Origin of the sequence: Citrobacter sp. C5_2 (assembly GCF_014596845.2) — a bacterium.
GTDB classification, from domain to species: domain Bacteria; phylum Pseudomonadota; class Gammaproteobacteria; order Enterobacterales; family Enterobacteriaceae; genus Citrobacter; species Citrobacter werkmanii.
In genome coordinates this window covers 3,571,445-3,629,115 of the sequence record NZ_CP115032.1, presented here as the reverse complement: position 1 = coordinate 3,629,115, position 57,671 = coordinate 3,571,445, and the positions used below count along the sequence as shown (strand labels likewise).

At 53.0% G+C, this 57,671-nt stretch carries 45 protein-coding genes (2 of these 45 running past the window's edge); 26 read left to right on the top strand and 19 right to left on the bottom strand.

What is annotated here, in order from left to right; translation table 11 throughout:
• Both ICA20_RS17715 and cusR read right to left on the bottom strand, forming a co-directional pair.
• Nucleotides 1-850, bottom strand: partial view of a Cu(+)/Ag(+) sensor histidine kinase gene (locus ICA20_RS17715; protein WP_129694856.1) — the 5' portion only. Its footprint begins 602 nt before the window's first position; 850 of the gene's 1,452 nt are visible here — the first part of the coding sequence; the start codon lies at nt 848-850; the stop codon falls past the left edge of the window.
• Nucleotides 840-1,523: a copper response regulator transcription factor CusR gene (gene cusR, locus ICA20_RS17710; protein WP_038638530.1), complete on the bottom strand. Its 684-nt coding sequence runs from the start codon at nt 1,521-1,523 to the stop codon at nt 840-842. Before cusR ends, ICA20_RS17715 begins: the two co-directional genes overlap by 11 nt.
• Nucleotides 1,524-1,718: 195 nt before the next feature.
• Between cusR and ICA20_RS17705 the strand changes: the two genes are divergently transcribed.
• The 4 genes from ICA20_RS17705 to ICA20_RS17690 all read left to right on the top strand — a co-directional run bounded on the left by ICA20_RS17705 (nt 1,719) and on the right by ICA20_RS17690 (nt 8,005).
• On the top strand, nt 1,719-3,101 hold the full coding sequence (locus ICA20_RS17705; RefSeq protein ID WP_038638533.1) for an efflux transporter outer membrane subunit: 1,383 nt from the start codon (nt 1,719-1,721) through the stop codon (nt 3,099-3,101).
• Nucleotides 3,102-3,133: 32 nt separating this feature from the next.
• On the top strand, nt 3,134-3,481 hold the full coding sequence (gene cusF / locus ICA20_RS17700; RefSeq protein ID WP_038638538.1) for a cation efflux system protein CusF: 348 nt from the start codon (nt 3,134-3,136) through the stop codon (nt 3,479-3,481).
• Between the two features lie 76 nt (nt 3,482-3,557).
• Nucleotides 3,558-4,850, top strand: a complete 1,293-nt coding sequence (locus ICA20_RS17695) for an efflux RND transporter periplasmic adaptor subunit (RefSeq protein ID WP_038638540.1) — start codon at nt 3,558-3,560, stop codon at nt 4,848-4,850.
• Between the two features lie 11 nt (nt 4,851-4,861).
• A complete protein-coding gene (locus ICA20_RS17690) occupies nt 4,862-8,005 on the top strand; it encodes a CusA/CzcA family heavy metal efflux RND transporter (RefSeq protein ID WP_038638543.1) in 3,144 nt (1,047 codons plus the stop codon).
• A 52-nt stretch (nt 8,006-8,057) separates the two neighbouring features.
• Here the strand turns inward: ICA20_RS17690 and rclR are convergent, their stop codons facing one another.
• Nucleotides 8,058-8,912, bottom strand: a complete 855-nt coding sequence (gene rclR, locus ICA20_RS17685) for a reactive chlorine-specific transcriptional regulator RclR (RefSeq protein ID WP_038638546.1) — start codon at nt 8,910-8,912, stop codon at nt 8,058-8,060.
• Nucleotides 8,913-9,147: 235 nt separating this feature from the next.
• Here rclR and rclA point away from each other — a divergent pair, with 235 nt between their 5' ends.
• The 6 genes from rclA to ICA20_RS17655 all read left to right on the top strand — a co-directional run bounded on the left by rclA (nt 9,148) and on the right by ICA20_RS17655 (nt 14,178).
• A complete protein-coding gene (gene rclA, locus ICA20_RS17680; protein WP_038638549.1) occupies nt 9,148-10,473 on the top strand; it encodes a reactive chlorine resistance oxidoreductase RclA in 1,326 nt (441 codons plus the stop codon).
• A gap of 168 nt (nt 10,474-10,641) precedes the next feature.
• Nucleotides 10,642-10,872 (top strand): reactive chlorine resistance periplasmic protein RclB, encoded by a 231-nt coding sequence (rclB, locus tag ICA20_RS17675; RefSeq protein ID WP_038643060.1) that lies wholly within the window; start codon nt 10,642-10,644, stop codon nt 10,870-10,872.
• Between the two features lie 11 nt (nt 10,873-10,883).
• Nucleotides 10,884-11,444 carry a reactive chlorine resistance membrane protein RclC gene (gene rclC / locus ICA20_RS17670; RefSeq protein WP_038638553.1) on the top strand — a complete coding sequence of 187 codons (561 nt, stop codon included), beginning with the start codon at nt 10,884-10,886 and terminating at the stop codon, nt 11,442-11,444.
• Between the two features lie 568 nt (nt 11,445-12,012).
• Complete coding sequence (locus tag ICA20_RS17665) at nt 12,013-12,708, top strand: pilus assembly protein PilZ (RefSeq protein ID WP_188245560.1); 696 nt, start codon at nt 12,013-12,015, stop codon at nt 12,706-12,708.
• A gap of 21 nt (nt 12,709-12,729) precedes the next feature.
• Nucleotides 12,730-13,311, top strand: coding sequence for a LuxR family transcriptional regulator (locus ICA20_RS17660; protein WP_170973229.1), 582 nt, complete (start codon nt 12,730-12,732; stop codon nt 13,309-13,311).
• Nucleotides 13,312-13,410: 99 nt separating this feature from the next.
• Entirely contained in the window at nt 13,411-14,178 is a 768-nt protein-coding gene (locus ICA20_RS17655; protein ID WP_038638561.1) for an EAL domain-containing protein, read from the top strand.
• Between the two features lie 145 nt (nt 14,179-14,323).
• Here the strand turns inward: ICA20_RS17655 and ICA20_RS17650 are convergent, their stop codons facing one another.
• The 3 genes from ICA20_RS17650 to ICA20_RS17640 form a co-directional block, all read right to left on the bottom strand.
• Nucleotides 14,324-23,050 carry an autotransporter outer membrane beta-barrel domain-containing protein gene (locus ICA20_RS17650; RefSeq protein WP_188245561.1) on the bottom strand — a complete coding sequence of 2,909 codons (8,727 nt, stop codon included), beginning with the start codon at nt 23,048-23,050 and terminating at the stop codon, nt 14,324-14,326.
• Between the two features lie 194 nt (nt 23,051-23,244).
• Nucleotides 23,245-23,823: a LuxR C-terminal-related transcriptional regulator gene (locus tag ICA20_RS17645; RefSeq protein ID WP_038638567.1), complete on the bottom strand. Its 579-nt coding sequence runs from the start codon at nt 23,821-23,823 to the stop codon at nt 23,245-23,247.
• Nucleotides 23,824-24,440: 617 nt separating this feature from the next.
• Nucleotides 24,441-25,616 carry a DNA repair protein gene (locus ICA20_RS17640; RefSeq protein WP_038638570.1) on the bottom strand — a complete coding sequence of 392 codons (1,176 nt, stop codon included), beginning with the start codon at nt 25,614-25,616 and terminating at the stop codon, nt 24,441-24,443.
• 293 nt (nt 25,617-25,909) lie between these two features.
• Between ICA20_RS17640 and pheP the strand changes: the two genes are divergently transcribed.
• Nucleotides 25,910-27,304 carry a phenylalanine transporter gene (gene pheP / locus ICA20_RS17635; RefSeq protein WP_038638573.1) on the top strand — a complete coding sequence of 465 codons (1,395 nt, stop codon included), beginning with the start codon at nt 25,910-25,912 and terminating at the stop codon, nt 27,302-27,304.
• A 54-nt stretch (nt 27,305-27,358) separates the two neighbouring features.
• Here pheP and ICA20_RS17630 read toward each other — a convergent pair whose 3' ends face one another.
• Nucleotides 27,359-28,603 (bottom strand): mechanosensitive ion channel family protein, encoded by a 1,245-nt coding sequence (locus ICA20_RS17630; RefSeq protein WP_038638577.1) that lies wholly within the window; start codon nt 28,601-28,603, stop codon nt 27,359-27,361.
• Nucleotides 28,604-28,674: 71 nt separating this feature from the next.
• Nucleotides 28,675-30,114, bottom strand: coding sequence for an MFS transporter (locus tag ICA20_RS17625; protein WP_038638580.1), 1,440 nt, complete (start codon nt 30,112-30,114; stop codon nt 28,675-28,677).
• Between the two features lie 107 nt (nt 30,115-30,221).
• Between ICA20_RS17625 and ICA20_RS17620 the strand changes: the two genes are divergently transcribed.
• Nucleotides 30,222-31,085: a helix-turn-helix transcriptional regulator gene (locus ICA20_RS17620; RefSeq protein ID WP_038638584.1), complete on the top strand. Its 864-nt coding sequence runs from the start codon at nt 30,222-30,224 to the stop codon at nt 31,083-31,085.
• Nucleotides 31,086-31,131: 46 nt separating this feature from the next.
• Here ICA20_RS17620 and nfsB read toward each other — a convergent pair whose 3' ends face one another.
• From nfsB to ICA20_RS17605, 3 genes are all read right to left on the bottom strand, one after another.
• Entirely contained in the window at nt 31,132-31,785 is a 654-nt protein-coding gene (gene nfsB / locus ICA20_RS17615; protein ID WP_038638587.1) for an oxygen-insensitive NAD(P)H nitroreductase, read from the bottom strand.
• Nucleotides 31,786-31,903: 118 nt separating this feature from the next.
• Nucleotides 31,904-32,272 carry an MmcQ/YjbR family DNA-binding protein gene (locus ICA20_RS17610; RefSeq protein WP_038638590.1) on the bottom strand — a complete coding sequence of 123 codons (369 nt, stop codon included), beginning with the start codon at nt 32,270-32,272 and terminating at the stop codon, nt 31,904-31,906.
• On the bottom strand, nt 32,272-32,853 hold the full coding sequence (locus ICA20_RS17605; protein WP_069323121.1) for a TetR/AcrR family transcriptional regulator: 582 nt from the start codon (nt 32,851-32,853) through the stop codon (nt 32,272-32,274). The genes ICA20_RS17610 and ICA20_RS17605 overlap by 1 nt, the downstream gene beginning before the upstream one ends.
• Nucleotides 32,854-33,043: 190 nt before the next feature.
• Here ICA20_RS17605 and ICA20_RS17600 point away from each other — a divergent pair, with 190 nt between their 5' ends.
• The gene (locus tag ICA20_RS17600; protein WP_038638592.1) at nt 33,044-34,156 is read left to right on the top strand and encodes an MBL fold metallo-hydrolase; all 1,113 of its coding nucleotides are present in this window, start codon (nt 33,044-33,046) and stop codon (nt 34,154-34,156) included.
• Between the two features lie 17 nt (nt 34,157-34,173).
• On the top strand, nt 34,174-34,515 hold the full coding sequence (locus tag ICA20_RS17595; protein WP_003021996.1) for a RamA family antibiotic efflux transcriptional regulator: 342 nt from the start codon (nt 34,174-34,176) through the stop codon (nt 34,513-34,515).
• 21 nt (nt 34,516-34,536) lie between these two features.
• Here ICA20_RS17595 and ICA20_RS17590 read toward each other — a convergent pair whose 3' ends face one another.
• Nucleotides 34,537-34,785 carry a DUF1158 domain-containing protein gene (locus ICA20_RS17590; protein ID WP_038638595.1) on the bottom strand — a complete coding sequence of 83 codons (249 nt, stop codon included), beginning with the start codon at nt 34,783-34,785 and terminating at the stop codon, nt 34,537-34,539.
• A gap of 66 nt (nt 34,786-34,851) precedes the next feature.
• Complete coding sequence (locus tag ICA20_RS17585; RefSeq protein WP_038638598.1) at nt 34,852-35,970, bottom strand: YbdK family carboxylate-amine ligase; 1,119 nt, start codon at nt 35,968-35,970, stop codon at nt 34,852-34,854.
• A 142-nt stretch (nt 35,971-36,112) separates the two neighbouring features.
• Here ICA20_RS17585 and ICA20_RS17580 point away from each other — a divergent pair, with 142 nt between their 5' ends.
• Nucleotides 36,113-36,817 carry a GNAT family protein gene (locus tag ICA20_RS17580; protein WP_038638600.1) on the top strand — a complete coding sequence of 235 codons (705 nt, stop codon included), beginning with the start codon at nt 36,113-36,115 and terminating at the stop codon, nt 36,815-36,817.
• A 19-nt stretch (nt 36,818-36,836) separates the two neighbouring features.
• Here the strand turns inward: ICA20_RS17580 and entD are convergent, their stop codons facing one another.
• Together entD and ICA20_RS17570 are read right to left on the bottom strand one after the other, a co-directional pair.
• The gene (entD, locus tag ICA20_RS17575) at nt 36,837-37,514 is read right to left on the bottom strand and encodes an enterobactin synthase subunit EntD (protein WP_038638603.1); all 678 of its coding nucleotides are present in this window, start codon (nt 37,512-37,514) and stop codon (nt 36,837-36,839) included.
• A 49-nt stretch (nt 37,515-37,563) separates the two neighbouring features.
• A complete protein-coding gene (locus tag ICA20_RS17570; protein WP_038638605.1) occupies nt 37,564-39,855 on the bottom strand; it encodes a TonB-dependent siderophore receptor in 2,292 nt (763 codons plus the stop codon).
• Nucleotides 39,856-40,108: 253 nt separating this feature from the next.
• Here ICA20_RS17570 and fes point away from each other — a divergent pair, with 253 nt between their 5' ends.
• The 4 genes from fes (at nt 40,109) to wzz(fepE) (ending at nt 46,824) form a co-directional block, all read left to right on the top strand.
• Complete coding sequence (fes, locus tag ICA20_RS17565) at nt 40,109-41,326, top strand: enterochelin esterase (RefSeq protein ID WP_080700403.1); 1,218 nt, start codon at nt 40,109-40,111, stop codon at nt 41,324-41,326.
• A gap of 30 nt (nt 41,327-41,356) precedes the next feature.
• Nucleotides 41,357-41,575 carry an MbtH family protein gene (locus ICA20_RS17560; protein ID WP_038638608.1) on the top strand — a complete coding sequence of 73 codons (219 nt, stop codon included), beginning with the start codon at nt 41,357-41,359 and terminating at the stop codon, nt 41,573-41,575.
• On the top strand, nt 41,572-45,462 hold the full coding sequence (gene entF / locus ICA20_RS17555; protein ID WP_038638611.1) for an enterobactin non-ribosomal peptide synthetase EntF: 3,891 nt from the start codon (nt 41,572-41,574) through the stop codon (nt 45,460-45,462). Before ICA20_RS17560 ends, entF begins: the two co-directional genes overlap by 4 nt.
• A 228-nt stretch (nt 45,463-45,690) precedes the next feature.
• Nucleotides 45,691-46,824, top strand: a complete 1,134-nt coding sequence (gene wzz(fepE) / locus ICA20_RS17550; RefSeq protein WP_038638614.1) for an LPS O-antigen length regulator Wzz(fepE) — start codon at nt 45,691-45,693, stop codon at nt 46,822-46,824.
• 45 nt (nt 46,825-46,869) lie between these two features.
• On the opposite strand, the gene fepC is transcribed toward wzz(fepE), so the two are convergent.
• From fepC to fepD, 3 genes are read right to left on the bottom strand one after another with little or no spacing between them, the layout of a single operon-like run.
• The gene (gene fepC / locus ICA20_RS17545) at nt 46,870-47,667 is read right to left on the bottom strand and encodes an iron-enterobactin ABC transporter ATP-binding protein (protein ID WP_038638617.1); all 798 of its coding nucleotides are present in this window, start codon (nt 47,665-47,667) and stop codon (nt 46,870-46,872) included.
• Nucleotides 47,664-48,656 carry an iron-enterobactin ABC transporter permease gene (gene fepG, locus ICA20_RS17540; RefSeq protein WP_038638620.1) on the bottom strand — a complete coding sequence of 331 codons (993 nt, stop codon included), beginning with the start codon at nt 48,654-48,656 and terminating at the stop codon, nt 47,664-47,666. The genes fepC and fepG overlap by 4 nt, the downstream gene beginning before the upstream one ends.
• Nucleotides 48,653-49,660, bottom strand: a complete 1,008-nt coding sequence (fepD, locus tag ICA20_RS17535) for a Fe(3+)-siderophore ABC transporter permease (protein ID WP_038638624.1) — start codon at nt 49,658-49,660, stop codon at nt 48,653-48,655. The genes fepG and fepD overlap by 4 nt, the downstream gene beginning before the upstream one ends.
• A 109-nt stretch (nt 49,661-49,769) precedes the next feature.
• Between fepD and entS the strand changes: the two genes are divergently transcribed.
• On the top strand, nt 49,770-51,005 hold the full coding sequence (gene entS, locus ICA20_RS17530) for an enterobactin transporter EntS (protein WP_038638626.1): 1,236 nt from the start codon (nt 49,770-49,772) through the stop codon (nt 51,003-51,005).
• A 39-nt stretch (nt 51,006-51,044) separates the two neighbouring features.
• Here entS and fepB read toward each other — a convergent pair whose 3' ends face one another.
• Complete coding sequence (fepB, locus tag ICA20_RS17525; RefSeq protein ID WP_038638628.1) at nt 51,045-52,001, bottom strand: Fe2+-enterobactin ABC transporter substrate-binding protein; 957 nt, start codon at nt 51,999-52,001, stop codon at nt 51,045-51,047.
• A gap of 187 nt (nt 52,002-52,188) precedes the next feature.
• On the opposite strand from fepB, the gene entC reads away from it, so the two are divergent.
• From entC to cstA, 6 genes are all read left to right on the top strand, one after another.
• The gene (entC, locus tag ICA20_RS17520; protein WP_038638631.1) at nt 52,189-53,364 is read left to right on the top strand and encodes an isochorismate synthase EntC; all 1,176 of its coding nucleotides are present in this window, start codon (nt 52,189-52,191) and stop codon (nt 53,362-53,364) included.
• A 9-nt stretch (nt 53,365-53,373) separates the two neighbouring features.
• Nucleotides 53,374-54,984, top strand: coding sequence for a (2,3-dihydroxybenzoyl)adenylate synthase EntE (gene entE, locus ICA20_RS17515; RefSeq protein ID WP_038638633.1), 1,611 nt, complete (start codon nt 53,374-53,376; stop codon nt 54,982-54,984).
• A 13-nt stretch (nt 54,985-54,997) separates the two neighbouring features.
• The gene (locus ICA20_RS17510) at nt 54,998-55,855 is read left to right on the top strand and encodes an isochorismatase (protein WP_038638636.1); all 858 of its coding nucleotides are present in this window, start codon (nt 54,998-55,000) and stop codon (nt 55,853-55,855) included.
• Entirely contained in the window at nt 55,855-56,610 is a 756-nt protein-coding gene (entA, locus tag ICA20_RS17505) for a 2,3-dihydro-2,3-dihydroxybenzoate dehydrogenase EntA (RefSeq protein ID WP_038638641.1), read from the top strand. The genes ICA20_RS17510 and entA overlap by 1 nt, the downstream gene beginning before the upstream one ends.
• A gap of 2 nt (nt 56,611-56,612) precedes the next feature.
• Entirely contained in the window at nt 56,613-57,026 is a 414-nt protein-coding gene (entH, locus tag ICA20_RS17500; RefSeq protein WP_038643067.1) for a proofreading thioesterase EntH, read from the top strand.
• A gap of 184 nt (nt 57,027-57,210) precedes the next feature.
• Nucleotides 57,211-57,671 carry the 5' end (the start) of a pyruvate/proton symporter CstA gene (gene cstA / locus ICA20_RS17495; protein WP_006685575.1) on the top strand. Its footprint extends 1,645 nt past the window's final position, so 461 of the gene's 2,106 nt are visible here — the first part of the coding sequence; the start codon lies at nt 57,211-57,213; the stop codon falls past the right edge of the window.

The window sequence follows — 57,671 nt, the reverse complement described above, 5'->3', positions numbered from 1 at the left end:
TTTGCGTGACCAGGTTGGTAATTGGGGTGCGGATCTCATGGGCAATATCTGCCGAGAAGTTCGACTGACGTTTAAAAACATCCTCGATGCGTTCGATCATGTGATTAAACGAACTGACCAACTGTTCCAGTTCAATAGGCACGGTTTGCGGGTCAAGGCGTACGTCGAGATCTTTCGAGGTGATATTTTGGATGCGGCGACTGACATTACGGATCGGTTCATGACCTTTATAAACGGCAAACAGCACGATAAAAACAATCATCATGCTAATCAGCGATGCCGTCATAATCAGCTTGTTTTTCAGGTCATTAATATAGTGCAGATGAAAATCGATCGATAATGCCAGGTACAGCGTATATGCCGGTTTTCCATCGGCAAGCTGGCCTACAGGCAAACGAATCATGCGCCAGTTTGATGATGTCATCTGCCCGTGCGTATGTTTGGGCGTTTGCAGCATGGGGCCGGATATAATAAAGACATCGCGGGCTTGGGCATTTTTATCCGGCCTTGCACTGGCGATAAATTGCCGAAGATCCGGGGCGTCAGGTGAATGAAAAATAGCCTTCTGATTGCTATCTTCCAGAGAAATAATGACGTTCGAGTAACCTGCCACGACGTTTTTTAGCGTTTCCAGTCGGCCTGGTTCAGGTTCGTTCGGTTGATTAAGAATACGCTCCAGCGTGGCGCTGATCTCTTGTAAATCATTGATGTCCTGCTCGGCGAAATGCACTTTCACTGAGTGGATCATTATCCATGCGAAGGCGAAAAATGAAGCGATAGTCGCCAGACTGATGAAAAAGGTCAGTCGCGTCGCCAGGGAAAAAGGGCGTTGCCATCGTTTACTGGCCATCAGGAACCTCAAGCATATATCCCACGCCGCGCACGGTCTGAATCAGTTTCGGCTCAAAGTCATTATCGATTTTGGCGCGCAGACGCTTAACGGCGACATCGATGGCGTTGGTATCGCTGTCAAAATTCATATCCCAGACCTGAGAGGCAATCAGCGAGCGGGGTAAAACTTCTCCCTGGTGGCGCAGGAAAAACTCAAGCAGCGTAAACTCTTTGCTGGTCAGGGTGATGCGCGCCCCGCTGCGGGTGACTTTTCTACTCACCAGATCAACCATTAAATCTGCGACCTGAAACTGGCTTTCAACAATTACCGCCGCGCCCCGGCGTAATAGCGTTCTGACCCGCGCCAACAGTTCGGCAAAGGCAAACGGTTTGACCAGGTAATCGTCAGCGCCTAATTCCAGACCTTTAACCCGATGTTCAATGGTACCCAGCGCAGTGAGAAGAAGAATGGGCATGCCTTTATTGGCGCTACGCAGCATGCGTACGATATCCCAGCCGTTTACATCCGGCAGCATGATGTCGAGGATGAGCAGATCGTAATCGCCGGTCATCGCCAGGTGGTACCCGTTCAGGCCGTTATCCGCCAAATCCACGACAAAACCTGCTTCCGTCAGGCCTTTCGTCAGGTATTCACCGGTTTTTTTCTCATCTTCGACTATCAAAATCTTCATCGCATTCTCCTTCTCGCACTGCTTGTGCGGACTTTCAATTCTAGGGAAGCGGGATCGGATAGCAATCGGTTATTGGGAAAATGACAGTTTTGTCATTTTCCTGTCACCGGTTAAACAGAGTCACTTCGTTAAAGTACAACCCTATAAATTCCTACATATTTTAGGGTCATCAGTCCGGTCAGGACGTGAAGAACTATGAGCAAATTTAAGCTTCTTACCCTCAGCGCTATATTCGTTCTCGCCGGTTGTTCATTAGCGCCGGACTATCAGCGCCCGGCTTTGCCGGTGCCACAGCAATTCTCCTTAAGCCAGAATGCGCTGGTGTCAGCCTCTGGGAATTATCAGGACACCGGTTGGCGGACCTTCTTCATTGACGACCAGGTTAAGGTGCTAATTGGTGAGGCGCTGGCCAATAACCGCGATTTGCGTATGGCTGTGCTGAAGGTTCAGGAGGCGCGAGCGCAATATGGCGTCACGGACGCTGACCGCTATCCGCAAATTACGGCAGGATCCAGCGGTACCTACAGCGGTAAATTAAAAGGCGACAGCAGCACCGATCGCGAATTCGAGGCCGGACTGAATCTCAGTTTCGATTTGGATTTTTTTGGTCGGCTGAAAAATATGAGTGAAGCCGATCGACAGAATTTCTTTGCCAGCGAAGAGGCGCGTCGGGCGGTACATATCTCATTAATCTCTAACGTGTCGCAAAGTTATTTCAATCAGCGTCTGGCTTATGCACAACTGCAAATTGCCGAAGAAACGCTGCAAAACTATCAGCGTTCCTACGCCTTTGTTGAAAAACAACTGGTCACCGGTAGCACTAACGTACTGGCGCTGGAACAGGCGCGGGGCGTGATTGAAAGTACGCGCAGCGAAATCGCGAAGCGTAAAGGTGAACTGGCGCAGGCCAACAACGCGCTGCAACTGTTGCTGGGTACCTACGGAAAATTACCCGACGATAGGGCGCGCAGTCGCGGAGATATTAAACCGGTTACGCTGCCGCCATCACTCTCGTCGCAAATACTGTTACAGCGTCCGGATATTATGGAAGCTGAGCACGGATTAATGGCGGCGAATGCCAATATCGGCGCCGCGCGGGCGGCATTTTTCCCGTCGATTACCCTGACCAGCTCCATGTCCAGTAGCAGCAGCGATCTCTCCAGCTTGTTTAATGCTGCCAGCGGCATGTGGAATTTTGTCCCCAAAATAGATATTCCAATTTTTAACGCCGGACGTAATCAGTCCAGGCTTGATCTGGCTGAAATTCGCCAACAGCAGTCGGTGGTGAATTACGAACAAAAAATTCAGGGCGCATTTAAAGAGGTGGCCGATGCGCTGGCGTTGCGCCAAAGCATTGCCGATCAAATTAGCGGCCAGCAGCGCTATCTGACGTCATTGCAAATCACCCTACAACGTGCCAGAGCGCTGTATCAGAATGGCGCGGTTAGCTATATCGAAGTTCTGGACGCCGAACGTTCTTTATTTGCCACGCAGCAATCGCTGCTCGATCTTAATTACGCCCAGCAGGTTAATGAAATTAAGCTGTTTGCTGCCTTAGGCGGCGGTTGGGTGGAGTAAACCTTAATATTAACTTTTCAGGAGCATCAACTATGAATACTACCGCCAAAGCCGTGCTGTTAAGCCTTTTCTCTGTGGTCATATTTAACGCTCAGGCCAATGAGCATCAACATGGCGAGATGATGAGTATGCAGCCGGCGGCTCAACAGGAACAACGCATTAGCGCGACTGGGGTGATTGAAGCTGTTGATATGGAAAGTAAAAAAGTCACGATTAAACATGATCCTATTCCGGCGGTGAACTGGCCGGCGATGACGATGCGTTTTACGCTGGGGGCCGACACCAGGGCTGACGATATTAAACCGGGCGATAAGGTCGCGTTTACGTTTGTTCAGCAGGGAAATCTCTCTGTGTTACGCGATATTCACATCAGTAAATAACGTTCTCGCTGGTCTCTTTAATTCTTGCCCGGGTTCTTGCGAGCGCGGGTGAGATTATCGCGCAATGGAAATCATTATGGCGTCTTTAAATATTAAAAATACCGCGCTTATTCTCGCTGGCATGATTGCAGGTGGGATTATTTCTGTCGGTGTTTATACTTATTATTCATCCGCAAAAGTATCGAGCGAAACCGGACCGGCTTCGCCAAAAGAAGCCAGAAAAGTTCTGTTCTGGTATGACCCCATGTATCCGAATACGCGTTTTGACAAGCCGGGCAAATCGCCGTTCATGGATATGGATTTAATCCCGAAATATGCCGATGAAGAGACCGCAAGCGCGTCAGCACCTGGCGTGCGCATCGATCCCACTCAGACCCAGAATCTGGGGCTAAAAACGGAACCCGTGCGTCGGGGACCACTGCACTATGCGCAAACTTTCCCGGCTAACGTGAGCTATAACGAATACCAGTTTGTTATTGTCCAGGCACGCTCCGCTGGCTTTATCGAGAAGGTTTACCCGCTCACTGTGGGTGACAAAATCAAGAAGGGTTCTCCGCTCATTGACCTGACGATTCCTGACTGGGTTGAGGCGCAGAGCGAATATTTGCTGCTGCGCGAGACCGGCGGCAGCGCGACGCAGGTGGAAGGGATTCTGGAGCGATTACGCCTTGCCGGTATGCCGGAAGCGGATATCCAGCGTTTAAAGTCGACGCGTAAAATTCAGACCCGCTTTACCCTGAAAGCCCCCATTGATGGGGTGATCACCGCATTCGATTTGCGTACCGGCATGAATATTTCTAAAGACAATGTGGTCGCGAAAATTCAGGGAATGGATCCGGTATGGGTCAGCGCGTCGGTCCCGGAATCTATTGCCTGGCTGATTAAAGATGCCTCGCAATTTCGCATCACTGTTCCTGCCTGGCCGGATAAGCCATTCACCATCAGTAAGTGGAGTATTTTGCCAAGCGTTGATGCTACCACGCGTACCCTCCAGCTGCGTTTGCAGGTTGATAACCCCGACGAAGCGCTCAAGCCTGGAATGAATGCATACCTGCAATTGAAAACGCAAAGCGAGCCGATGCTGCTGATCCCGTCTAAAGCGTTAATTGATACGGGTAGCGAACAGCGGGTGATTACCGTTGATCATGAAGGTCGATTTGTGCCGAAGCAGGTTGCTGTATTCCATGAGTCTCAGGGGCTGACGGCTATTCGCTCAGGCCTGACCGAAGGTGAAAAAGTGGTGTCCAGCGGCCTGTTCCTGATTGACTCCGAGGCGAATATTTCTGGCGCCCTTGACCGTATGCGCGCCCAGCACAGTGGTGCGCAAGACGCAGGCGCGATGCCAGCCCAGGCGACCCATTCACATTGAGGACATGATAAATGATTGAATGGATTATCCGCCGTTCAGTGGCAAACCGCTTCCTGGTGATGATGGGGGCGCTGTTTCTCAGCATTTGGGGAACCTGGACCATCATTAACACCCCGGTTGATGCGCTGCCCGATCTCTCTGATGTCCAGGTGATTGTCAAAACCAGCTACCCCGGACAGGCGCCGCAAATCGTCGAGAATCAGGTCACTTACCCCCTGACCACCACCATGCTGTCGGTACCGGGCGCGAAGACGGTGCGCGGCTTCTCGCAGTTTGGCGATTCCTATGTGTATGTCATTTTCGAGGATGGCACCGATCCTTACTGGGCACGCTCGCGCGTACTGGAATATCTCAACCAGGTGCAGGGAAAATTGCCGGCAGGCGTTAGTGCCGAAATGGGACCGGACGCCACGGGCGTCGGCTGGATCTTTGAATATGCGCTGGTGGATCGCAGCGGAAAACATGACCTCGCGGAATTACGTTCTCTTCAGGACTGGTTCTTAAAATATGAGTTAAAAACGATTCCTAACGTGGCGGAAGTGGCCTCGGTGGGCGGCGTGGTTAAACAGTACCAGGTGGTTATCGACCCGATGAAGCTGACGCAATATGGCATCAGCCTGGCGGAGGTGAAATCTGCGTTGGATACGTCAAATCAGGAAGCGGGCGGCTCGTCGGTGGAGATGGCTGAAGCCGAATATATGGTGCGCGCCAGTGGCTATCTGCAAACGCTTGATGATTTCAATAATATCGTCCTGAAAACCGGGGCCGACGGTGTACCGGTTTATCTGCGCGATGTGGCACGCGTTCAGATTGGACCGGAAATGCGCCGCGGGATCGCCGAGCTGAACGGCGAAGGCGAAGTGGCGGGCGGGGTGGTTATCCTGCGCTCCGGTAAAAATGCGCGTGAGGTGATCTCCGCCGTTAAAGCCAAACTCGACACCCTGAAAAGCAGCCTGCCGGAAGGCGTTGAGGTAGTTACAACATACGATCGCAGTCAGCTTATCGATCGCGCCATAGATAACCTGAGCTACAAGCTACTGGAGGAGTTTATCGTCGTTGCGCTGGTGTGCGCGCTATTCCTGTGGCATCTGCGTTCGGCATTGGTGGCGATTATTTCCCTGCCGTTGGGGCTGTGTATCGCGTTTATCGTGATGCATTTCCAGGGGCTGAACGCCAATATTATGTCGCTCGGGGGAATTGCCATTGCTGTCGGGGCGATGGTTGATGCGGCAATCGTGATGATTGAGAATGCCCATAAGCGACTGGAAGAGTGGGGGCATCAACATCCGGGTGAAACGCTGGATAATGCCACGCGCTGGAAGGTCATTACTGACGCCTCGGTGGAAGTCGGCCCGGCATTGTTCATCAGCCTGCTGATAATTACGTTGTCGTTTATCCCTATTTTCACCCTTGAAGGGCAGGAAGGGCGGCTGTTTGGTCCGCTGGCGTTCACCAAAACCTATGCTATGGCGGGCGCGGCATTTCTGGCTATTGTGGTTATTCCGATCCTGATGGGATTCTGGATCCGCGGAAAAATACCGGCGGAAAGCAGTAACCCGCTTAACCGCTTTCTGATCCGTATTTACCATCCGCTATTGCTGAAGGTGCTGCACTGGCCCAAAACCACCCTCCTGGTAGCGGTGCTGTCAATACTGACGGTTATCTACCCGCTGAATAAAGTCGGTGGTGAATTCCTGCCGCAGATTAACGAAGGCGATTTGCTGTATATGCCTTCGACACTACCGGGGATCTCGGCGGCGCAGGCGGCGGACATGCTGCAAAAAACCGATAAGCTGATCATGACCGTTCCTGAAGTGGCGCGCGTATTTGGTAAAACCGGTAAAGCGGAAACCGCAACTGATTCCGCACCGCTGGAAATGGTTGAAACGACGATCCAACTGAAGCCGCAGGATCAGTGGCGTCCGGGTATGACGATGGACAAAATCATCGCCGAGCTGGATAAAACCGTGCGCTTGCCGGGGCTGGCGAATCTGTGGGTGCCACCAATTCGTAACCGTATCGACATGCTCTCTACCGGGATAAAAAGCCCTATCGGGATTAAAGTGTCAGGTAACGTGCTGGCTGATATCGATGCGACGGCGGAACAAATTGAAGAGGTAGCCAGAACCGTGCCAGGCGTCGCCTCTGCGTTAGCTGAGCGTCTGGTAGGGGGACGCTATCTCAACGTGGATATTAATCGTGAGAAAGCGGCTCGTTATGGCATGACCGTTGGTGATGTACAGCTGTTTGTGACCTCCGCTGTGGGGGGCGCGATGGTGGGCGAAACGGTAGAAGGGATCGCGCGTTATCCTATCAACCTTCGCTATGCGCAGAGCTATCGCGACAGCCCGCAAGCGCTGCGTAATCTGCCCATTCTGACCCCCATGAAACAGCAAATCACGCTGGCTGATGTGGCGGATGTCACGGTCGTTTCTGGGCCGTCAATGTTAAAAACAGAAGATGCGCGACCCACCAGTTGGATTTACATCGATGCCCGCGATCGTGACATGGTTTCGGTGGTGAACGATCTGCAAAAAGCGATCGCGGAAAAGGTACAGTTAAAGCCGGGGACCAGCTTGGCGTTCTCCGGGCAGTTCGAACTGCTTGAACGCGCCAGCCATAAGCTCAAATTGATGGTGCCGATGACGCTGATGATTATCTTCGTCCTGCTTTATCTGGCTTTCCGTCGCTTTGGCGAAGCGCTGTTGATTATCACCAGCGTCCCCTTTGCCCTGGTAGGGGGCATCTGGTTCCTCTACTGGATGGGGTTCCATATGTCAGTCGCGACCGGAACCGGGTTTATTGCGTTGGCCGGCGTTGCCGCAGAGTTTGGCGTGGTGATGCTGATGTATCTGCGTCACGCCATTGAAGCAGAGCCAGCGCTGGAAAACCCGCAAACCTTTACGGCGGATAAACTGGATGAAGCGTTATATCACGGCGCTGTACTGCGCGTGCGCCCGAAAGCGATGACCGTGGCGGTGATTATCGCCGGTCTGTTGCCCATCTTGTGGGGGACGGGAGCCGGGTCAGAAGTGATGAGCCGCATAGCCGCGCCGATGATTGGCGGCATGATCACCGCGCCGCTGTTGTCGCTATTCATCATTCCGGCTGCGTATAAGCTGATGTGGCTGCACAGACATCGCAAGCAAAAGTAACCTTCTCAATCATACGCCTGTCTTCGGTTGGTACCCCGAAGCAGGCGTAGCGCTATGCTTCCAGCGCTTTCACGCGTTTGCGGTACTCGCCCGGCGTACAGCCGAATTCGCGTAGAAAGACTTTATAAAACGATGACTCGCTGGCGTAGCCCACCGATTCAGCTACCACAATCAATGGTTGCGATCCGCGTGACAACATCTGAGCGGCGAATTGCAGGCGCAAAGTGGTTAACACTGCCATCGGTGTGGAGTTTGACACTTCACGGAATAATTGCGCAAAGCTGGCCCGCGACATGTGTACGCGCTTCGCCAGCTCTTCGACGCTCCATGCAAAGGACGGTGATTCGAGCATCAAAAACACCACAGATCCGAGTTTGGGGTGCAGCAGTAAATTCAACACGTTTTGTGCGGGCGATGCTCTGGTTAACCACTCACGAACGGCTAAGGCGAACAGCGTGGCGCATTGTTGGCTGCATACAGCGCTGGAACCCGGCAGCCCACTAATGGATTCCTGTTGCAATAGCGCAATCACGGCCTTGAGCCAATGGCTGACGGGACTCTTTTCTTCAGGCGCCAGAATCAGTGCTTCCGGTAGCGCGGTTAAAAAATAGCGTGAGGTGGCGTGCAGTCGCAGGCTACCGCAAACGATATGCGTTTGTTCATCCCCGGACTGGCAAAGTCGATGGGCGGAGTTCTGCGGCAGGATAACAAGAGTCCCAGGCCGCAGGGTGAAAGATGTCCCGTCAGGCATGTCAAGTTGGGCTGCTCCCTGAGTGACTGTATGCCAGCGGATAACGGATAGCTCGCCCGCCGCATGCGGCAGTTGCCAGTTTCTGCTCAACAAACAGTTTTGATCGATCGAGCCTTGCGGATCGTTAAGCATGAGTAATCGACTAAGGGCATCCATGAAGACTCCTGGGCAGTTTTAATCACTATTGGTTTGGCGGAATTATCTCGTCAATTTTAAATTAAAGTAATACCTTCAAGGTGTTAATTTATTATGCTTATGTGTTTCATGAAAAGAGGTTAAAAGTGATTTAGACGATTTAACAGTAATAAGCGCGTTCTGGATACATTTCCCTTGTCTGGTTACCTCTATACTTCAGTTTAACAAATGAACAGTGACCAGGCGGAGAGAGAGCATGAATCAGTATCAGGCGATTATTATTGGATTTGGCAAAGCGGGTAAAACGCTGGCAGCTACCCTGGCAAAAACGGGCTGGCGGGTGGCGATTGTTGAACAGTCGAACACCATGTATGGCGGGACATGCATCAACATCGGCTGTATTCCAACCAAAACCCTGGTACATGACGCTGAACTTCAACATGATTTTGCTGCGGCGATGCAGCGCAAGGCTGCCGTTGTCAGTTTCCTGCGCGATAAAAACTTCCATAATCTGGCCGATCTGGAAAATGTCGATGTGATCGACGGTCGTGCTGAGTTTGTCGATAACCATACTGTGCGAGTCGTGCAGTCAACAGGCGCGATTGAGCTAAGCGGCGAGAAGATCTTTATTAATACCGGCGCGCAGTCAACGGTTCCAGACGTGGAAGGGTTAACCACCACACCGGGGGTGTTTGACAGCACCGGGCTGTTGAATTTGACGCAACGGCCTGAACGTCTGGGAATTTTGGGTGGCGGTTACATTGGTGTGGAGTTCGCATCAATGTTTGCCAACTTCGGCAGCAAAGTTACCCTTTATGAAGCCGCTCCGCTGTTTTTAGCCCGTGAAGATCGGGATATTGCCGAAACTATCGCCAGGATTTTACGCGACAAAGGCGTTGAGATTATCCTTAACGCCAACGTACAGGCGGTTTCGTCCGGGGACGGCGCGGTACAGGTGAAAATGCCGGGAGGCGTCCAGACCGTGGATGCGCTGCTGGTGGCATCGGGCCGCAAACCGGCGACCGAAAACCTGCAGTTGCAGAAAGCGGGTGTGGATGTAAACGACCGCGGTGCCATTATTGTGAATAAATATTTGCGTACCTCGGCAGATAATATTTGGGCAATGGGCGATGTTACCGGGGGGTTGCAGTTCACGTACATCTCACTGGATGACTTCCGCATTGTGCGTGACAACCTGTCAGGCGAGGGGAGACGTCACACCGGCGATCGTCAAAATGTACCGTATTCCGTCTTTATGACGCCGCCGCTTTCCCGCGTGGGGATGACCGAAGAACAGGCTCGCGCCAGCGGTGCTTCTGTGCAGGTAGTCACGCTGCCGGTCGCGGCGATTCCGCGTGCGCGAGTGATGGATGACACACGCGGCGTACTTAAAGCGGTGGTGGATAGTGAAACGAAACAGATATTAGGTGTTTCGCTATTATGTGTGGATTCACATGAGATGATTAATATCATCAAGACGGTTATGGATGCAGGATTACCCTATACAACCTTACGCGATCAAATATTTACCCATCCGAGTATGAGTGAATCATTAAACGATCTCTTTTCTCTCGTTAAATAATAAAAGCGTAGTCTGCATGTTTGCCCCACCCGTGTGGGGCTTTTTTTGTCTTTTTAACGGCTGGATACTCATTGACAGTTATTCTGGCGTCCTGGATGAAATAAAATAAATTGGCATGTTTTATTATATTGCCACTGAAATCACTGTTTAATGGAAATAGGAATGAACATGTTTAAAACTACGTTACTAATGACCGCGTTACTGACTGCACCGGTGACATTTTCCGCATTGGCGCAAACCGAAGTTGTCCATGTTAGCGTGTCTGCCATATCTGGTGCGCCTTCAGAGATAGAGGATGCTATTGCGAAACTGGCGCAGGAAAATAATGCAACGTCCTGGAAAATCACCTCAATGCGCATTGATGGCAGCACTCACGCAACGGCAATTTTATACAAGTGAGGACAGCCTGCATGGAAAAGTATCTGCGTTTACTCAGTAAGGGCGATAAAATTGGATTGACCTTAATTCGCCTGAGCATTGCAATTGTTTTTATCTGGATTGGGTTATTAAAATTTGTACCTTACGAAGCTGACAGTATTACGCCATTTGTTGCTAATAGCCCGGTAATGTCATTTTTTTATGAACATCCAGAAGAGTATAAGCAGCATTTAACCCACGAAGGTGAGTTTAAGCCACAGGAGCGTGAATGGCAGGCGGCGAATAATACCTATACATTCTCCAATGGTCTGGGCGTAGTCGAAGTTCTTATCGCTTTATTGGTGCTGGCAAATCCTGTTAGCCGTTGGTTGGGATTAATTGGCGGCATACTGGCATTTGCCACGCCGATTGTTACCTTATCCTTTTTGATTACCACACCAGAGGCATGGGTAATGCCGTTGGGCGATTTACATCATGGTTTTCCGTACTTGTCCGGGGCCGGGCGTCTGGTATTGAAAGACACGCTAATGCTGGCGGGAGCAGTGATGATCATCGCAGACTCATCTCGATCAATAATTAAGCAGCGGTATTGAATTTTTAACGTTGTACCCTCTGTAAGGTAGCAAGCCACTCTAGTTCTATTCGGTATTTGCCGGGCCAGCAGGATGCTGGCTTTTTTCTGACTTAAGGGAAATTTATTTAATATATAAAATGTAATTATTCACTTTATAACAATCACGCGTCAGGCTGTATTGGCAGTTAATGATATGAAGATGTAAGCATCATACGCACTGACGACAAAAGCGCGACAACCTGCGCATTGCCCAACCATCCCAACACCTTCATTTTTCTTTGTTTTTTTCTGTGCAATTCTTGCTATTTGTTATCTCAAAACAGCATCTTAAATAAAATTATTATTCATTTTTGTTATAGTTAATCCATAAGTTCGCGTGGTTTTAAGCGCGGCTTAAGCTAGAATTATCCTGATTAAATGTTTTTACGTATCAATAATTGGCTAAAGATAGTTAAAAACTTAATTTTTAACCAACTGTCTGACATGGAATCCACTATGGTAATTAAGCACCAGGGCGGATGCTGATCTCGCGTTTTTGGGTAACCAAAAGCGGGACATATCTTAAATATGGAAATAAGGGTTTTAGAATGAGCTTTGGATTAGCAAAGGACAACAAGTTTGAAATCATCGCTATCCTTCGTGAAGAGCTGCACAAGAAAACGAAACTGGAAGTCTTATGCGAAAACAGTAGCGTTATCACACAGCTAGAGAAGGTCGATTTCGAACGGTTTGTCATCTCCGGCCATGAAGAGATTGTGCCTGAAAAGGTCCAATACTTTATCCTGCACAGCGAAAGCGGGATTGTAAAATTTAGTGCCAGATTTGAACAAACCCCACCCGCAGGTGCGGAGGCAGGATTATCCTACCTCATCCCGGATATGATTTTCTTTGCCCAGCAGCGACAAAATCAGCGTTTTTCCTTCCTGAAAGGTTATGACTTTTTCTGTTTTGGTCGTTACAAAAACGGAGAAAACTACTCTTTCAGGATTAAAAACATCTCTCAGGGTGGCTGTGCGTTAATTGTTAAAGATGTAAATACCCGCTTTGTTTATAAAGATGCGGTAATTAAAAATGCCTCACTGGAGTTTGATACGTTTGGCAGTTTACAGCTGGATTTAAAAGTGATCGATGTCGTCACGATCAATGAGTTTGATGAGGATAATCAGTTGTACTCCTGTCATCAGATCTCGTGTAAGTTCGATTTTAAAAATCGTCGTGAAGAGGCTGAAGTCGAGAAAATTATTATCAAATTTTTTATGAGTAACAAGATCAGAAGCTTATAAGGAGCGGTAAACAGGATGTTGATGTGTGGCAATGATAATTTTGTGGGCAACGGTATGTTCGCCTACCTGACCAGCAAACATGTACCCGTACAAACATTCCAGTTTGAGGATATGTTGCATCAGTCATCATTATGTCAGCATCAAACCATGATTTTTAATATCATTAATAATGAACAACCGTGTTCAGACGTCGTACAGTTTCTGAATAAAAATCGATTCAAGTTCTATAATAACGTCGTAGTCATTGTAGCTGACAGTTTGGTGGCGAAATTATGCGTGGAGTTATTATATATTGAGAAAGCAATAGTGTTGACTGAGAAATCTTCACTGCGAGATTTCGGTCAATTAGCGACGTTGTCAGTCGGGAAATGGAATCCCCGGCTGTATCGTTCGCAGAAAAGGTTAACCGAAAGGGAACAGCAGATCCTGAGTTTGCTGGTAAGTGGCTATACCGCTAAAGAAATTTCTGAGTTAGTGAGCCTTAACTATAAAACCATTCAGGCTCATAAAATGCGCGTCGTCGCCAAGTTGGGACTGAACAATACTTCTGATTTAAATAAATTAATTGTCAGATTCACCCATCGGATGTCTTTTTTACCCTAGTCTGGTGATTCTTTTCTGATGTAAAACATATCATAGTAGATATAATTCGGGAGCGATGCTGACTGGTTTTAAATTTTATGATTTGTAGAGGTAGAGGGAATGTTTAATTCCAACGAGGTGCTCACCGCGCTTGAACAGGCATTGAATACCAGTCAGTTTTATATGGTTTATCAGCCCATTTTTAATTTGCATACTCAGCAAATTAGCGGATTTGAAGCATTAATGCGTTGGAACAGCCCTCAGATGGGGATGATCTCTCCCGATATTTTTATTACGTTATTGGAAGACAGTGGCAATATCATTTCAATTGAAGACATGGTTACCCACACCCCCTGGGATGTGGCGACGTCCTGGCCCGATCCTCTTGTATTATCAATCAATATTTCCGCACTTGAATTTTGTGACCCTCTCTTACCGCAACGCGTCAGACGTAATCTCACCCTCTGTGGACTACCGCCTTATCGATGCCAAATTGAGGTTACGGAAACGTCACCACTGCGCGACAGCCAGATAGCGGTTAACAATATGCTGGAGCTAAAGGAGATCGGGGTTAAACTCGCTCTTGATGATTTTGGTACCGGTCACGCAAATCTTAATTATCTGCTGAAGTATCCTTTTGATACCCTAAAAATTGATAAGGAATTTGTTGCTGGCATTGAGCCCGATACCCGATCGACAAAGATTGTTGAGGGCATTATTTCACTGGCGCACAATTTTGGTATTGAAGTTCTTGCTGAAGGGGTGGAAACCCAGTCCCAACTGGACCGTTTAACGCAGATTGGTTGTGACAAAATTCAGGGCTTTTTCATTTCTCCGCCGGTGTTAGCAGAAGAAATCCCGTTACTCCTGACGCAGTATAATCATTAATCCCACCTTTTTACGTTTCCCAAACCCTTGATTGTTCTGCGTTGTCGTTAAGTTCGTAGGACTGATAAGCGTAGCGTATCAGGCAGCCCTGAAAGGCAAAAAAAAAGCCCCCTGCAGAACAGAGGGCTGGTGAGTTTATGACTGCTTAGAACGATTTCTTAAAGCCAATGGAAGCATTGATCGGTGCTTCAATTTGCGACTTACTGCCACCGTTGCTGAATTGCGTACCCAGTTCACCGTAGACCTGCACGTTTCTGTCGATTGACCAGGACAGACCGGCCGCAACTTCGGTGCTGGAGTACTGCTGTGAGGATTCGAGCGTGGTGGTGGCGACCGCATTGCTAAAGTGCGTTTTGTCTTTTGAACCCAGACCCTGCCAGACGTTTACCCTGCCGTACGGCTGGAATTTGCCATGGTTGGTGTCATAGTCAGCAACCAGACGTACGCCCAGACGGGCGGTAAAGGAATCAGCGGTATCCATTTTCACTTTCGTTTGGGTCACACCATCAAGCCGACCATTATCAAAATCGCTGTATTGGTAGATTAACTGAGCCTGAGGTTCCAGACTCCAGGCGCTTGAACCCAGACGGAACGATTTACCCACCTCCGTTGACGCCGTCAGCGTGTTGCCTTTGACGGTATAAGAACCGTTATTCCCGGTCGCCGCCAGGCGAGATTTATGGTTACTGTACTGCAGGACGTTATCAACATACATCCCGTCGCCCGAGAACCAGGTGGCGTAACCGCCGACGTAAAACGCATTGTCGTCGATGTTTCCGCCTTTGCCGTCGCTACCCGTCTTCGTGCCTTTCACATTGCTGTCGATATCAAGGATGCTGGTATACATCCCGGCTTTCCAGCTTTCGTTAGCATACATATCGACGCCGACCTGGATCCCCATGGTATGGGAGCTGGTTTGCGTCCCGGCCGCATCGTCCAGTTTGGTTTTACCGGAGTAACCAAGCATTCTTGCCCAGGCGCGATTATCTTCATCAATGCCCGGTTTAACCTCGTCGCCCATACGTTGGTGCATGTTACCCAGCAGACTAATGTCACCCTGACGCACGACGCTGGCAAGGCCTGAATACAGCATGGTTTCCGGACGATATTCGCTTCTCAGATACCAGTTTTCCCCCTGACCCTGAGCATTGCCCGCATGCAGTTGGTACTCAAACGCGCCTGCTGCCATACGATCGGCGGCCAGGTGGAAGGCGTCGCGCGACGTTTGCGCGGTGGTGGTAGCGCCATTGAGGGCCGTGACCACCTCGATACCATCCCCGACGGTCGGTGCGCCGAGGCCAGAACCATCAACGTCCAGCAGCGTACTCCCGCTGGCTTTACCGCCATCAATAATCAGACGGTCGGCAATACCTGCACCGCTACCATTCTGAATGGCCGCCATGTTGATGATCCCTTTTTCGCCGACGTAATCCCCTTTGACGGTTAACGTTGTGCCAGTCTGCTGGCCGATGAGCGAGACATCACCGCCGTTGCTCAGACCTGCGACGGTCTGGTTGTATCCCTGCGTGTTCAACATGGTGTCAGCGACAACGTAGTGGTGTGACGCGCTACTCAGGGTGTTGGTATTACCCGCCTGCAGTACGCCGTTGGCAATCAACGTTGCGCCGCTGTAGCTGTTTTCACCTTGCAGTTCCGTAATACCGCTGCCGGTCTGGTGCAACTGGCCTTTACCGCTGATATTGCCCGTTAACGCCAGGGTATCCGCGCGATCAACCTTGAGTACGCCGTTATCAACGATATCTCCCTGAATGCTGCCGATGTTACCGCCATTACCCAGCTGTAAAACGCCTTGTTCGATGGTAGTGCCCCCGGTGTAGGTATTATCCAGCGTCAGGGTGAGGGAGCCTTTACCGGTTTTGGTCAGATGACCATTACCTTCGACTTCCGTCAGCAGGGAAACGTTATGTCCGTTGGTATCGAATGTCCCGCCACCGGATTCCAGCGTCACCTGACGGGCGGTATCAAATGCTTCGCCATACTTCAGCGTACCGCCGTTGAAGGTAATACCCGTCTCCGGCGCGCCAAGGTTGGTATCACCCGCCACCTGCAACGTACCTGAGGTGATGGTGGTTCCACCGCTGTAGGTGTTGTCGCCAGTGAGGATCAGCGTACCGAGATCGCCTTTATTCAGGCCGCCGGTACCGCGGATCACGCTGTCGATAGTTGCGGTGTAGTTTGCGCCGTCTACCGTGCCATCGCCGACGCGAATCAGCGTGTTCGCTGTGTCGGTGGTAATGGCCTCACCACCCACGCGATAGCCATCGGTGGCGAACTGTGCGCCGCCGATAATACCGTTCCCGCCGAGCGTCGCGCCGGATTTAACCGTTACCTGACCGGTCGCGGCAGACTGGTTGCCGTTGACCAGCAGCACGCCCTCATTGACGTCTGTGGTGCCGGTGTAAGTGTTATCGCCTGTCAGCGTTAAGGTGCCGTCACCGATTTTCACCAGGCTACCGTCGTTACCGCTGATAATGCCGCTGATGGTGTCATCAAGTTGCAGATTCCCCAGCGACAATGCTTTATTGCCCAATTCGACATTCCCCGCGCCGGACAACGAGCCGATAGAGGTTGCGCTGTCGACCGCGCTGATATCGACCTTACCGCCCACCAGGTTTTTAACGACGGTATTTTCCGCCATCGCCAGGTCGGCAAAGGTCATTAGTCCGCTGTTATTCACGCTGGCATTGCCGCCGCTGGCATTCTCTTCCAGAGCCAGCGTACTGTCTTTTGCCACGTTAACCGTCGCGTTGCCTGCGGTGGCGTTGTCGGTTAACAGCGCTTTTGCAGCGCCAGTCAGGTTGAGTTTGGCGCTTGCTGCGGTGACATTATCCGCCAGCGTTAACAGGCTGTCGGCGATGTTCATGGTCAGGGATTTCAGACTGGTCTCTGTCCCGCTGACATTGAGCGTCGCCCCCTTATTGACGTTCACGGTGCTGCTTTCATTGCTACCAAAGACCCCGGTTTTGCTGACGTTGACCGTGACATTGTTGGCATTACCCGTACCGGCGATTTCGGTATCGCCTTTGTAGCTGTTGGCGCGATCGAGCGACAAGGTGCTGCCCGCATCGCTTGAGCTGCTGGTGACTTTCAGTTTACCGTCGCCGGTAATCTCACCGGCTGGCGTGAAGTGGCGCGAATTGAGGTCAAACACCGCCGCGTTATCACTCGCTCCCAGCTCGATAGTGCGATTGCTGGTCAGGTCCGCACCCATCTGCAGGGTGGAGCCGTTGTTAATAACCAGATCGGTTCCGCTTTGGCCGAGGTTGCTGTCAGAGGAAATCTGCAACGTACCGCCATCAATGCGCGTGCCGCCGCGATACTCGTTATCACCGCTGAGGATCAGACGACCAGGGTCGGTTTTCACCAGCGTCAGTTTGTCAGTCGTGCTGGCTTCGCGGATCACCGACTCAATGGCCGTGGTATAGTTTTGACCCGCGCCACCGGCGCCAACGCGCAGCAGCAGTTCACCGGTGCCTGGCGTCTGGCCTGCATGGGTCGCGTTTTCTGTGGTGGCATACGCGTTAAGCGCATCACCTTTAACGATATAGCCATCGGCGTCAAACTGTGCCCCGGAGAAATTAACTTCGCCCGCGGCGTTATCCACGGTAACAGTTCCGCCTTTGGTGGTGAAGACGGCAAAGGATTTCTGCGCCCAGGGGGCGTTACCTTCACCGGTTGCCGTGGTCCAGTTGTTATCGCCCTGATGGCCAATCGCCATCCATTTACCATCGCCGCCGTCAATTTTGCTGTCGCCTTCAATGCCCGACGCGCCGTGGCTCTGGTTCACGTCGGCACCGTCCCAGAACTGCAGGGTAACGCCGTTGGCGTTCACCAGGTTGACCTGTTTGTCGATTGAGGTCTGGACAAAAATATTGCTCTTATCCTGGCTGTCCGGTATTACGCCCAGCTCCAGCGTCTGGTTATTCAGCGTGCCGCCGTAGTTATAGATACGATATACGCCCGGTCCGAAGTTCCCACCCTGTGAGGTGGTAACATCCAGGGTTCCGTCAAGCTGCAAATCGCCTGCGACGTTCACCAGATCGTTCAGCGCACCGCCTGGCGTATGAGCGTTGCCCAGTTCGAAAGCGGAGGTCGTTTTGCTGCCAAGCTGCAGATTACCGTTAATGGTGAGCGTACCCGCACCGCCATCACCCGCGCTGAGGGTGGTGGCATCGTTCATCAATACATTGCCGCCGATAATGCCATTCCCACCAAGTGTGGATGTGCCGCTGACGGTCGTTGCGCCGCGCGCCGCGCTTTGATCGCCATTCACCAGCAGCGTACCGTTGGTGACGGTGGTATCGCCGGTATAGGTGTTATTGCCGTTCAGACGGGTAATGCCGCCGCCGATTTGTTGCAGCGCGCCGATGCCAGAGATCACCCCGTTGAGCAGGACGTTGTTGGCGCGGTTGATCGCCAGCACGCCGTTGTCGATGATGTCAGATACGGCGCTAACTTCGCCTTCATTGCCGCCGTCACCCAACTGCAACTTACCGGTTTGATCAATGGTGGTAGAGCCGGTGTAGCTGTTGTTGGCGGTAAACACCGTGGTGCCGCCCGCCGCACGTTCAAATTTCCCGTCGCCGCTGATGATGCCACGATAGATCTGCGCCGCTGACGCATCTCCCAGGGTATCGAAGATAACCCTGCTGCCTGCGCCCTGGGTCGTCACATCGTAATCGCCAATGCTGGCGGCAGTACTGGTCGGCTCAACGTGATCGCCGGTGCGCAGCGTTGCGCCATTGTTTACGGCAAGGGTTTTGCTCGCCAGACTCAGGTTTTCAACGATGCGTACATCCGCGTTTGATCCGCTGATGGTCAGGGAATCCCAGCCGGTGCCAATGTTGGTGCCGGTATTCAGGTTGTCGCTGGCAAGCGTGCCAATCTTCGCATCTTGCGTATTGGTGAAGGTGAGGGCATTGCCCGTACCCGCAGCGGTAATGATGTGGCGCGTTTTTTCCAGTATTACATTGCCGATGTTGGCTTTATTGTTGCCGCCAGTGCCAGCGAAATTCACTTCGCCCGCATAGGAACCGCTGCGCCAGTTGAAGGTATCTCTGCCTTCGCCGGTATTGATTACGCCGCTGGTGATACCGCCGCTGATATCAATGGTGTCATTGCCTTTACCAGACTGAATAGCCACCGCCGTGTCGTTGATGGCCTGAAGGGTACCGGTATTGGTGATTTTTTTCTTGCTGTCGCCGCTGGCGTCAATCACCGGTGAGGTCGTGCTGGCAGAAATAATCTTCCCGCTGTTGGTCAATGCGCTGACGTTTTTCGCGATGATCGCAGAACCGCCTGCGCTGTTGTGTACGTTGATGTCGGCACTGGTCGTGACCTGGCCATCCGTGTTGGCGCGGATACCGCTACCTTCGCTGTTTCGCACTTCAACGGTATAGCCTTTGCCGATGGTCAGATCGCCCGTCACCGCGTCGCCATTGCGCTGCTCAAAGGCGAAACCGGTACCTTTACCGTTGACGTTGAGGATGTTGTTCAGGCCATCGTTCATGGTCAGCGCGACGCTGGTGCGGATCCCTGGACCATCGTTGGAATCGATAGTGACATCACGCAGTGTGATATTGGTGTTGTTGGCATCGTTTTGAATACCGGCACCAGTACCCTCAGCGCGAATCATCACGCTTTGCGCGGCCAGCGCGCCTGCGCCCTCGGCCAGACGAATACCGTCAGCAGATCCATTAGTGGTAATGCTGTCGCCAGTTTTACCGTTGATCAGCAGACTGGCCCCCTGGGTCAGCAGAACGCCAGCAGTACCATCATCAACCTGAATTTTGCCCAGCTTACTAATCTGCGCGTTATAGCCTGAGGCGCGTACGCCGATGCCGTTGCTGACATGCAGGGCGCTGGAGGAGTTATTGGTTAAGTTCCCGCCTTGTTGCACATCAACGCCGATGCTGTCGACGCTGGCCAGATCGATGATCGCTTTGGTATCGAGGAGCAGGTTGCCCAGATTTCTCGCCACATAGGCAATAACCTTGTTGCCGCTGGCTTCAGAGGTAATCTTCGCGTTTGAGGTGAGGGTGGTGCTCGTGGCATTCCCCTGCGTGTCGCCATTCAATTGATGTGCCTGACCATCCACCACCCCGGCAACGGTGCTTTCACCGGTTAAATTGATGGTGGTTTTATCGCTGATGGTACCGTTGGCGCCGCCTTCGATGACCAGCGCTGCGGAGTTGGTGCCCTTAACGGTAAACGTCGCTTCCCCGGTATCTACGCTACTGCCTGCGCCGGTGGCGAGCACGCCAACAGAATTGTTGCCGCTGAGCGTCAGATTCAGGTCAGAAGTAGACTGATCTTTCGGGTTAGTCGTATTACCGGCCAACAATGCGCCATTGGCGATACGGAAAATAGTGGTGCGATCCTGGCCGTTGTCATTCATCACCGCCTGCCCAATATTGGCGGTCGCGCCTTTACCATACAGGTAATAACCAATCTGATCGGTGTTGTTGAACGCCGGGCTACTCAGACTATCGACGTTAGCGATGGCGTTATCACGCACGTGTACGCCGATGTTACCTGCCTGATTCAGGGTGATATCAGAATAGACATTGACCGTTGCCTGACCGTTGGTGCCGCCTTCTGCCCAAATAGCATAGTTTCGGTTACCGACGCCGCCGTCACCGTCTACTACGATAGAACCAGAAGCGCTGGTGGTGACTTCGGCATTTTTCTTATTGGCGCTGACGTGGATCCCGACGTTATTGTTGCCATTAACGTTAATTTTGCCGTCATTTCTAATGATCTGACCATTCTCTGCGCCACTGTCACGCACAGTGATGCCGTAGTTCTTGCTGGTGCCTCCACGGCCATCGCCATTGATTGCGATAGTGCCGGTATTCAGCACATTACCTGTTGCATTGCCGATCAGGATCCCGGCGGCGTTACGTATGCCGACGCCAAGGGTGATGAGACCGTTGTTAATCACCTCTTTGGCGCTTTTGGTCATGATACCGGCGCTTGGGCTGGAACCGCCTGGCAGTATGGCATCCTGGGAGGAGTTATTTGCATCGCGGCCAAGGTAAATAGAGGCATTCTGGGTGTTGGTAAATGTGGCGTTGTCGGCGACTTCTACGCCAAAGGCGGTGCCGTTACCAAAGGGGGTATTGTTTTTGTGTCCGTTGACGATATTGATATCGCCGTTATTAGTGCCTTGCGCGTCGTTGGACAACTGCATACCAATGGCCAGCGTCAACGAAGTCTCGGGATCGTCTTTACTCCAGGGATCGGCAGCAGAAGCGGTACCGAAGTTATCGGTAGTAATCGCCTGGTTGATTGTGCCTTCGTTGGTAATTACGCTGGCGCCTTGCCCCTGCATGCCAAATGCACCGTAGCTGTTGACGTTTTGGTTACCGTCCTTATCAATAAACAGCCCGGCGTTAATCGTTCCGTGGTTGGTTGCCGTCGCATCTTTCGCCAGCATGCCAATTGCCAGGCTCTGGCCGGTAGAGGTACGCAATGCGTTCAGTTCGCCCAGGTTAGTGATAACCCCGCCGTCAATGGCTTTCATCACGCCATTAATACTGCCGTCTACGGCGATCATCGCATCTTTATTCAACGTACCGGCGGTACCTGCGCCGTTGGCATAGATAGCGTGTAGCTCACCGCGTTCGGCGGTCGTGTTATTGCTATGCGACTCGCCATCGGTCCAGACGTCGTAATCCCAGGAGATAACATCAGATGACTTACCTGAAGTCAGTAAGTCATCTATCAGCTCAGCATACTTCGCTTGCGCGGCGGAGACGGTTGTGATTTGACTGTCTTCAACATCCAGCCACAACTGGATCTGACTGACTTTTTGTCCATCCGGTTTTTGCGCGGCATCATCGCTTTCGCCTAACAACCAGCTATTGAACTCAGCCAGTTCCGCAGCCGTGGTAATTGAGAACGTTTTTTCCCCCGTTTCGATCACCTCGCCAGCGTCGTTATAGCCATACGTCATCAGCGTTACATCGCCGCCAAATACGGAGGTCGTCCTGGAACCGTTAAACGTTTTGGTTGGAATAACGGGGGCGGCGTTAAATTTGATGTAGTTATCGGATTGCCAGTTCACCTGGCTGTTGGCGCCTTGCGCTTCCAGCAGCGAGGAATCTTTAGCCAGTAATTCGATGGTATTGGCTTTGTCACGTACATGAAGCGTATCGTTGCCAATATTCAGATTGGCCGTGGCGCCATTGGTCGCCAACGCGATGCCAAATTGCTTATAGATTTGCGTTTGTTGCGCATCATACGTATTTAAAACAGCATCGCCGATTTGTGATTCAGTGATAAACCCGGCTAACGCGCTGGTATCAAAAACTTTAATGGTTTCTGGCTCTCCTGGGAGCGCCGGATCAAAAATATCAAAGTCCGTACTTTGCGAAGGCTTCGCTGACTGGGTATGAGTCAGGTATTCTGCCAGCTCTTCCTCCGTAGAGATTGTTTTTACGCTCTGGTCAGGGCTGGTAGCCTTAAGCGTGATTTTGCCGGTTTGCAGCAGCTCCCGGATAGTCGTTGACTCAACAACGCCGCTTTGGCCTGGGGTAATCGTCGGGATCGCGCCGCTGATATTGAGCGCCTGACCAGTGGTATTATCTTCATATAAGAAGCCGTAGTTATGAATTCCCTCATAAACGCCAGCGGAAATTCCTCGCTGGTAGTCAGTAGAAATATTATGATCGCCGATATCAATAATCGGATCAGCCGAGGCCATCATCGACGCTCCGCTTAATGCGCCAGCAGCGAGGACGGCGACAGTTTTACGTGAACTACTTTTTTTCTTGCCTTTAGTTAATTCAGAAACGACCACCCAGATGCCGAGCGCCGCGTTCCAAATAATGCTGTAAACTTTGTTCATATATAACCCTCGTCTACATTCCTGTTATGTATGTGTTAATACGTTGAGTTGTTGGCTATGATTGGCCCGCGGATGCGCTACCCGGCATATTGATTTTTGGGAATAGGGCTCCCTTCCGAGCGTTGCGGAATTAAAAATGAGCCGAAAGGAAAGAGTTAAATAATAACCGTGATAATTGTCCTTAAATAAGTCAGTTACGGCTGGCTATAGTGGGAAATGGTGTACTTGAGCCGGGTGTTATTTTTGCCGAGCTTTCTGGCAATGTTGCTTTTGTACGCCCCGATGGTTTTTTCACTTTTTTGTGACGCCCCGGCGATTTGTGCCAATGACCAACCCCGGGCAAGCATCATCATGACATTGAATTCGTTTGCGGTAATTTTAGTATGTAGTGCGTTGATATTATTTTGTTTTTTATTCTGTATGATACGTGTAACGGCATGCAGTAGCCGATCGAGACTGGCATCTTGATCGAGTAATTGCATGTTCTTCCCGCAAACGGTTTGAAAAAGAGAAAAGGTGGCTTCATCTGCCAAAACAATAATTTTTGTGGCAGGGCGGATAGCCATGCTGCGGATAATCCTGGCATATTTTAAAAAATCTGATTTGTCAGGATTAATAATGATGTAATCCGTGCCATCTGGCAGGAACTTGATTGCTGAAAACGTCTGAGAGGAGTGGTATGTAATATCAATATATAATGATGAACCACGTAGAATTTCTCGCATGCCTAGCCAGGGATAAAGTGAATCACCCAAAAAAATAGCCTTAGACATTACGATCTCCTTGAAATTTTAATGCAAGCAGTCGCCTCTTTTTTCTGGCTGAAAAAAGAGTTTCTTGCGACGCGTGGAATGTTAATTAAATCTCGTATAACGTTCTTTGGCTTGAACGTATCCTTATTTATTGCCGATTCAACAGATATTTTCTGTATTTATTTGAAGCATTAACTATTCTGAAAGTAGATATTACACTTTGTTAAAATTTAAGATAAATCGTTTATATCACCTCTGAGCAGATGATTGATAGATTTCGCTTATGGATCACCACAAGAATGGGCCCACCTTTTCCATAAAGGCAGGATATTCCTGGGATTATTGACGGCGATTTATTTAAAAATGATTATATTTCAAAGGAATGCCAGCTTGTGATGATGGACTGGTTGGTGGGTAGGAGAATTCTTAATTAAGATTAGGAAGCAGGGACGGGTGGGAACAGTGAAGATGGGAATATCGCCAAATTTACATTAAGCATCTAAAAATGTTTGAATTTAAGACTATTTAGCCAATTAAACAAACATTTATAGTTTTTTATTCTGAGTTGGTCTTTTTGTGCTTTATTTGAGCATGTTGCTTGCCGTTGTCATTTTATCTGCTCACTTCGCTGCTCGCGCTCAGCCCGCTAACAGCTCCTGCTCGACCTGGTGCACCTGTTGTTCCAGCGAGTTGCGGATTTCCGTCAGCGCCCGTTGTTGGTCAGAGAAGTAAGCCTCTTTATCGGTCACGGAGGAAGCAAGGCGCCAGGCGTTTTCCGCCTCTAGTTCGGTAATCTCTTTCAGCAGTGCGTTAATTTGTTCTCTGAGCTGCTGTATTTTGCTGCGTAAATGCTGCAGATCGTTCAATCGGTCGCTCGCCATCATCGGTTCGAGACCACTTTGTAACTGGGTCAGTAACGCCCGTACGGCGGCAAGGTCGGCATTTTGGCGCGCCTGGTTAAGCTGTACCATCATCTGATGCGCTTTCTCTTTCAGATCATCCGCCACTACGTCCGGGTGGCAAAGACGACTGGCTTGCCGCCACAGGCGCTTTAGCTCGCTACGCTCATCGGGAGAAAGTCGTTGATCGCGGGTAAAACGATGCTGTGCGTCCTGCTGCTGCTCCTGATATTCATCATATTCATGACTGGCCTCTTCTTGTGCCTGGCGAGTCGCGCTGTCGTCCTGGCGAGAAAAGTCGTTTTCCAGTTCACGAATCTCCGCCAGCAGGGCGGTGATCAGCTCCGTTTGTTGCTGAATGCGTTGCCGGGTTTCGACAGATTCGCGCGAATCTGAGTGCTGGTTCATCCATTGCTGCTTGAGTCTGGCCAACTGCTCAACGGCCTGGGAAATATAGTGCTGACAGGATTGATAGTCTTTTTCCCGGCGTTTTCGCTCCGCTTCCTGCTTACGTTGCGCGCTGGCGGCTAGTTGCTTACGCAGCTCAAGGATGCGGCTCATCAACGGCCCAAGACGAAGATGGTATAGATCGTTGAAATCATCGAGGATTTGAATGCGCGTGTTGCGCTTATCAATCAGGTCACGCAATTGTGTTTCAAGCGCTTTCAGTTCGAGTTTACTCGCCGCAATCGCAGGATCCTGCCACGTAGAGACTGCCCGCTGAGATTGCAGCCAGGCGGTGATTTCACGCAGAGCATCGCTAAAGCGCCGGGCTTCGATCGCCTGCACGATGGTGCCTGGCACGACTGACAAAGGCTCATTTTTCAGATGCGCCACCTGTTGGAAAATAATCTCCTCATCTTCCAGTTCAATAGCGCTTTTGACGATTTCCAATCGTTTGATGATCTTATTCATGACAGTCGTTGCCTGGCCTGGCTTAAAAATGAGTGACTGAAATACAACAGGCTCACCCATTTGAAAATGTTAGAAAAACAGTAAAGCGCATTCTGTGGCCTGGAATGCCTTTTCGTCCAGAATAATTCACTGTAATTATGAAAAGCGTGAGCTCTGGTAAGGAGCAGCCCCATGAAAAATAACAACGGCTCAGGCATCGCTGATGACCATGGTGTTAAACGATTGCGCCTTGCGGCAACCAGGTTGAAATGTTAAAAGAAGCCCCTTCAATAAAAACGACACAGGGGAAGGGCGTGAAAAACGCGTCAACTGCATCCGACACCAGCGTGTCTGATGCCGCGTCGACGAATGAGCCGACGCTTCAGCGGGGGTTGCAAAACCGCCATATTCAGTTAATTGCGCTGGGCGGCGCAATTGGAACCGGCCTGTTTTTGGGCATTGGTCCGGCCATTCAGATGGCGGGGCCTGCGGTGTTACTGGGTTACGGCGTAGCCGGAATCATCGCTTTTTTGATTATGCGTCAACTGGGCGAAATGGTGGTGGAAGAACCCGTTTCCGGATCGTTTGCCCATTTTGCCTATAAATACTGGGGACCGTTTGCTGGCTTTTTGTCCGGCTGGAACTACTGGGTGATGTTTGTGCTGGTTGGCATGGCGGAGCTGACAGCGGCCGGAATCTACATGCAGTACTGGCTGCCCGATGTCCCCACCTGGATTTGGGCCGCCGCGTTTTTTGTGATCATCAACGCCGTCAATCTGGTTAACGTACGTCTGTATGGCGAAACGGAATTCTGGTTTGCGCTGATTAAAGTGCTGGCCATTATCGGCATGATTGGTTTTGGCATCTGGATGCTGTTTTCCGGTAACGGCGGGGAACATGCGAGCATCGATAATCTCTGGCGTTACAACGGCTTTTTTGCCACCGGCTGGAACGGATTGATCCTTTCGCTGGCGGTGATTATGTTCTCGTTTGGCGGGCTGGAATTGATAGGGATCACTGCCGCGGAAGCGCAGGATCCGCAGAAAAGTATCCCGAAAGCGGTAAATCAGGTGGTGTACCGTATTTTGCTGTTTTACATCGGTTCTCTGGTGGTGCTGCTGGCCTTGTACCCGTGGGTGGAAGTGAAATCAAACAGTAGCCCGTTCGTGATGATTTTCCATAATCTTGACAGTAACGTGGTGGCTTCTGCACTGAATTTTGTCATTCTGGTGGCTTCACTGTCGGTCTATAACAGCGGTGTTTACTCGAACAGCCGCATGCTGTTTGGCTTGTCCGTGCAGGGAAATGCGCCGAAGTTTTTAACCCGCGTCAGTCGTCGTGGCGTTCCGGTGAACTCATTGATTCTGTCCGGCGCGATTACGTCACTGGTGGTGTTGATCAACTATGTGCTGCCGCAAAAAGCGTTCAGTCTGTTGATGGCGCTGGTTGTCGCGACGCTGCTACTAAACTGGATTATGATTTGTCTGGCGCATTTGCGATTCCGCGCGGCGATGCGCCGCAAAGGACGTGATACCCAGTTTAAAGCGCTGCTGTATCCGGCCGGAAACTATCTGTGCATTGCCTTCCTCGGCATGATTCTGGTGCTGATGTGCACCATGGATGATATGCGCTTGTCCGCTATTCTGCTGCCGATATGGATCCTGTTCCTGTTTGTTGCCTTCAAACTGCTGCGCCGTAAATCCCGCTAATATCTAACCGACCTCATCCTGGCGATGAGATCGGTTACCACTTCTCATTGCCGATTAACGCTGAAAAGCCCCTGACAATGCGCGAATATCATTTCCGGTAGGCGACTGATGAATGCGTAAGCCAAACTCTTCGATCACTGCGAATATATGGTCGAAGATATCAGCCTGAATACTTTCATATTCCAGCCAGACTACCGTATTGGTAAAAGCATAAATCTCGATCGGCAAACCATGATCGTCCGGCGCAAGCTGGCGTACCATTAACGTCATATCTTTGCGAATCCGCGGATGGTGACGTAAATATTCGTTCAGATAGGCGCGGAAAGTGCCAATATTGGTCATCCGGCGGTGATTCAATACGGATTCAGGCGCATCCAATAGCTGATTCCACTCGTCAATTTCCTGATGACGCGTGGTTAAATACGGCTTTAGCAGGTGTGCTTTATGCAGTCGCTGGCGTTCATCTTCGTCAAGAAAATGAATGCTGGTGGCATCAATGCTGATGCTGCGTTTAATGCGTCGCCCCCCGGAAGCAGACATCCCGCTCCAGTTTTTAAAAGAGTCCGATACCAGTGACCAGGTGGGGATAGTGGTGATGGTGTTATCCCAGTTGCGCACTTTCACCGTGGTCAAACCAATATCGATAACCGCGCCGTCTGCGCCGTATTTCGGCATTTCCAGCCAGTCGCCCAACTTCAACATATCGTTGGCTGAAAGCTGTATGCCGGCCACCAGGCCGAGGATGGGATCTTTAAACACCAGCATTAAGACGGCGGCCATCGCGCCCAGGCCGCTTATCAGTATTGCCGGGGACTGACCAATCAGCAGGGAAATCATCAAAATCCCAACGATAATTGCGCCGATCAGTTTGACTCCCTGGAATATACCTTTCAACGGTAGCTGAGATGCGGCAGGGAGTTTTTGCGACAGATTGAGAATAACGTCCAGCAGGGAGAACAGGGACAGCAGGGCGTACATCATGATCCACAGCTGGGCGCAGGTCACTAATATCTCTGCGGCTTCGCTGCCTTTTTGTAACCACAGCGCGGCCTGAATGTTGACAATGATACCCTGCAGGGTGAATGCCAGCCGGTGAAATAACTTGTTCTGCGTGATGATTTGTAGCCACAGACGGGAGCTGGCGTTCGCGCGCTTTTCAAATGCGCGCAGCACCACCCAGTGCAAAATAACGTGAACAATAATGGCGGTGAGAAAAATAATGCCAAAAATCATCACCAGCGAGGTGGTGTGGTTTATTTCAATGCCGAGTTCTTCTACCTGAGATATCAATTCCTGCATAATGTCTCCTTAATAAACAGCGGCCTATGATGACCGCTGTCAGGAGCTTATGCAAATTACGCTCGTCTTGCCTACGATTTTGCGGCGATGCTGGCGCACACCGGATTGATATTCAGCGTGCGGCGAAATAAAAAGGTAGTCAGTAACAGCACGGTCATCATTGTGGCTTCGACGGCTAAAAAGCCGATAACCGAGCGCGTGTAATCACCATGGTAATGTTGCTGCAGATGCAGGAACAGCGCCCCCAACACGGCGGGACCGAGTCCTAATGTTGCCTGCTGCAACGTACTCAGAATGGTGGTTCCGGCGCCCGCATCGTGCGTGGCGATATCGCGCATACCGATGCGATAAAAACTGTTTACAATCAGCGCCTGACCATAGCCGATAAACGCTGTCGCCGGAACGAGCGTAATGGCCGAGGTATGCATACCTGAATACCAGAAGGTCATCATTAAGCCCATCAAGCCAGCGATCTGAATAATCAACCCGGTGAGCATAATACGTCCCGTGCTATAGCGGGCAATGAGTCGCGGTGCGTAACAGGCGGAAATAAAATAGGCTGCGCCAAGCGCAATAAAGCTATTGCCGGATTCCCAGGGCGCCATCCCCAGACCGGCCTGTAGCGTCAGCGCCATACAGAACATAAATCCTGACCAGGCGCTAAAAAACAGTAATGCGATCAGCACGCCGAACCGGATGCTGCTGAGTTTTAACAGGCGTGGCGGTAAGAGAGGATGTTGCCCGGTCTGTTCTTGTCGTAACGCATTGCTGCGCATCCACCATCCCAAAGGCAGGATGGCGACCAGAGCAAGCTGAGTCTGCCACGGCCAGCCGGTTTCCGGGCCTAATGCCATGGGAAACAACAAGCAGCAGAGAATCGCAGCCAGACTGCTGGTGCCCAGCCAGTCGATGCGGGTTCGGGTTTCTCGCGTGGTTTCCGGGACATAGCGTTGGCTGAACATCAGAACTAACAGACAGATCGGGACATTAATAAAAAAGGCGTTGCGCCAGCCCAGCCCTGCAATATCTGCCGAAACCAGCCAGCCTCCGCCCATCTGGCCGACAATAAACGCGATGCCGCCAATTCCTCCATACAAACTGATGGCCCGCGCATGTGCAGGACCTTTCAGCGTGACGTGCAGGGTGGCAAGGATCTGCGGCACGATTAGCGCCGCGCCCGCACCTTGTAGAACGCGGGCAGCCAGTAACATATGAATGGAATTCGCCATCCCGCATAAAAGAGAGGCGATGCCAAACAGCACGACGCCTGTCATAAACAGGCGGCGGCGACCATAGTTATCACCGAGTTTGCTGCCCAGCGCCAGACAAACGGCGAAAGTCACCCCGTACAAAGCGACAATCAGCTCCAGCTGTGTGGTGGTGGCCTGAAGCGACTGGGTAATGGAATCCAGAGCGACATTGGTAATTGATGTATCAATGAGCGGGAGCATTTGGCCTGTCAATAACAGGAGCAACCCTATGCGGCCGGGTGAAACAGTTGATGTACTCATAGTAACTCCATTGCATCATTTTGCAGATGGACGTAGCATCACTGAAAAATTAAACGGGTACCAGTTCCTGGTTATACTGGTATTGGTACTACTATGCTGGAGAGTCCATGTCGGTAATAGCGCAACAGGAATCCGCGGTTATTCTCCCTGATGACAGCCGCAAGCAGCTTGGCGCGTTTTTACGTGCGCGACGGGAAAGCCTCGATCCGCAGCGTCTGGGTCTGCCGCGCATTGGGCGGCGAAGAACGCCCGGTCTGCGCCGCGAAGAAGTCGCGATGTTGGCTAACGTTGGCGTCACCTGGTACACCTGGCTGGAGCAGGGGCGAGAGGTCAATCCGTCGCAAGCGGTCTTGCTGAATGTAGCGAGCGCGCTGCAATGCAGTCCGCTGGAAACCCGCCACCTGTTTGTACTGGCCGGATTGACGCCACCGGAATCCACGCCGGTGATGGTGTGTGAAGGGATTGCGCCAGGCACCCGAAAGATGCTCGACAGCCTGATGCCGCAGCCCGCCAGTATTCAGAAACCCAGTTTTGACATCGTGGCCTGGAACGACAGTTTTTGCCGGTTGATGGGCGTTGATTTCTTCACGCTCCCGAGCGAAGACCGCAACTGTATTTACCTCTATCTCACGAATGAAACCTGGCGTAGCCGGATAGAAAACTGCGATGTATTACCGACGTTTGTTTCTTATTTCCGTGCCGCAATGGCGGAACATCGCAGCGATCCTGTTTGGGAAAATAAACTGGCGCGCTTTTTTGCCGCATCGTCTGAGTTTGAAGCATTATGGCATCAGCGTTATGACGTTCGCGGTGTGGAAAATCAGGTCAAAAACTTTGTTCATCCGCAGTTAGGGCGTTTTAGCTTGCAGCAAATGTACTGGTATTCCGCCCCGCGTAACGGTTCGCGGCTGCTGGTTTATTTACCGATGGATGAAGCGGGGGAGCAGGCTCTGGCGTGGCTGAATCAGTAGTGATACGCCCGATGACGGCGACACGCATCGGGCATAACGGCAAAAATCAGACTTCCGTCAGCGTTGTTTCCAACGGCAGACGAGATTTCGGCAGCGCGGCGTTGAAATCCTCTACGCTGTGATGACCTACCGGGACCACGACCACGCTGGTGAAACCTTTTTCTTTCAGGCCAAACTCTGCGTCGAGAACGGCAGCATCAAAGCCTTCGATTGGCACCGCGTCCAGCCCCATCGCCGCAACGCCCAGCAGGAAGTTACCGACGTTCAGGTACACCTGTTTCGCCATCCAGTGGTTGTCATCTTTGAGATCTTTGCGGTGCAGGTCGGCAAAGAAAGTACGGCCTTTGTGGTTAGCGGCTTTGGCTTCCGGGGAAGCGAAACGGCCATCGCGCTCTTCTTGATCGACGACGCGCTCCAGCCATGCATCGTCCATCGCCGTTTTGGCGCAGAACACCACAACGTGGGATGCATCCAGCATTTTACGCTCGTTGAATACAAAGCCGCCGGCTGCGGATTTCGCCACGCGCGCTTTACCTTCGTCAGTGCTGGCAACGATAAAGTGCCACGGCTGAGAGTTGGTGCTGGACGGGCTAAACTGCAGCAGCGTTTTTAATTTTTCGGCCTGCTCAGCGGTCAGTTTTTTATTCGGATCGAATGCCTTAGTGGAGTAACGTTTTAAGGCGACAGAAACAATATCCATAACTACTCCTGGTGGTTTTCCTACCCTGCGGGTGCGTTTAGTTTCAGCAGGGTACAGGGTTAGCGAGAAAATGATAAGAGCGAAAAATGCAAAAACACTTATCGACGCTAACGATAAATCAGCCTGGCCGCAGGCGTTGCTGATCGCGCTTAGGCAAACCATCCACCACCCGGTGCCATGAGTCGCTCACCAGGTCCGTCAGCAATGACTCGGTAATGTCGTCGCCTGGATAGACTGAGATCCAGTGCTTTTTATTCATGTGATAACCGGGTTCAATGCTGGGGTAGATCTGCTGATTTAACAGTGATTTTTGCGGATCGGATTTCAGGTTAACCAGCGGGCGTCCGTGATGTTCAAAGACCAGCATGAAAATCTTGCCGCCGACCTTGAACACGTCGTATTCCGGGCCAAAAGGCCAGCAGTGCTCAGTAAAAGGCAGTTCAAGCGCAAGGCGCTTGGCGCAGACATGCAGTGTCTTTCCATCCATTATTTTTCCTCGCGGGTCAGGGCGCGCCACATGGCTTCAAACCCCAACGAAATGTATTCAGTCGCGCGGGCAGGGTTGCGGGCAGCGAATTCCATGGTTGTTTCTGCAAGTGTCAAAAAAAGCCCGTCGCCGAAGGCGCGATACTCGTCCGACATAAATTCAGGTCGCACGGAGCGATGACAAAGATCGCGCAGTTCCGGGAACATATCGTCAGCCTGCTGTTCAGTTTCTTTGCTGATTTTCTCGCTGACGGCCAACTGACGAATGGTGCGATGTCCGCAGGTATGATTCAGACCCCAGCTAATGTAGCTGTTCCAGATGTAGTGAGTCATGGTTTTGGCATCGGTCACTGAACGGTCCAGATTGGCCATCATCGACTGGCAGAGATCGTGTTTTAAAAAGAGGTAAAGCTCGTTGATCAGATCATCTTTGGTCGCGAAATAGCGAAACAACGTTCCCTCCGCAACCCCTGCATTGCGCGCGATTACGGCGGTTGAGGCCGCAATACCTGATTGTGCAAATGCTGTGGTTGCAGCTTCCAGTAATGCCAGTTTTTTGTCTTCACTCTTCGGACGAGCCACTACACTTTACCCTTAAGTCTGTAAAAAACATGATTGAATCACGGCCTTTGCAGCACCGCAACGGAGAATGTCAAAGATTGAAAATCATCTTGACGGCGAACTTTCGATTTCTATAATGAGTGCTTACTCACTCATAATCAAGAGTCAGTCGCGCAAACCAGCGGAAAGGAGGCGCGTTTAAGGTCAGGATATGAAGCGTCTCACAGTTTGTGTGGTTGTTATTATGCTTATTGCCGCTGCTACAAGTTTACCGTTTGTACTCAATGCCGGATTTGGCCAGGCGCCGCAAGGGGCACAACTGAGTCAGGTTGAACAGTCGCCACACTATCGTGATGGACAGTTTCATAACCAGGTGCCAACACCGGGCTATACCGGTAACAAAGGTATGCTGGCGGCCTGGTGGGAGTTTCTGGTCGCTAAGCGTGAAAATGCGCGGCCAGCGCAGCCGTTACCCCTGGTGGCGAGCGATCTCGCCGGGTTACTGCCGCAGCAGGATACTCTGGTCTGGCTGGGCCACTCCTCATGGTATTTACAACTGGCGGGTCAACGCATCCTGATTGATCCGGTGTTCAGCAACTATGCCGCGCCGTTTTCATTTCTGAACAAAGCCTTTGCCGGGGATTATCCGTGGACCGCGCAGACGATGCCGGAGATCGATCTGCTCATCATCTCGCACGATCATTATGACCATCTGGATCTCGCCACCATCAAGGCGTTAATGCCGAAGATTAAACGGGTGATTACGCCGCTGGGTGTGGGGTCGCATCTGCGTTATTGGGGAATGCGCAGCGAGATAATCGACGAACGTGACTGGAATCAGTCCGTCAGAGTGACGGATTCACTGATTGTTCATGTTCTGCCAGCCCGCCATTTTTCGGGGCGAGGCATTAAGCGTAATCAGACGCTGTGGGCCAGCTTTATGTTTGAAATGCCGGGGCAGAACGTTTATTACAGCGGGGATTCCGGCTACGGGCCGCATTTTAAAGCCATTGGCGAGCAGTTTGGCTCGGTTGATTTGGCGATTATGGAGAACGGTCAGTATGACCAGGACTGGAAGTTTATTCACATGATGCCGGAAGAGACGGCTCAGGCCGCGGCGGATCTGCATGCGAAAGCCGTTTTGCCCGGGCACGCAGGTCGTTTTGTTCTGGCGAAACATACCTGGGATGATCCGTACAAACGACTGGCGCTTGCCAGCCGCCAACAAGATTACCGACTGCTGACGCCGATGCTGGGTGAACCGGTCATACTGTCCGAACCGGACCAAACGTTTACGGCCTGGTGGCAGCAGGCGAATCAATGAACACAGGGGAGAGCATGATGACGATTTCTGCTCAGGTAATTGATACGATTGTTGAATGGATTGATGATAATTTGAATCAACCATTGCGCATTGATGATATTGCCCGCCATGCGGGTTATTCAAAATGGCACCTACAGCGTCTTTTTATGCAGTACAAAGGCGAGAGCCTGGGGCGTTACATCCGTGAGCGTAAACTGCTGCTGGCGGCGCGCGATCTGCGCGATACCGATCAGAAAGTGTACGACATCTGTTTGAAGTACGGATTCGATTCACAGCAGACTTTTACGCGTATTTTCACCCGTACGTTTAGTCAACCGCCGGGCGCTTATCGCAAAGAAAATCATAGTCGAACGCATTAACGGCACCGGGTTCTCGCGGGCTTAATCCACCAGCGAGAACCAGCGCCGCCAAATGTAGCGCAGCACAAAATACTCAATCACCCCCAGTAGTAAAAACCACAGGCAAAACAGCAACGTGTAAAACTGGTTGAGATCCATCAGATGAAAAGTGGCAACGAGTTTTTGCGCCAGCACCAGGCCAAGTGAAGGGGCAGGTAAGAGCAGGCAGGACAGAAAAGCCAGCAGCAGGATCCCAGCGGCGGTCATCAGCGATTCAAGCGGGTGTTTCATGGTATTGTTAAACTTGAGTTAAAATACCATTGTCCGGGATCTCAGCGGGCAACGCAAACCCCACACCTAAAGCCCTGCCCAAATCTCACAGTGTTTTTTCACCAGACCACTCAACGATCCGCCTTCCGCCACGAAATCACGCATATTCAGTGCTTCATCATGACCATGTTTAACCTGCAGGCGTAAGGCTTCAATCGCGCTGGTCGCCCCCACTTTCTCCGCAGAGGCGGCGACATTCTCCAGCAGTCGTAGCGTGTCATCCGCCAGGCGATGCCCATCGCCCGTATTCACGTCGGTGACAATCCCCGCCATACCAAAGCGACAGGCCTGAAAACGGTTGAATTTATACAGTAAATAATCACGCTCCTGGTGTTTGAATGGACGTTTGGTGAGTAGCCAGTGGGCGGTGGACTGTATCAGTCCCGCCATATTGACCGCGTGTTTAAGGGTCAACGGAGTGTCCATTACCCTAACCTCAACCGTACCGAAGTGCGGGCTGGGGCGGATATCCCAGTGCAAATCTTTAATGCTATCAATCATGCTGGTGTAAGCCAGGCGACGGAATAGTCCCGTAAATTCCTGCCAGTTATTCACCCATGGCATCGGACCGTTATCGGGAAAGCCGGAGAATATATTCAGGCGCGCGCAGGCAAATTGCGTGTCGGATGTCTGCATGTAAGGCGAGGTGGCAGAGAGCGCAATAAAATGAGGAACAAATCGCGACAGCCCGTGCAGGAGGTAAATTGCATCATCACCGTTGGCGCAGCCAACATGGACGTGCTGACCGAAAACGGTTGCCTGCTGAATAAGATAACCAAAATTTTCCAGGTTACGTCGATAGCGTTCGTCATCGCAGACTTCCTGACGTTGCCATTTTTGAAATGGGTGCGTACCGCCGCCGCAGATGGCGAGGTGATGCTCTGCCGCAACCCGCATGATTATCTGCTGCATGGCCGACAATTCAGCATCAGCCTGGTCGATATTGCGACAAACCCCGGTTGCTATCTCCAGCATACTTTCGGTGATATCGTGCTTCACTTCCCCGGCGGTAAGCTGTGGCTTAATGGCGTCAATCAGCCGGGAAGAATCCTGGCTCAGGTCGTAACCTGGGGGATTAACCACCTGCATTTCCAGTTCAATGCCTAGCGTAAAAGGGTCGGAAACATGAAAATCGGGTAGTGACATAGGGTTCTCTTCAGCGTTGATTTTAATTAAGTATAGAAGGACTGCTGGTTTTCTGTTTTGCGTAAGAAATCACCGGGTGACGCTTTGAAGGTGAAATGGCAGGTGCTATAACTATTTTTTGCTTCGCAACAGGGGGGAATCCGTGCCGGAAATAAATCTTTATGGTCAGACCGTCGGCGATGTTGTGCCGGACTGGAAAGGTGCCGCCGTGCTGCCACGGGAAGAGCTTGTTGGACAGTATTGCCGTTTGGTTCCTCTGGATGCCGACAGCCATGCCGCCGACCTGTTTGATGCCTATGCGCAGGCACCCGACGATCGCGACTGGACCTGGCTTGCAAGCTCCCGCCCAACGAGCGTTGAAGCCGCGGCTTGCTGGATCGCGGCAAAATCCACTGACGCCTCCCTGGTTCCCTATGCGGTAATTGAACAGCGTTCCGGGCGTGCCGTTGGCCTGGTGTGCTTTATGGCGATCGAACGGGAGCATGGCTCGGTCGAAATTGGTCATGTGACCTGGTCGCCGCGCATGAAAAATACGGTACTCGGCACCGAAAGCGTCTGGCTGCTGCTGCGTCAGGCGTTTGCGTCAGGGTACCGTCGTGTGGAGTGGAAATGCGATTCGTTGAACACGGCGTCGCGACGGGCGGCAGAGCGTCTGGGGTTTATCTTCGAAGGGCGTTTTCGCCAGAAGATCGTGCGTAAGGGGCGCAACCGCGACAGCGACTGGTTATCAATGATTGACAGCGAATGGCCGCAGCGCGATGCCGCATTGCAGCGTTGGCTGGCTGCCGACAACTTTGATGAACATGGGCGGCAACGCAGGTCGATGGCAGAGTGCCAGCAGGTATAGCTCGTTTCCCGTTGACGATTCAGACAGAAAAGGAGCGCGAGCATGGCGTACTGCTCGTGCAAAAGGTAATGACGTTTTCATCGCGCTGAAACCAGCGAACGTTAATTTCCTGCCCGGCGAGGCCTGGCGAAAATAAGGGCTGAATTTGCAAGGTTACCTGGGTTAGGGTGAGGGCGGTAACTTTAGCGCTGGTGAACCCCGGTAACGCCGTAGTGTGTTCCGAAAACGTTTTATACAGGCTCTCTTTTGCGCTGAATGTCAGGGTTAAGGCGAGCGGAAAGGGCAGGCTGGCGTGATGCATAATCTGTCGTTCGTGGTTATCGATAATGCCGTCAGCCAGCTCAACGGCGGTTTGTGGCGTAAAAATAGCTTCTATATCCAGCCCAACGGAATGTGTCGATACCACCGCCAGCGCAGTTGATGCGCTATGGCTGATGCTGCCAAACAGATTTTGCGGCCACAGCGGTTGTCGCTGCCCGCCGATGCCGGGTACGGTTTTGATACCGTATTCACGTAATGCATGTACTGCGGCAATACGTCCTGCTAAGTGCTCTGCTTTACGCTTACGTCCACTGGATTGAAGCTGAGCGTGGTGGGGCAGCCAGAGCAGGTCATGCTCATGGAAGCTGGCGGGATCAAACTCGACAATATGCAGCCTATGGTCGGCAAAGACGAGCGGTGTGTGCGTGGTGAGCATGGTAGTTATGCTTTCCCTCTCCCCGCAGGGAGGAGAGGGGGAAACATTATCAGAAGTGCGTATTAACGCTCATGAACCACGTCCGGCCCGGTTCGTTATAGGTGTATGCGCCTGCGCCCGCCATATAGTCGCCAGTTTTGATATCACTGGTGGTTTGGGCATTACCTTCACGCCACAGACGTTTGTCGAAGACGTTATCCACGCCGCCGGTCAGGCTGACGTTTTTCGTCACATCCCAGGTCGCGCTCAGACCGACGATGCTGTACGGGCTGACTTCACTCGCCGAACTGCCGGTAACCGGTTTGCCCTGGTAATCATATTTTTTCGGCTGCTGTTTACCGTACCAGGTGAAGGTGGATTGCAGCGACAAATCTTCGCGTGCCTGCCAGCTCAGCGTTGAGTTCAGCGTGTACTCAGGAATAATCGACAGGCGTTCGCCGGTCTCTTTATTCTTACTTTGCAGCATGTAAGTGATGTTGTTGGTCCAGGTAACGGTTTCGCTAACCGGCACGTTCAACGTCCCTTCCAGACCCTCAACCACCGCTTTAGGCACATTTTCCCACTGATAGATATCGGTGTAGGTTGTTGTTTCTTTGCCCGTAGTCGAGTTTTTCTGGGTAATTGACGTTCTGCTTAGCGGTGCGGTCCCCGCTTCAATCTTGTTGCGGTAATCGTTGCGGAACCAGGTTACCCCGGCCAGCCAGCCGTCACGCTTAAACTCAAGACCAATCTCTTTGTTGATACTGGTTTCGGCCTTCAGATCGTCGTTGCCCATCATGTAGCAACCGATGCCGGTCGCGGAGCCGGTGGCGTAGCAACCCTGGCCTTTACTGTAGAGAATATAATTCGGGTTGAGCTGATACAGGCTTGGCGCTTTATAGGCGCGCGCAATCCCCATCTTCAGGGTGAAGTCATCGCCCAGACCTTGTGACAGGTTCAGAGATGGGCTCCAGTTATCGCCGACGATGCTGTGGTGATCGAAACGCAGACCCGGCGTCAGCATGGTGCTGTCGGTCAGTTCCATGTTGTTTTCAGCAAACAGAGAGAAAATTTCCGCATCGGAGTACGGGCTGCGGTTGGTGCTGCTGTAACCTGGGATATCACCGCCCATAAAGGTCTGCGAATTGGAGAGCATATCCTTCATGCGCTGCTGGTTCCACTCGGTACCGAGCGTCAGGTTTTGGTTGACCAGCAGGTCCAGTGGAATGCTGATTTCACTGTGCAGCATGACGTCATTCAGGTCGGCATCGACATATTTTTGTGACGCATTCGGGTCAAAGATCCCCTCGGTTCCTCCCGCCAGACCTTCCGGCGTACGGGAGTTACGCGTATGTTCATATTGCACCCAGTTGCTGGTGGTAACGCCATTATCCCAGCCGCCGTTCCAGGTCAGAGAGTAGTTCTGACGATAAAGGCGGTTGGTCTCTTTCCCGTAGTTATCTTTCACCAGTTGGTTGGTGTTGGTGTTTTGGGTATCGCCTGCGTACAGGTTGCCCTGGCGGCTATAACCCGCTTCCAGTTCCAGCGACTGGAGCGGGGCGAAATCCCAGCGAACTACGCCGTTAATGTCTTTATTGATAACGCCTTCACGACCGGCCGGTAAGGTATTGGCGTAGGTGCCGGTACGTTCTGACTGATGACCCTGGTTGATATCCCAGGCATCGGCCTGCGTTTTATCCAGATTACCGTACAGACGGAAGCTGAAATCCCCGCCCATTGGGCCGTTCAGGCTAAAGTTGGTACGTTTGGTCGAGCCTTCGTCTTTGTGTTCCGGGGCATTGAAATAGGTATCCCACGAACCGTGCCATTCATTGCTGCCTTTTTTGGTGATGATATTCACCACGCCGCCCGCAGCTCCGTTGCCGTAACGTGCTGCGGCAGGACCACGCAGCACTTCAATACGCTCGATCATTTCCGGTGGCACCCAGGCGGTATCGCCACGGGTATCACGCTCGCCGCGCCAGCCCTGACGCACGGAGTTACGGCTGGTCACCGGCTTACCGTCGATCAGAATCAGGGTGTTTTCTGGACCCATACCACGAATATCAATCTGACGGTTGTTACCGCGCTGGCCGCTGGTTGAGTTGCCGGTCAGGTTAACGCCAGGCATGGTACGGATGATTTCCGCAACATCGCGCGCGGGAGGATTTTTACGGATTTCATCCGCGGTGATGGTTGAAACACCCGGCGCCTGCAGGTTTTGCTGCGCGGCGGTAACGACGATGGTGTCTTCATGAGAGACAGCGGCGTTATCAGTTTGATCTTCTGCCATTGCTGGCAGTGCTACCCCGTAAATCCCTAAATTGACCAATAAGGCCAGTGAATGAATCTTGTTGTTCATTGTATGTCCTGCTGTTCTTTTAGCCACGAGTACCCATGTGCCGTGGTGCGGCATTTGGTCTGATGTCGCCCGCATCCGCGTAAACCCTCCGTTCCAGAAAAAGTACGCAGCGCCAGGTCGGTTTATAAGTGGTGAAAAACTGTGCGCGCTTCCCACAGCGCGACAATACGCTATTGCAAATGCAAATAGTTATCAATAATATTATCAATATATTTCACGCTAGATCATAAAAATTCACAGTAAACATGGGGTTATGGCGGTGACGACGTTAAAGACGGGAAGCGAAGCGTGGTGGCAGTCGAAAAAAGGCCCGGAGTGGGAGCGTGAAGAGAACGGAAATTATCGGGTAACCTTCTGGTGGCGTGACCCGCAGGGAACGGAAAAAGAGTCAGCCATTCGTCGTGTGTGGGTCTATATCACCGGCGTCACCGACCATCATCAAAATGTCCCCCCTCAGTCGATGCAACGCATTAACGGTACAAATGTTTGGTGCTGGAGTGTTTCCCTCAGCGCCAACTGGCGCGGTAGCTACTGCTTCATTCCCACCGCTCGGGATGACATTTTTGCCGCGCTGGCGGCGGACGAAACGCCTGGCCGAAACGTGCTGCGTGAAGGCTGGCGACAATTGTTACCGCAGGCGATTGCCGATCCTCTCAATCCGCAGAGCTGGCGGGGAGGTCGTGGCCATGCGGTGTCAGCGCTCGAAATGCCAGACGCTCCCGTACAGCCCGGCTGGGATCAGCCTGCGGCTCCCGATTGCCCCGCAGTTTGCCTGCAATGGCACAGCGCCAGGCTTTGCAATACGCGTCGCGTATGGGTATTTACCACCGGTGACGACCAACCAGAAGCACGTCCGCTGGCTATCCTGCTGGACGGTCAGTTTTGGGCGCAAAGTATGCCGGTGTGGCCTGCGCTGGCTTCGCTCACGCACCGCGGAGATCTCCCTCCCGCCGTATATCTCCTGATTGACGCTATCGACACATCTCATCGTAGCCGCGAACTGCCGTGTAACGCCGATTTTTGGTTGGCGGTACAGCAGGAGCTTTTGCCGCTGGTGAAGGCGACCACTGCGTTCAGTGACGATCCGCAGCGCACGGTGGTTGCCGGACAAAGTTTTGGCGGGTTGTCTGCGCTGTATGCCGGGCTGAACTGGCCCGCGCGCTTTGGCTGTGTGCTCAGCCAGTCCGGTTCTTTCTGGTGGCCGCATCGCGGCAGTCATCAGGATGGGGCGATTGTTGAACAACTGAAGAGCGGCAAGGTCAGCGTTCAGGGACTGCGTATCGTTCTGGAGGCCGGGATCCGCGAGCCGATAATTTTTCGTGCCAATCAGGCGCTATATGCCCAATTACCCTCTGCACCACAATCTATTTTCTGGCGTCAGGTTGATGGCGGACACGATGCGCTTTGTTGGCGCGGTGGCCTGATGCAAGGGCTAATGACGCTCTGGCAGCCGCTTTCCGAGACGATTTAACCGGACGATGTTCCACGACAGGAGTTGAGTATGGAGTTCAGTAACCCCTTCGATAATCCGCAGGGCCAGTTTTACATTCTGCAAAACCCACAGCGTCAGTTTAGCCTCTGGCCGCAGCAGTGCTCACTTCCTGCTGGCTGGCAAGTCGCGTGCGAACCGCAATCGCAGGAAGCCTGCCAGCAATGGCTGGATGCAAACTGGACCACGCTGACGCCAGCAAACTACATTGATGTGCAGGAGGCTCAATGACTCAGCGTTTACCGTTAGTCGCGGCTCAGCCGGGGATCTGGATGGCGGAAAAACTCTCCACCTTGCCCTCGGCGTGGAGCGTGGCGCACTACGTAGAATTAACCGGTGAACTGAACGCGCCGTTACTGGCAAAGGCAATCGTTGCCGGTCTGGAGCAGGCTGATACTCTGCGGATGCGGTTTAGCGAAGATAACGGTGAGGTCTGGCAATGGGTTGATCCTGCGCTCACCTTCGCGGAACCTGAAATTTTCGACCTGCGCGAAAAATCTCACCCACATGAAGCAGCCCGCGCACTGATGCAGGCCGATCTGCAACAGGACTTACGCGCTGATGGTCATAAACCGTTGGTTTTCCATCAGCTCATTCAGGTAGGTGATAACCGCTGGTACTGGTATCAGCGTTACCATCATCTGCTGGTTGATGGCTTCAGCTTTCCCGCCATTACCCGCCAGATAGCCGCCATTTACTGCGCATGGCAGAGTGGCGAACCCACGCCGGATTCTCCTTTTACGCCGTTTGCCGAGGTCGTGGAAGAGTATCAACAGTATCGTCAAAGCGATGCCTGGCAACGTGATGCTACTTTCTGGACCGAGCAGCGTAAACAGTTACCGCCCCCGGCGTCGTTGTCGAACAAACCGTTACCGGGGCGCTCGGCCAGTGCCGATATTATTCGTCTGAAGCTCACCGCGCCTGAAGGCGCGTTCCGCCAGCTTGCAGCACGTATGCCTGATGTGCAGCGTGCGGATCTTGCCCTGGCGCTGGTGGCGTTGTGGCTGGGGCGTTTATGCAGCCGAATGGATTATGCCGCCGGATTTATCTTTATGCGGCGTATGGGATCGGCGGCACTCACGTCCACCGGACCGGTTTTAAACGTTTTGCCCTTTGGCGTGAGGCTGGATGCGGCAGAAAGCTTGCCTGCGCTGGCACAGCGGTTGGCAGGGCAGTTGAAGAAAATGCGCCGACATCAGCGTTATGACGCTGAACAAATTGTGCGCGACAGCGGGCGTGCAGCCGGTACCGAGCCGCTGTTTGGCCCGGTGCTGAACGTGAAAATATTCGATTATCAGCTAAATATTCCCGGCGTTCAGGCGCAGACCCATACCCTGGCGACAGGCCCGGTCAACGATCTTGAACTGGCGCTATTCCCGGATGAAAACGGTGGGCTGAGTATTGAAATCCTCGCCAATAAACAGCGTTATGATGCCGCGACGCTGGCGCAACACGCATCGCGTTTAACCGCGCTTATCGAACAGTTTGCCGACAATCCGGCGCTATGCTGTGGTGAGGCCGGGATGCTGTTGCCAGCGGAATATGAGCAACTGGCGAAGATTAACGACACGACCGTGGAGATCCCGGCCACGACGCTGAGCGCGCTAGTGGCACAGCAGGCCGATAAAACGCCGGATGCCCCGGCGCTGGCCGATGCTCGTTATCAGTTTAGTTATCGTGAAATGCGCCAGCAGGTTGTGGCGCTGGCGCACCTACTGCGCGCGCGGGGCGTACAGCCAGGTGACAGCGTTGCCGTGGCATTACCGCGTTCAGTATTCCTGACGCTGGCGCTGCACGGTATTGTTGAAGCCGGAGCCGCCTGGCTGCCATTGGATACCGGATACCCGGACGATCGCCTGCGGATGATGCTCGAAGACGCAAAGCCAAAATTAGTGATCGCCACCGATGATCAACTGGCGCGCTTTGGCGATATCCCGGGACTGGAAAGTCTGTGCTACAACGCGCCGCTGTCAGTGGGAGATACCGCGCCGTTGGCCCTCTCTCAACCGCATCATACGGCCTATATCATTTTTACTTCCGGTTCTACCGGCAGACCCAAAGGGGTGATGGTCGGGCAAACGGCGATCGTCAACCGCCTGTTGTGGATGCAAAATCACTATCCGCTGACAGCAGAGGATGTGGTGGCGCAAAAAACGCCATGCAGTTTTGATGTCTCGGTGTGGGAATTTTTCTGGCCGTTTATTGCCGGCGCAAAATTGGTGATGGCGGAGCCCGAGGCGCACCGAGATCCGCTGGCGATGCAGCAATTCTTCGCCCAATACGGGGTGACGACCACTCACTTTGTTCCTTCCATGCTGGCTGCTTTTATTGCGTCATTGACGCCGGAAACTGCGCAGAAAAGTTGTGCTTCGCTGAAGCAGGTATTCTGCAGCGGCGAAGCCTTGCCTGCAGATTTATGTCGTGAGTGGGAACAGTTGACCCATGCGCCGTTGCACAATTTGTACGGACCAACTGAAGCGGCGGTTGATGTGAGCTGGTATCCGGCCTGGGGGGAAGCGCTCGCCGCCGTTACCGGCAACAGCGTACCGATTGGTTATCCGGTATGGAACACCGGTTTGCGGATCCTCGATGCCATGATGCGTCCGGTGCCCTTCGGCGTAGCGGGTGATCTATACCTGACGGGGATCCAACTGGCGCAGGGCTATCTGGGACGAGCGGATCTGACGGCAAGCCGCTTTATCGCCGATCCGTTTAATGCCGGTGAACGCATGTACCGTACCGGGGATGTGGCCCGCTGGTTGGAAAATGGTGCGGTGGAATACCTGGGGCGCAGCGATGACCAGCTTAAAATTCGCGGACAGCGTATTGAACTGGGGGAAATTGATCGGGTGATGCAGCAACTGCCCGATGTCGAGCATGCTGTTGCCCATGCCTGCGTATTTAATCAGGCTGCGGCGACCGGCGGCGATGCGCGTCAACTGGTGGGGTATCTGGTGTCGCAATCGGGTTTACCGCTGGACACCTCTGCATTGCGGGAGAGTCTGCGCGAAAAACTGCCAGCGCATATGGTGCCGACGGTATTGCTGCAACTGGCGGCGCTGCCGCTCAGCGCGAACGGTAAATTGGATCGTAAAGCGTTACCGATGCCTCAGTTAACGTCACGTACAACAGGACGTGCGCCGCGCCCTGGGATCGAAACCACCATTGCGCACTCTTTTGCGGCCTTGCTGGATTGTGAGATCAATGATGTGGAGGCAGATTTCTTCGCGTTGGGCGGACATTCTCTGCTGGCGATGAAGCTGGCGGCGCAATTGAGTCGTATGTTTGAACGACTGGTGACGCCAGGTCAGATTATGGTGGCTTCTACCGTTAAACAACTCAGCGCATTGCTGGAGAGTGATGATGATGAACAGTCGCAGCATCTGGGGTTTGAGACGCTGCTGCCGCTGCGTGAAAGTCACGGCCCAACGCTGTTTTGCTTCCATCCCGCGTCGGGTTTTGCCTGGCAGTTTAGCGTGCTGTCGCGTTACCTCAGCCCGCAGTGGTCGATTACAGGCATTCAGTCGCCGCGACCGGATGGACCCATGCGAAAGGCGGAAAACCTCGATGCGGTATGTGACCATCATCTGGCAACGCTGCTTAACCAGCAGCCTCACGGGCCATACTATTTATTAGGTTACTCGCTGGGGGGGACGCTGGCGCAGGGGATTGCCGCGCGTTTACACGCCCGGGGGGAGGACGTTGCCTTCCTGGGGCTGCTGGATACCTGGCCGCCAGAAACGCAAAATTGGCAGGAAAAAGAGGCCAATGGCTTGGATCCTGCCGTACTGGCGGAGATCGAGCGTGAACGTGAAGCGTTCCTGGCCGCACAGCAAGGGAATGCGTCTGACGCGTTATTCAACGCTATCGAAGGCAATTATGTGGATGCGGTTCGCCTGTTAACCACAGCCCACAGCGTACCTTTTGCGGGCCACGCTACGTTGTTCGTGGCTGAACGCACATTACCGCAGGACGTTAGTCCTGAACGTAGCTGGTCACCGTGGATATCCAGTCTGGATGTTTATCGTCAGGACTGCGCGCATGTCGACATCATTTCTCCCACCGCGTTTGAGACGATAGGGCCTGTAATCAATGCGCTGATTAATCAATCTGCGTAACAAAGTCACTTTTGCTATTACGGCAATCGAACAACTCCATAATGCAATGTCATGTTGTGGAGTTGTTGCTTTGGTGTGGAATGGGGTGGCGAAGGGAGTGAATAAATTCCGAAGATAATTTTTGGTAGGGGGCAGATGCGTAAAGAAAGTTTCAGATAATTCTGACTAGCTGGTAGACTTCTCCCACGGGAGTGTTTTTCTTTTGGGAAAGTTTTCAGGTCACGCAACATGTCATCATTGAATATTAAGCAAGACAACGTTTCGGAATTTACTGCTTATCCTCAGCCTACGGTAAACGCCAACGAAATTGATTTAATTAACCTGGTCGAAATCTTATGGCGCGCCAGGACGAAAATTGTGGCTACCGTTTTCGCTTTTGCCTGTGCGGGTATTCTGGTCTCTTTCCTGCTGCCGCAAAAATGGAACAGTCAGGCCATCGTGACGCCGGCAGAACCGGTTCAGTGGCAGGATCTCGAGAATACGTTGACCAAATTGCGCGTGCTGGATATGGATATTAACGTCAGCCGCAGTGATGTGTTTAACCTGTTTATCAAAAAATTTCAGTCGCCCTCATTGTTAGAAAATTATCTGCGATCTTCACCCTATGTGATGGATCAATTGAAAGGCGCTGATATTGACGAAATGGACCTGCACCGCGCAATCGTCAGGCTCAGTGAAAAAATGACCGCGGTTGACAGCAATGTGGGAAAAAAGAATGAGACCTCGCTGTATACCTCATGGACGCTGAGCTTTACCGCCCCTCAGGCCGAAGAAGCCCAGTCTGTGCTACAGGGTTATATCCATTATATTTCTTCTATTGTTGAGAAAGAAACGCTGGAAGATATTCGCAATAAACTGTTCATCAAAACTAGCTTCGAGAAAGAAAGGCTGGCGATGGATCGCGTCAGGCTCAAAAACCAGATGGAAGCAAATATTCAGCGGCTCAACTACTCCCTGGAGATTGCGAATGCCGCCGGGATTAAAAAGCCGGTCTACAGTAATGGCCAGGCGGTGAAAGATGATCCTGATTTCTCTATTTCACTGGGTGCTGATGGTATCTCGCGTAAATTAGAAATTGAAAAATCAGTAACAGATGTTGCGGAAATTAACGGAGAATTACGTAACCGCCAATATCACGTTGATCAGCTGTTAGCCATGAACGTGAGCGACGTAAAATTTACGCCGTTTAAATATCAGCTTTCACCTTCACTGCCAGTGCATAAAGATGGTCCGGCTAAATCGATGATCGTTATTCTGGCTGCGTTACTGGGTGGCATGGTGGCCTGTGGCGGCGTTCTGCTGAACTATGCCATGGTGTCGCGTAAGCAAAAAATGGCGTTTATCGATCAGCAACTGGTGTGATTAATTGTCGTATGGCGGCAGGCAGCCGCCATACGTTAACTCTCGCTATTTGTTGCGCCCTAGCGGTACGACTAACGGCGTGCCGGCAACCGGATCGTCGATAATCATACAGCGTAATCCATAGATTTTTTCGATAAGCTCCGCCGTAACAATCTCCTTCGGCGCCCCCTCGGCAATAATTTTTCCGTCACGCAGCGCAATCAGGTGCGTTGCGTAGCGACAGGCCTGATTGAGGTCGTGCAGAACGGCGGCCAGCGTATAACCCTTCTCCCGGTTTAGCTCACTGAGCAGCTCCAGCAGATCAATCTGATGACTGATATCCAGCCAGGTGGTGGGTTCATCGAGCAACATAATCGATGTTTCCTGCGCCAGCACCATTGCAATCCATGCGCGCTGGCGCTGTCCGCCGGAAAGCGTATCTACACTTTGCGCCGCCAGATGGGTGATCCCTGTGGCCTGCATCGCTGTGTTTACTGCGATTTCATCTTCTTGCCGCCAGCGGGTAAACAGCGGCTGATGTGGGTAACGCCCGCGAGCAACCAGCTCCTGTACAGTAATATCACCCGGCGTGGTGGCGTTTTGCGCCAGCAAACCTATTCTGCGTGCGACCTCTTTGCTGGCGTAGTGCTGAATATGTTCACCGTCGAGCCAAACCTTGCCGTGGGCGGGCGTCATCAGACGACTCAGTGTGCGCAGTAGCGTTGACTTCCCGCAGCCGTTTGGCCCAATAATCGCGGTAAAGTGACCGTCGGGAATCGACACATTGAGATTTTCCGCGACGGTAAACTTGCCATAACCCAGCGTTAACTGGTCGCCGCGCAAACGGGCAACTGATTCGATCATTTTTTGCGGGACTCCTGAATTAACAAGACGATAAGATAAATACCGCCGAGGCTTACGGTGACAACGCCCACCGGAAGCTGATAAGGCATAAACAGCTGTTGGGCGCATAAATCCGCCATCAGCAGCAGCAGCGCGCCGCATAGCGCTGACAGGGTTAATCCCCAGCGGGATGTGCCGCTAAGTCGACGCGCAATATGGGGGGCGACGAGAGCTATAAAGGAAATTGGACCTGCCAGCGCGGTGGCGGCGGCGGTCAGTACCACGGCGACCAGCATCATCATCAGACGCGAACGCTCAACGCTGACGCCTAGCGCACAGGCGCTGTCGTCACCCATTTCCAGTAAACGCATCCGGCGCACCAGCAGCGTGGCGCACACCAGCATCACAATAATCAGCGGGGCAGAAGGCCAGGTCTTGGCCCAGGTCAGACCATTGAGCGATCCGGCGTTCCACAGTCCGGCCGTTAATGCGGTTTCTAATGACGCTTTCAGCAGCAGCCAGGTGTTGAACGCCACCAGCATAGCGCGTATGCCGATACCGATAATAATCAGCCGGAAGGTGTCGATGCCGTTGCGCCAGGCGAGCGCCCAGACAACCAGTGAAGTCAGGATCCCACCCAGCATAGCCGCCAGCGCGATAGCGGTGAGATGTTGGCCGAATAGCACCATTGCCACCAGTACACCGCTCCAGGCACCGGTATTGAAACCCATCACATCCGGGCTGCCCAGCGGGTTGCGCATCAGCGACTGAAATATTGCACCGCTCACGCCGAGCGCCGCGCCAATCAATAACGCCATGAGCACGCGCGGCAAACGCCATTCGGTGACCACCAGCGTGATACTGCGCGGCGCATCGCCGAACAGAGCGGCAATAATTTGCTGGGTTTCCAGCGTAACGACGCCGCTACGCAGGCTCCACAACCCAACGACGAGACAACCTACAACCAGCAGCAGGCTGCTGATGACCAGACGACGGGAGAGGTGCATCATGCGCCACCCCCGCGCGATTTACGGCGAACCAGAAAGATAAGCACTGGCGCGCCGATAAACGCGCTGACCACCGAAACACGTAGCTCGCCGGGGACAATCAGGCGACCGATGATATCGGCAATTAACAGCAGAGAGGGGGTCGCAAGAAGGGTAACGGGCAGTGACCAGCGGTGATCCGCCCCCACCAGCCAGCGCGCCATATGCGGCATCATCAGGCCGATAAAGGCGATAGGACCAACAATTGCGGTCGCGCTGCCGCACAGTACGGTAATCACCAGCAGGCCAATAAACTGCGTGCGGGCGACTTTACTGCCCAGCGCGGTAGCAGTGTCGCTACCAAGACTCAGGCTATTCAGGGCGCGGCTGAGAAACAATGCGGCAGCCGCGGCAATCAATACCGGCACCAGCACCACCTTCAGCGTTTGCAGGCTCCGGATATCCAGCGAACCGGCCTGCCAGAATCGCAACTGATCGTAGACGTCCGGGTTGAGTAGGGCGATGCCGTTGGATAGCCCCTCGAGCACTGCACCCAGCGCAACGCCCGCCAGCGTCAGTCGTACCGGACTGAGTTGCCCGCCGCCCTGGCTACCGGTAAACGCCACAATCAGCGAGGCGATCAGCGCCCCGGAAAAAGCCATCAGCAATTGTTCCTGTGGGGAAGAGAAACCGAACAGTGACGCGCCCAGCACGATGGCGAAGCTGGCGCCAGAATTAACGCCAAGGATCCCTGGATCGGCGAGCGGGTTACGCGTGAGCGTTTGCATTAAGGCGCCCGCCAGACCCAGCGCGCCGCCGGCGAGCAGTCCTGCCAGCGTACGTGGCAGTCGCGCGTCCAGCACGATGGTGCAATCCGCGCTTTGGCAACTGCCGGTGAGTGCATCGAGCACCACGGATGCAGGTAGCGATTTTGCGCCAATAACCAGACTTAGTACCGTGGTGAGAACAAGTAATAACAATAGTCCGGGCACGGCGAAAGCGCGTGTCGCGGAAACAGAGCATGACATATCAACTTCCCTGATAATGATAGTAATTATCGTTATCGATCTTATTTGGATATGTTAGCATGTGCAGCCATCGAATGGATATTGAAAAAGTACCTGGTAAGGCTCTGTAATGAATCGACAATCCTGGCTGCTTAATCTCAGCCTGTTAAAGACCCACCCTGCATTTCGCGCCGTCTTCCTCGCTCGTTTTATTTCCATTGTCTCTTTGGGACTACTCGGTGTGGCGGTTCCGGTACAGATCCAGATGATGACCCAGTCGACCTGGCAAGTGGGTTTATCGGTGACATTGACCGGTAGCGCAATGTTTATTGGCCTGATGGTTGGCGGCGTACTGGCCGACCGCTATGAGCGTAAAAAAGTGATCCTGTTGGCGCGTGGAACCTGTGGCGTCGGCTTTATTGGTTTGTGTCTGAATGCGCTGCTGCCCGAACCGTCGTTACTGGCGATTTATCTGCTTGGCTTATGGGACGGTTTCTTTGCCTCGCTGGGCGTGACGGCTTTGCTGGCAGCAACGCCGGCGTTGGTCGGGAGGGAGAATTTGATGCAGGCCGGGGCGATTACTATGCTGACGGTGCGTTTGGGTTCGGTCATTTCGCCGATGCTTGGTGGGGTACTGCTGGCGACCGGTGGCGTGGCCTGGAACTACGGGCTGGCGGCGGCAGGCACGTTCATAACCTTACTGCCTTTATTGAGCCTTCCCGCGTTACCTCCACCGCCGCAGCCGCGCGAGCATCCGCTGAAATCGCTGCTGGCAGCATTTCGCTTTTTGCTCGCCAGTCCGCTGATTGGCGGCATTGCGCTGCTCGGCGGCCTGTTGACCATGGCGAGCGCCGTGCGGGTGCTGTATCCGGCGCTGGCGATTAACTGGCAGATGTCGAGCGCGCAAATTGGTTTGTTGTATGCGGCCATTCCTCTTGGCGCGGCGGTGGGCGCTTTGACCAGCGGACAGCTGGCGCACAGCGTTCGTCCGGGATTGATCATGCTGGGTTCTACCGTGGCTTCATTCCTGGCTATCGGTCTGTTTGGGTTGATGCCGGTCTGGGAGCTTGGGGTTGTCTGCCTGGCGCTGTTCGGTTGGTTAAGTGCGGTTAGCTCTTTGTTGCAGTACACCCTGTTACAGACGCAGACGCCAGAAGCGATGCTCGGGCGAATTAACGGTTTGTGGACGGCGCAGAACGTCACCGGGGACGCGATTGGCGCGGCGTTGTTAGGTGGTTTGGGTGCGATGATGACGCCGGTCGCCTCGGCAAGCGTAGGTGGATTTGGGCTGGTGATTGTCGGTCTGCTACTGCTGTTGTTGCTGGGGGAATTACGTCGATTCCGGCAAATGCCTGTGAATACCTGACGGGCCGGATAGGGCGTTAGCCGCATCCGGCGCTGGCGATTAAAAGAGAGCTGACAGACGTTGCAACAGCAGCGTCGCGCTGTAGTAGTCGAGACGGAAGGTTTCCGTGCCCAGGGCGTAAACACGTTTATTTTGCACGGCTGGCAGATGCGCCAGAAGCGGATTGGCATAAATGGCGTCGGCATCTTTGCTGTCGCCAGCAAACAGGAACAGCGCTTCGCCGTTCAGGCCAGCCGCCAGATTTTCACCGCCAAGCTGGATGATATCGTGGCGTTTGCCCTGGCTCTGGCTGGTGTGCAAACCGGCAGGTAGCGGCGCCAGCGTGAAGCCTAACTGTTCCATCAGCTTGCCCTGTGCCGACTCAGGCGTCCAAAGATTGGCGCTGTGCGCCGCCGCGGTATAGACCAGCGCGTTGACCGGCTGTGGCGGTAGGGTGATCCGTTGCTTAACCGCTTGCAGTTGCTTATCAAATTCGGCAATTCGCGCGGCTGCCTGCGGCTCCTGACCGGTAATTTCACCCAGTTGCGTCAGCAACGTCTGCCAGCTTTTGTCGTCGTAGTTGATGATAAGCGTGGGCGCAATGGTGGACAACTGATCGTATAGCGCGAGGGCGGAGTCGCCGCCGGTGGCGCTTACCAGAATCAGATCCGGCATTTGTGCCGCGACGGCTTCCGCACTTGGTTCGCCGATGTACAGACGGCTGAGTTTGCGTTCCCTGGCCACGTCGCTCCATTGACGTAAAAAGCCCTGCGCATCGCCAATGCGGTTGTTCGGCGTGGTGGCGCCGCTGGCGATGACCGGGGCATCAATCGCCAGCAGCGAGCCGGTAAGGGTGACGCTGGTGGAGACAATGCGCTGCGGCTTTTGCTCCAGCGTATGTGTGCCACGGCTGTCGGTGATCTGACGCGGCCAGTCGGCGGCGTGACCTAAAGAAATTCCTGAAATAAACAAACCAGTCAGTAAAAGCACGGTGCGACGAAAAGAGGGGAGACTCACGAATCAGCTTCCTGTTATCAGTATGGTTAATGCTTCTCATTTTCATTGTTAGCGAGCGAGGATGCAAGCCAAAGTCGCACATTGTGCTGCCACAAGAGTTGACATACAGCCGCTTTGCTTTTAGGTTAGCGACCGAAAATATAAATGATAATCATTATTAGAGTCTTTATCATTTTTGGAGGATGATATGGATATGTCACTGGCCGAGGAAAAAACGCAGACTATGCCGACGCTCGCTCCCGACAGTTTTTTCTTTATGTCGCCGTATCGTAGTTTTACGACGTCAGGATGCTTCGCCCGCTATGCGGAACCGGCAATTGATGGCGATTCGCCAGACAGCCCTTTCCAACACAAAATGCACGCACTGTTTGCTGATGCCAAATCGCAGGGCATCGCTAACCCCATTATGGTCGGGGCAATTCCTTTCGATACCCGCCAGCCATCATCGCTGTTTATTCCCCAATCGTGGCAGAGCTTCTCTCGCACGGCAAAGCAGCAATCATCACGTTACTTTAACCGGCATCAGTCGTTAAACGTCGTTGAGCGTAACTCGATTCCGCAACAGGACTTTTTTGAAGAGATGGTCGCCCGGGCGGCTGCGCTGACGGCCACGCCGGAAGTCGACAAAGTGGTGTTGTCACGTCTGATCGATATCACCACCGATGCCAACATTGACAGCGGTGCGCTGCTGGAGCGTCTGGTGGCGCAAAATCCGGCGAGTTACAACTTCCATGTCCCCATTGAAGACGGTGGCGTATTGCTTGGCGCCAGCCCGGAACTGCTGTTGCGCAAAGAAGGCGATCGTTTTAGCTCGTTGCCGCTGGCCGGTTCGGCGCGCCGTCAGCCTGATGATGTGCTGGACAGGGAAGCGGGGATCCGCCTGCTGGCATCTGAGAAGGACCGCCATGAGCACGACCTGGTGACGCAGGCGATGAAAGCCGTGTTGCGCGATCGCAGCAGTGAATTGCAACTCCCTTCCTCTCCGCAACTGGTCACTACGCCTACGCTCTGGCACCTCGGCACGCCGTTTGAAGGAAAAGCCAACGCAGAGGAAAACGCGCTGACGCTGGCGTGCCTGTTGCATCCGACGCCTGCGCTGAGCGGTTTCCCGCATCAGGTTGCGCGCAACATTATCGCCGAGCTGGAGCCGTTCGATCGCGACTTGTTCGGCGGCATTGTCGGCTGGTGTGATGCTGAAGGTAATGGCGAATGGGTGGTGACGATCCGCTGCGCGAAGCTGCTGCGTAATCAGGTTCGTTTCTTTGCCGGCGCCGGTATTGTGCCTGCGTCTTCTCCGGTTGCGGAATGGCGTGAAACGGGAGCCAAGCTTGCCACCATGTTGAATGTTTTTGGACTGCATTAAGGAGTCATGATGAGTATTCCTTTCACCCGTTGGCCGGAGGAGTTTGCCCGCCGTTACCGTGACAAAGGCTACTGGCAGGATTTGCCGCTGACCGACATTCTGACCCGTCACGCCGAGAGCGACCATACGGCGGTCATTGATGGTGAACGCCATCTGAGCTATCGCCAGTTGAATCAGGCGACTGACAATCTCGCCTGCAGCCTGCGTCGTCAGGGAATCAAACCTGGCGAAACCGCGCTGGTGCAGTTGGGCAATGTGGCGGAGCTGTATATCACGTTCTTTGCGCTGCTCAAGCTGGGCGTCGCTCCGGTGCTGGCGCTGTTTAGCCATCAGCGTAACGAACTCAATGCTTATGCTAAACAGATCGCACCCGCGTTACTGATCGCCGATCGCCAGCATGCGCTGTTTAGCGGGGAAGATTTTCTCAATACCTTTGTGGCTGAACACAATTCAGTGCGCGTGGTGCAACTGCGCAATGATGAAGGCGAACATAACCTGCAAATGGCGATAGACCAGCCTGCGGCTGATTTTACCGCGACGCCATCGCCTGCTGATGAAGTGGCGTACTTCCAGCTTTCTGGCGGTACCACCGGGACGCCGAAGCTTATTCCTCGTACCCATAACGATTACTACTACAGCGTGCGTCGCAGTAATGAGATCTGCCGCTTCACCAGGGAAACGCGCTATCTGTGCGCGATCCCGGCAGCGCATAACTACGCCATGAGTTCGCCTGGTTCGCTTGGCGTGTTCCTGGCTGGCGGCACCGTGGTTCTGGCGGCTGACCCGAGCGCAACCCTGTGCTTCCCGCTGATTGAACAGCATCAGGTTAACGTCACGGCGCTGGTGCCGCCGGCGGTGAGCCTGTGGCTGCAGGCGATTGCGGAGTGGGGGAGCAATGCGCAATTGGCTTCGCTGACGCTGCTGCAGGTCGGTGGGGCACGGCTTTCCGCCTCGCTTGCGGCGCGTATTCCGGCGGAGATTGGCTGCCAGTTGCAGCAGGTTTTTGGCATGGCGGAAGGGCTGGTGAACTACACCCGTCTGGACGACAGCCCTGAGCGCATCATCAATACCCAGGGCCGTCCGATGTGTCCGGATGATGAAGTCTGGGTCGCCGATGCTGATGGTAATCCCCTGGCGCAGGGCGAAACGGGCCGCCTGATGACGCGAGGTCCGTACACCTTCCGGGGTTACTTCAACAGCCCGGAGCACAATGCCAGCGCCTTTGACGCCAACGGTTTTTACTGCTCCGGCGATCTGATCGCTATCGATCAGGATGGCTATATCACCGTACAAGGGCGTGAGAAGGATCAGATCAACCGGGGTGGCGAGAAGATCGCAGCAGAAGAAATTGAAAACCTGCTGTTACGCCACCCATCGGTGATCCATGCCGCTCTGGTCAGTATGGATGACGAACTGATGGGCGAGAAAAGCTGCGCATGGCTGGTGGTGAAAGAGCCGCTGCGCGCGGTGCAGGCGCGCCGTTTCCTGCGTGACCAGGGCGTGGCGGAATTCAAATTACCTGACCGTGTGGAGTGCGTTGAGTCACTCCCGCTAACCCCGGTCGGTAAAGTGGATAAAAAACAATTACGTCAGTGGCTGGCGTCACGTTCACTGGCCTGAAGGAGAAAAAGAGATGGCAATTCCTAAACTGCAGGCTTATGCACTGCCTACGGCGCTTGATGTTCCAGCCAATAAAGTCGACTGGACGTTTGAACCTGAACGCGCCGCGCTGCTGATCCACGACATGCAGGACTATTTTATCGGCTTTTGGGGGGATAACTGCCCGATGATGGCGCAAGTGGTGGCTAACATTGCCGCACTGCGTCAGTTCTGCAAAGAGCACAACATTCCGGTGTATTACACCGCGCAACCCAAAGAACAGAGCGATGAAGACCGCGCCCTGCTGAATGATATGTGGGGACCAGGCCTGACGCGTTCGCCGGAACAGCAAAAAATCGTTGATGCGCTGGCTCCCGATGAGGCGGATACCATCCTGGTGAAATGGCGTTACAGCGCATTTCATCGCTCTCCGCTGGAGCAGATGCTTAAAGATACTGGCCGAAATCAACTGATTATTACCGGTGTGTATGCCCATATTGGCTGCATGACCACTGCGACTGACGCGTTCATGCGCGATATCAAGCCGTTTATGGTCGCCGATGCGTTGGCAGACTTCAGCCGTGATGAACACCTGATGTCGCTGAAATACGTGGCGGGACGTTCCGGTCGGGTGGTGATGACCCAGGAACTTTTGCCGACGCCGGTTCCGGCGAGTAAAGAGGCGCTGCGCAGCGTGATTCTGCCGCTGTTGGATGAGTCCGAGGAGCCAATGGATGACGAAAACCTGATCGACTACGGGCTGGATTCCGTGCGCATGATGGCGCTGGCGGCGCGCTGGCGTAAAGTTCATGGCGATATTGATTTCGTGATGCTGGCGAAAAACCCGACCATAGACGCCTGGTGGAAGCTACTCTCCCGCGAGGTGAACTGATGGCCGGATTTGATTTTGCCGGGAAAACCATCTGGGTGACCGGCGCGGGTAAAGGCATTGGCTACACTACGGCACTGGCATTTGTGAAAGCTGGCGCGCAGGTGACTGGCTTCGATCGCGAATTTCCTCAGGATAACTACCCGTTTGCGACCGAAGTGCTGAATGTGGCCGATGCCGGGCAGGTGGCTGAGGTGTGCCAGCGTGTCCTTAAAGCGTGCGAGCGGCTGGATGTGTTGGTCAATGCCGCCGGTATTCTGCACATGGGGGCCACTGACGCACTGAGCGTTGAAGAGTGGCAGCAGACGTTTGCCGTTAACGTTGGCGGCGCGTTCAATCTGTTTCAGCAGACGATGGCGAGGTTTCGTCGCCAGCAGGGCGGGGCGATCGTGACCGTCGCCTCAGATGCGGCGCACACGCCGCGGATCGGCATGAGTGCTTATGGGGCGTCAAAAGCCGCGCTAAAAAGCCTGGCGCTCACCGTCGGACTGGAACTGGCGGGCAGCGGTGTGCGCTGTAATGTGGTGTCGCCTGGCTCGACCGATACTGACATGCAGCGCACGTTATGGGTCAGTGATGACGCGGAGGAGCAGCGTATTCGCGGGTTTGGCGAACAGTTTAAGCTTGGTATCCCGTTGGGGAAAATCGCCCGACCGCAGGAGATCGCCAACACCATTTTATTCCTCGCCTCCGACCTTGCCAGCCACATTACGCTACAGGATATCGTGGTGGATGGCGGCTCAACGCTGGGAGCATGATGATGATCTGGAAACGCCATCTCACGCTGGATGAATTAAATGCCACCAGCCACAACACCATGGTCGCGCACTTAGGCATCCTTTATACCCGACTGGGCGATGATGTGCTGGAGGCCGAAATGCCGGTTGATACCCGCACGCATCAGCCGTTTGGTTTGCTGCACGGCGGCGCGTCGGCGGCACTGGCCGAAACGTTGGGTTCAATGGCGGGTTATCTGATGACCCGCGACGGGCAGTGTGTAGTCGGTACAGAACTGAACGCCACGCACCATCGGGCGGTTTCGCAGGGCAAAGTGCGCGGCGTTTGTCTGCCGCTGCATCTCGGACGGCAGAATCAAAGCTGGGAAATCGTCATCTTTGATGAGCAAGGACGACGCTGTTGTACCTGCCGATTAGGTACTGCGGTGATGGGGTGAAGTCGCCCGACAAAGTAAAATGAAATTGCAGGGTTAACAGGTAAATGAAGTGATCTAGTTAACACTGCAATGTAAAAACTCAGTGATACTTCGGGTTTGTATGGTTGTCATGTTGTTAAATTCAGAAAAGATGTTATAGAAACAAAATGTAACATCTCTCTGACCTGGACAACGGATAATCAATATGAATAAATCAGGGAAGTACCTCGTCTGGACAGTGCTCTCTGTAATGGGAGCATTTGCCCTCGGCTATATCGCATTAAACCGTGGTGAACAGATCAACGCGTTGTGGATAGTCGTGGCGTCGGTCTGTGTCTACCTTATCGCTTACCGTTTCTATGGCCTGTACATTGCGAAAAATGTGCTGGCGCTGGACCCGACGCGTATGACGCCAGCCGTGCGCCATAACGACGGTCTGGATTATGTTCCTACCGATAAAAAAGTGCTGTTCGGTCACCATTTTGCGGCGATTGCCGGGGCGGGTCCGTTAGTCGGGCCGGTACTGGCGGCACAAATGGGTTATCTGCCGGGTATGATCTGGCTGCTTGCCGGGGTGGTACTCGCGGGGGCTGTGCAGGACTTCATGGTGCTGTTTGTTTCTACCCGTCGCGATGGTCGTTCCCTTGGCGAACTGGTGAAAGAAGA

What these genes read in the sequence shown, in the direction of transcription:
- entC (WP_038638631.1), top strand. Translation starts at nt 52,189, where the DNA reads ATGGATATGTCACTGGCCGAGGAAAAAACGCAGACTATGCCGACGCTC.
- ICA20_RS17655 (WP_038638561.1), top strand. Translation starts at nt 13,411, where the DNA reads ATGTTTAATTCCAACGAGGTGCTCACCGCGCTTGAACAGGCATTGAAT.
- ICA20_RS17650 (WP_188245561.1), bottom strand. Translation starts at nt 23,050, where the DNA reads ATGAACAAAGTTTACAGCATTATTTGGAACGCGGCGCTCGGCATCTGG.
- entA (WP_038638641.1), top strand. Translation starts at nt 55,855, where the DNA reads ATGGCCGGATTTGATTTTGCCGGGAAAACCATCTGGGTGACCGGCGCG.
- ICA20_RS17610 (WP_038638590.1), bottom strand. Translation starts at nt 32,272, where the DNA reads ATGGATGGAAAGACACTGCATGTCTGCGCCAAGCGCCTTGCGCTTGAA.
- ICA20_RS17585 (WP_038638598.1), bottom strand. Translation starts at nt 35,970, where the DNA reads ATGTCACTACCCGATTTTCATGTTTCCGACCCTTTTACGCTAGGCATT.
- ICA20_RS17705 (WP_038638533.1), top strand. Translation starts at nt 1,719, where the DNA reads ATGAGCAAATTTAAGCTTCTTACCCTCAGCGCTATATTCGTTCTCGCC.
- ICA20_RS17690 (WP_038638543.1), top strand. Translation starts at nt 4,862, where the DNA reads ATGATTGAATGGATTATCCGCCGTTCAGTGGCAAACCGCTTCCTGGTG.
- fepD (WP_038638624.1), bottom strand. Translation starts at nt 49,660, where the DNA reads ATGTCATGCTCTGTTTCCGCGACACGCGCTTTCGCCGTGCCCGGACTA.
- ICA20_RS17625 (WP_038638580.1), bottom strand. Translation starts at nt 30,114, where the DNA reads ATGAGTACATCAACTGTTTCACCCGGCCGCATAGGGTTGCTCCTGTTA.
- rclR (WP_038638546.1), bottom strand. Translation starts at nt 8,912, where the DNA reads ATGGATGCCCTTAGTCGATTACTCATGCTTAACGATCCGCAAGGCTCG.
- ICA20_RS17600 (WP_038638592.1), top strand. Translation starts at nt 33,044, where the DNA reads ATGAAGCGTCTCACAGTTTGTGTGGTTGTTATTATGCTTATTGCCGCT.
- entS (WP_038638626.1), top strand. Translation starts at nt 49,770, where the DNA reads ATGAATCGACAATCCTGGCTGCTTAATCTCAGCCTGTTAAAGACCCAC.
- ICA20_RS17660 (WP_170973229.1), top strand. Translation starts at nt 12,730, where the DNA reads ATGTGTGGCAATGATAATTTTGTGGGCAACGGTATGTTCGCCTACCTG.
- ICA20_RS17640 (WP_038638570.1), bottom strand. Translation starts at nt 25,616, where the DNA reads ATGAATAAGATCATCAAACGATTGGAAATCGTCAAAAGCGCTATTGAA.
- ICA20_RS17570 (WP_038638605.1), bottom strand. Translation starts at nt 39,855, where the DNA reads ATGAACAACAAGATTCATTCACTGGCCTTATTGGTCAATTTAGGGATT.
- nfsB (WP_038638587.1), bottom strand. Translation starts at nt 31,785, where the DNA reads ATGGATATTGTTTCTGTCGCCTTAAAACGTTACTCCACTAAGGCATTC.
- fes (WP_080700403.1), top strand. Translation starts at nt 40,109, where the DNA reads ATGGCGGTGACGACGTTAAAGACGGGAAGCGAAGCGTGGTGGCAGTCG.
- rclB (WP_038643060.1), top strand. Translation starts at nt 10,642, where the DNA reads ATGTTTAAAACTACGTTACTAATGACCGCGTTACTGACTGCACCGGTG.
- entF (WP_038638611.1), top strand. Translation starts at nt 41,572, where the DNA reads ATGACTCAGCGTTTACCGTTAGTCGCGGCTCAGCCGGGGATCTGGATG.
- ICA20_RS17595 (WP_003021996.1), top strand. Translation starts at nt 34,174, where the DNA reads ATGACGATTTCTGCTCAGGTAATTGATACGATTGTTGAATGGATTGAT.
- ICA20_RS17590 (WP_038638595.1), bottom strand. Translation starts at nt 34,785, where the DNA reads ATGAAACACCCGCTTGAATCGCTGATGACCGCCGCTGGGATCCTGCTG.
- ICA20_RS17620 (WP_038638584.1), top strand. Translation starts at nt 30,222, where the DNA reads ATGTCGGTAATAGCGCAACAGGAATCCGCGGTTATTCTCCCTGATGAC.
- entH (WP_038643067.1), top strand. Translation starts at nt 56,613, where the DNA reads ATGATCTGGAAACGCCATCTCACGCTGGATGAATTAAATGCCACCAGC.
- rclA (WP_038638549.1), top strand. Translation starts at nt 9,148, where the DNA reads ATGAATCAGTATCAGGCGATTATTATTGGATTTGGCAAAGCGGGTAAA.
- ICA20_RS17510 (WP_038638636.1), top strand. Translation starts at nt 54,998, where the DNA reads ATGGCAATTCCTAAACTGCAGGCTTATGCACTGCCTACGGCGCTTGAT.
- fepC (WP_038638617.1), bottom strand. Translation starts at nt 47,667, where the DNA reads ATGATCGAATCAGTTGCCCGTTTGCGCGGCGACCAGTTAACGCTGGGT.
- entD (WP_038638603.1), bottom strand. Translation starts at nt 37,514, where the DNA reads ATGCTCACCACGCACACACCGCTCGTCTTTGCCGACCATAGGCTGCAT.
- ICA20_RS17665 (WP_188245560.1), top strand. Translation starts at nt 12,013, where the DNA reads ATGAGCTTTGGATTAGCAAAGGACAACAAGTTTGAAATCATCGCTATC.
- cusF (WP_038638538.1), top strand. Translation starts at nt 3,134, where the DNA reads ATGAATACTACCGCCAAAGCCGTGCTGTTAAGCCTTTTCTCTGTGGTC.
- ICA20_RS17630 (WP_038638577.1), bottom strand. Translation starts at nt 28,603, where the DNA reads ATGCAGGAATTGATATCTCAGGTAGAAGAACTCGGCATTGAAATAAAC.
- entE (WP_038638633.1), top strand. Translation starts at nt 53,374, where the DNA reads ATGAGTATTCCTTTCACCCGTTGGCCGGAGGAGTTTGCCCGCCGTTAC.
- cusR (WP_038638530.1), bottom strand. Translation starts at nt 1,523, where the DNA reads ATGAAGATTTTGATAGTCGAAGATGAGAAAAAAACCGGTGAATACCTG.
- rclC (WP_038638553.1), top strand. Translation starts at nt 10,884, where the DNA reads ATGGAAAAGTATCTGCGTTTACTCAGTAAGGGCGATAAAATTGGATTG.
- fepG (WP_038638620.1), bottom strand. Translation starts at nt 48,656, where the DNA reads ATGATGCACCTCTCCCGTCGTCTGGTCATCAGCAGCCTGCTGCTGGTT.
- ICA20_RS17560 (WP_038638608.1), top strand. Translation starts at nt 41,357, where the DNA reads ATGGAGTTCAGTAACCCCTTCGATAATCCGCAGGGCCAGTTTTACATT.
- ICA20_RS17695 (WP_038638540.1), top strand. Translation starts at nt 3,558, where the DNA reads ATGGCGTCTTTAAATATTAAAAATACCGCGCTTATTCTCGCTGGCATG.
- ICA20_RS17645 (WP_038638567.1), bottom strand. Translation starts at nt 23,823, where the DNA reads ATGTCTAAGGCTATTTTTTTGGGTGATTCACTTTATCCCTGGCTAGGC.